We start from the raw sequence: 56,324 nt of genomic DNA on the forward strand, positions 1-56,324 counted from the left end.
CACCCGCAAGGGCGGCACCATCGTGACCTGCGCGTCCACCTCGGGCTACCAGCACGAGTACGACAACCGCTACCTGTGGATGAGCCTGAAGCGGATCGTCGGCTCGCACTTCGCCAACTATCGCGAGGCATGGGAGGCCAACCGGCTGATCGCCAAGGGCAAGATCCACCCCACGCTGTCGCGCACCTACACCCTCGCCGAGACCGGTCAGGCCGCGTACGACGTCCACCGCAACCTCCACCAGGGCAAGGTCGGCGTGCTGGCGCTGTCCCCCGAAGAGGGCCTGGGCGTCACGGACTTCGAGACCCGCGAGCGGCACCTGCCGGCCATCAACCGCTTCCGGAACGCCTGATGAAGCCCCGCCAAGCGAGCGAGGCCGCGCCGGAGGCGAGCGAGCGCATCAAAAAGGACCGGCCGTGGCTCATGCGGACCTACGCCGGGCACTCGACCGCCGAGGCCTCCAACGAGCTGTACCGCCGCAACCTCGCCAAGGGCCAGACGGGTCTGTCGGTGGCGTTCGACCTGCCGACCCAGACCGGCTACGACCCGGACCACGTGCTGGCCCGCGGCGAGGTGGGCCGGGTCGGCGTCCCGGTGTCCCATCTCGGCGACATGCGACGGCTGTTCCAGGACATCCCGCTGGAACGCACGAACACCTCGATGACCATCAACGCCACCGCCATGTGGCTGCTGGCGCTCTACCAGGTGGTCGCCGAGGAGCAGGGGCTGGACGCGGAGGCGGTCGCCGGGCTGCAGGGCACCACGCAGAACGACATCGTCAAGGAGTACCTGTCCCGGGGCACGCACGTCTTCCCGCCGGGACCGTCGCTGCGGCTGACCACGGACATGATCACGTACACCGTGAACCACATGCCCAAGTGGAACCCGATCAACATCTGCAGCTACCACCTGCAGGAGGCCGGCGCCACGCCGGTGCAGGAGATCGCCTACGCGATGTCCACCGCGATCGCGGTGCTGGACGCGGTGTTCGCCTCGGGCCAGGTGCCCGAGGAGCGCCGCGGCGAGGTGGTGGCCCGCATCTCCTTCTTCGTCAACGCCGGTGTGCGGTTCGTCGAGGAGATGTGCAAGATGCGGGCGTTCGGCCGCATCTGGGACACCGTGACCCGCGAGCGCTACGGCATCCAGGACCCCAAGCAGCGCCGCTTCCGCTATGGCGTGCAGGTCAACTCCCTCGGCCTGACCGAGGCGCAGCCGGAGAACAACGTCCAGCGGATCGTGCTGGAGATGCTGGCCGTGACCCTGTCCAAGGACGCCAGGGCCCGCGCGGTCCAGCTCCCGGCCTGGAACGAGGCCCTGGGCCTGCCGCGGCCCTGGGACCAGCAGTGGAGCCTGCGCATCCAGCAGGTGCTGGCCCACGAGAGCGACCTGCTGGAGTACGAGGACATCTTCGCCGGTTCCACGGTGATCGAGGAGAAGGTGGCCGGCCTGGTGGATGCGGCCACCGCCGAGATCGACCACATCCAGGAGCTCGGCGGCGTCATGGCGGCCGTGGAGTCCGGCTACCTCAAGGCGCAGCTGGTGTCCTCGCACGCCGAGCGGCGGGCCAGGATCGAGTCCGGCGAGGAGAAGATCGTCGGCGTCAACGTCTACGAGACCACCGAGCCCAACCCGCTGACCGCGAACCTGGACGCGGCGATCATGACCGTCGACCCGGCCAACGAGGCCCGGGTGGTGGCCGCCCTGCACGACTGGCGGCTGGCCCGCGAGGAGCCGCGGGTGCAGAAGGCGCTGGCCGGGCTGCGCGCGGCGGCGGCAGGCACCGGGAACCTGATGGCCCCGACGCTGGAGTGCGCCCGTGCGGGGGTGACCACCGGCGAGTGGGCCTGGGCGCTGCGCGACGTCTTCGGCGAGTTCCGGGCGCCGACCGGGGTGGGCAGCGCCCCGGTGGCGGTCGCCGCCGAGGCGGGCAGCGAGCTGGCCGAGGTGCGGGACCGGGTCGCCCGCACCGCCAAGGAGCTGGGCGGCGGCCGGCTGCGGCTGCTGGTGGGCAAGCCGGGCCTGGACGGGCACTCCAACGGCGCCGAGCAGATCGCCGTCCGCGCCCGCGACGCCGGGTTCGAGGTGGTCTACCAGGGGATCAGGCTGACCCCCGAGCAGATCGTGTCGGCGGCGGTGGCCGAGGACGTGCACTGCGTGGGCTTGTCCATCCTCTCCGGCTCGCACGCGGCGCTGGTGCCCGACGTGCTGGAGAGGCTGCGGCGGGCCGGCGCGGACGACGTGCCCGTGGTCGTCGGCGGCATCATTCCGGCCGCCGACGCGAAGGAACTGCGATCCGCGGGCGTGGCGGCCGTCTTCACGCCCAAGGACTTCGGTATCACCGGGATCATCGGCCGGATCGTGGACGAGATCCGGCTCGCGAACAAGCTGGAGGTATGACTGTGCAGTTCGGGCGCACCTATGAGGAGTTCGAGATCGGTGCGATCTACAAGCACTGGCCCGGGAAGACGGTCACCGAGTACGACGACCATCTCTTCTGCCTCCTCACCATGAACCACCACCCGCTCCACATGGACGCCAACTACGCGGAGAGGACGACCGACTTCGGGCGGAACGTGGTAGTCGGCAACTACGTGTACTCGCTGCTGCTCGGCATGTCGGTCCCCGACGTCTCCGGCAAGGCGATCGCGAACCTGGAGATCGAGTCGCTGCGCCATGTGGCGCCGACGTTCCACGGCGACACCATCTACGGCGAGACCACGGTGCTCGACAAGCGGCCGTCGAAGTCCAAGGACGACCGCGGCATCGTCCACGTGGAGACCCGGGGCTACAAGCAGGACGGCACCCTGGTCTGCGTCTTCCGCCGCAAGGTGATGGTCCCCACGGCCACGTACGTCAAGGAGCGGGGCGGGGAACAGCCCGGCCGCCCGGAGCTGGGAGAGAACTGAGATGGCCAACCGCCTCGCACAGACCGACGGGCTCACGGACATCCAGCAGGAGATCCTGTCCACCGTCCGCAGCTTTGTCGACAAGGAGATCCTGACGGTCGCGACCGAGCTGGAGCACCGCGACGAGTACCCGGCGCAGATCGTCGAGGGCCTCAAGGAACTCGGCATCTTCGGCCTGATGATCCCCGAGGAGTACGGCGGCCTCGGCGAGTCCCTGCTGACCTACGCGCTCACCGTGGAGGAGATCGCCCGCGGCTGGATGAGCGTGTCCGGCATCATCAACACGCACTTCATCGTGGCCTACATGCTCAAGCAGCACGGCACGCAGGAGCAGAAGGACTACTTCCTGCCGCGGATGGCGGCGGGTGAGGTGCGGGGCGCGTTCTCGATGTCCGAGCCGGGGCTGGGCTCCGACGTGTCCGCGATCCGCACCAAGGGCGTGCGCGAGGGCGACTCCTACGTCCTCAACGGCCAGAAGATGTGGCTGACCAACGGCGGCACGTCGAACCTGGTCGCGGTGCTGTGCCGGACCGACGAGGGGCAGCCGGAGGACGCGCCCGCCCACCGGTCGATGACCACCTTCCTGATCGAGAAGGAACCCGGTTTCGGGCCCAACGCGAAGGTCTCCGGGCTCACCGTGCCGGGCAAGATCGAGAAGATGGGCTACAAGGGCGTCGACACCACGGAACTGGTCCTGGAGGACGTCCGGGTGCCGGCGGACCGGGTGCTCGGCGGGGTCACCGGGCGCGGTTTCTACCAGATGATGGACGGCGTCGAGGTCGGCCGGGTCAACGTGGCGGCACGCGGCTGCGGCGTGGCCCGCAGGGCGTTCGAGCTGGGCATCGCGTACGCGCAGCAGCGGCAGACCTTCGGCAAGCCGATCGCGCAGCACCAGGCCATCCAGTTCAAGCTGGCCGACATGGCCACCAAGGTCGAGGCCGCCCACCAGCTCATGGTGAACGCCGCCCGCAAGAAGGACTCCGGACAGCGCAACGACCTCGAGGCCGGCATGGCCAAATATCTCGCCTCGGAGTACTGCAAGGAGGTCGTGGAGGACGCCTTCCGCATCCACGGCGGCTACGGCTTCTCCAAGGAGTACGAGATCGAGCGGCTGTACCGCGAGGCCCCGATGCTGCTGATCGGCGAGGGGACCGCCGAGATCCAGAAAATGATCATCGGACGACGACTCTTGGAGGAGTATCGCATCCAGGGCTGAATGTCCGGTTATGCACGGGTTTTTTCGAGGCAAAAGTCACAGCGGGTCATCGGCGCACGCACCGGAACCAGCCATCGACTCGCCTGCGAGCTTGCCGTGTTGCCGGTGTCAGCCGATACCATCGACGAAAGCCGCCGTCCCCAGAAGCAATTCGCGGCATCCTCCGCTACGAAGGTCTTCCATGCCCCACAGCCATTCCTCTGCACCACGTGGCAGCCGTCCCGGCGTCCGTCTCGCGCGCGGGGCGTCGCCGTGGCTCCTCCCGACCGTGGCCACCGCGGCGGTCAGCCTCGCCAAGGCGCGCCGCTCCGGACGCTGGGCGACGGTGGCCGTACCGGCCACCGCGCTCGCGGCCGGCATGCTGTGGTTCTTCCGCGACCCCGAGCGGGAGATCGCCGAGGGCCGTGTGATCTCCCCGGCCGACGGCGTGGTGCAGAGCATCATGCCGTGGAAGGACGGGCGCACCCGTGTCGCCATCTTCATGAGCCCGCTGAACGTGCACGTGAACCGCGCCCCGCTGGCGGGCACGATCACCTCCGTCGAGCACATCCCCGGCGGATACGTCCCGGCGTTCAACAAGGAGAGCGAGAACAACGAGCGGGTGGTCTGGCACTTCGACACCGAGATCGGCGACGTCGAGATGATCCAGATCGCCGGCGCGGTGGCGCGGCGGATCGTGCCCTACGTGCCGCGCGGCTGCAAGGTCGAGCAGGGCGACCGGATCGGGCTGATCCGCTTCGGCTCCCGCGTCGACGTCTACCTGCCGCAGGGCGTGGAGCCCGCGGTCGAGGTCGGGCAGACCACCACGGCTGGGGTGACACGCCTTGACCGTGACTGAGCCCGACACCAGCCAGTCCACCTGGGTGAGCGAGCTGGAGGAGGACGGTCACGACCTCCCGCTGTCCACCCGGCTCTCCATCGCCGACGCCCTCACGCTGGGCAACGCGATCTGCGGCTTCATGGCCGTCTACTTCACCACCACCGGCGTCCTGGTGCCGCACCTGATGGGCACCAGCGACGGCGGGATGTCCAAGAACAGCGCGGCCAACGCTGTCACGCTGATGCTGATGGCGTCGGTCTTCGACCTGTTCGACGGGCTGGTGGCGCGGAAGCTGCGCAGCTCGGCGATGGGCGCCGAGCTGGACAACCTCTCCGACCTGATCAGCTTCGGCCTGGCGCCGGCGTACTTCGTCGTCGTCTGGGGGCTGGTCACCGACGACGCCCACGGCAAGGTGGCGGCGCTGGCGGCCGTGATGGTGGTGCTGGCGGTGGTGCTGCGCCTCGCCCGCTTCTCCTGCACGACACTGCGGGACGGGGTCTTCCAGGGCATGCCGAGCCCCTTCGGGGCGATGACGGTGGTGTCGCTGGTCCTGCTGGAGCTGCCGTTCGTGCCGACGGTGATCGGCATCGTCGGGGTGGCCTGGCTGATGGTGAGCCGCGTGGAGTACCCGAAGCCGCGGGGCCGGCTGGCCCTGATCACCTTCTGCTGGACGCTGGTCAGCATGGGCTGCCTCGCCGCCTGGACCCTCGGAGTCCCCAGCGGCCACCAGCTCCTCCAGGCCGGCTGCGCCCTCCAGTGCACGGCCGCGGCGGTCATCCCGTGCTTCGCGACCACCCGCCGGGTCAACACCATCCGCGCCGCCCGGCGTGAGGCCCGCGCCGCCACCCGCTAGTCCCTCCAGGCCCGCCCTGGAACCACGAAGGGCCCGCGCCCTTCCGCGTCGCACACGGCGCATCCGTCGCACCCGTCCGGGGCGAGTCCTTTCCCAGGGGGCTCGCCCCGGACGTGTGTGGGGGGCGCTCCCGGCCGCGCGGCCGGGAGCAGGTGTCAGGCGAGCAGCGGGCTTCCGGCGTGCATCAGGCGTCAGACGAGGAAGGTGTCGCGCGCCAGGACGGCCGCGGTCGCTTCCAGCAGCTCCGCCGCGTTCGCGATGCAGCGCGGGAGGTCCGGCTCCAGGTCCGTGAGGGCGTAGGCACGGCGGATGCCCGCGGCCTGGAGCGTCTCCGGGCTCAGGGCGAGGCGGCCGCAGACCGCCAGGACGGGGATCCCGCGGGCCCGGGCGGCCTGCGCCACCCCGACCGGCGCCTTCCCGTGCAGCGTCTGCTCGTCCAGCGACCCCTCCCCCGTGATCACCAGGTCCGCCCGCTCCAGCGCGGGCCCGAACCCGAGCACCTCGAAGAGCACCTCGATCCCGGGCCGGAACGTCGCGCCCAGGCCGGCCAGGGCACCGTAGCCGATCCCCCCGGCCGCGCCGGCGCCCGGCGCGTCCACCGAGCGCTGGTCGCCCAGGGCCTCGGCGAACCGTCCCAGCGCCGCGTCGAGCGCCTCCACGTCGACCGGCGACGCGCCCTTCTGCGGCCCGTACACCGCCGCCGCGCCCTTGGGCCCGAGCAGCGGGTTGTCGACGTCGCTGGCCAGCACGATCTCGGTGTCCGCCAGCCGGGGGTCCAGCCCGCCGAGGTCGGCGGTCGCCAGGCCGGCCAGCGGCCCGCCGCCGGGGCTGACCGGCTGCCCCGACGCGTCCAGCAGCCGCGCGCCGAGCGCGGTGAGCATGCCGGCGCCGCCGTCCGTGGTGGCGCTGCCGCCCACTCCGAGCACGATCGTGCGGGCCCCCGCGTCCAGCGCGGCGCGCAGCAGCTCCCCGGTTCCGTACGTGGTGGCGGTCAGCGGCGCGAAGACGCCGGGCGGCAGGTGCCGCAGCCCGGAGGCCTCGGCCATCTCGACCACGGCGGTGTCGCCGCGGAGCGCGTAGACCGCCTCCACCGGCGTTCCGAGGGGGCCGGTCACCGTGACCGTGCGCCGTTCGAAGCCGGCGGCCACGGCCGCGTCCACCGTGCCGTCACCGCCGTCGGCCACCGGCAGCGACTCCACGCTCAGCGCGGGGACGACCGAGCGGAGCCCGGCCTCGACGTGGGCGGCGACCTCGACGGCGGTCAGCGAGCCCTTGAACTTGTCGGCGGCGATCAGCACGCGCGCGGGTGATTCAGTTGCAGCATCGGACACGGGGTGTTCTCCATCCGAAACGGTACGTCGCGCCGTCGCGACCCTATCCCGCCGAGAGCCCGGCCGCCCATGGCCACTCCGCATAGGTTGGTGCCATGAGCACCGACTTCGCCGCGTACATCGCGGGTCTGCCCAAGATCCTCGCGGGTGCGAACACGCTGTTCCGTTCGGCTGACGGCCGCGTCCTGCTGGTCGAGCCGAACTACCGGGACGACGGGACGTGGACCCTGCCGGGCGGCACGGTCGAGTCCGACGACGGCGAGACGCCCCGGCAGGCGGCCCGCCGGGAGTCGCTGGAGGAGATCGGCCTGGACCTGCCGCCCGGGGCGCTGCTGGCCGTCGACTGGATCGTCTGGCCCGGACGCCCGGCGCTGACGAGCTTCCTGTACGACGGCGGGGTGCTCACCGAGCAGCAGCTCAGCGCGGTGCACGTTCAGGAGGAGGAGCTGGACTCGTGGCGCCTGGTCTCCGTCGAGGAGCTCGACCGGTACCTCACCGCCGGGGCGGCGCGCAGGGTCAGGGCGGCGCTCGCCGCGTTGTTCGCCGGGACGGGTCCCGCCGAACTGGTCAACGGGCGCAGGGCCGACTCCGTCGCGGCCCCCGACACCCCCTGACCCTCCCCTCCGCCCAGGTAGGGCTGGGCCCCCGCCCGCGTAGCGCTTGGCCTCCGCCCGCATAGGGCTGCGCTCCCGACCCGGCTCGGGCTCCACCCGGGTGCGCCCCGACAGGGGCGCGGGGTCCCCCAGGCTCCGCCCGGGGGGTGCCCCCAGCGCGAGCAACCCACCACCGGGCCGCTGGTCCGGAGCGGACCGAACTGCCCCTTCGGGGCGGATGGCGGAGTGCGGCACGCGCTGTGGCTGCTCGCGCAGTTCCCCGCGCCCCTGATGGTTGCCCTTCGCCCGAACAGGGCGAGCCGTACTCCGTACGAGGCGAGCCGCAGTCCGCGCAGGGCGAACCGCGAATTCAGGGGGTCGGGACGACCATCCAGTCGAGGAGCGGCGTGCTCTGGAGACAGACCAGCACGCACATGAAGGCCAGGAACGCCACACTCCACCCGAAGACCCTGCGGAACAGAACCCCCTCACGCCCTTCGTAGCCCACCGCGGCAGCGGCAATCGCCAGGTTCTGCGGCGAGATCATCTTGCCCAGCACCCCTCCGGAGGAGTTCGCCGCCGCCATCAGCGTGGGCGACAGCCCCGCCTGGTGCGCGGCCGTGATCTGGAGCGCGCCGAACAGGGAGTTGGACGAGGTGTCCGAGCCGGTGACGGCGACCCCGAGCCAGCCGAGTATCGGCGACAGGAACGCGAAGGCCCCGCCGGCCCCCGCGACCCACAGCCCGAGCGTCGTGGTCTGCCCGGACTCGTTCATCACGTAGCCGAGGCCGAGCACCAGCATCACCGTGACGATGGCGGTGCGCAGCTGCACCAGGGTGCGCCCGTAGGCCCGCAGGGTGCGGCGCGGGCCGATCTGCACCAGCACCAGCGTCAGCAGCCCGGCGATGAGCAGCAGCGTCCCCGCGGCGGAGAGGTAGTTGAGCTTGAAGGTGGTGGCGACCGGGTCGCCGGACGCCTTGGTGATGTGCAGCCCGGGCCAGCGGACGATCTGGGTGACCCGTTCGAGCCCCGTGCCGTGCTGCCCGGGCTTGGCCGGTGCCGTGCCGGTGATCGCCGGGACCCGCGTGGCCAGCACGAACACCACGATGATCGCCAGGTACGGCACGTAGGCCTTGACAACCTCCCACGGCGCGTCAGGCTCGGCGGGCCGCCGCTGGGCGCCCGGGCCGCCGCCCGCCAGAGCGGGAGTGGGTCCCTCCCCGGGGCCGTCCGCCTCGCGCTCCTGGTACGCCTCGGACACCTGCCACACCCGGGTGAAGGCGAGGACCGCCAGTGCGGAGGCCAGCGCGGCGATGATGTCGGCGAGCGGGACCGACCAGAAGTTCGCCGACAGGTACTGGAAGACGGCGAAGGTGAAGCCGCAGACCAGCGCGGGCGCCCAGGTCTGGCGCAGCCCGCGGCGGCCGTCGACGATGAGGACCAGGGCCAGGGGCACGAACAGCGCGAGCACCGGCGTCTGGCGTCCGACCATCGCGCCCAGGTGGTTCACGGGCAGGTCGGTGACGCCGGACAGCGTGGTGATGGGCACGGCGAGGGCGCCGAACGCCACGGGCGCGGTGTTCGCCACCAGCGCCACCGTGGCCGCCTTCAGCGGCTTGAAGCCGAGCGCGATGAGCATCACCGAACTGATCGCGACCGGCGTGCCGAAGCCGGCCAGCGCCTCCATCAGCGCGCCGAACGAGAAGGCGATGATGATCGCCTGGACCCGCTGGTCGTCGCTGATCGAGGCGAAGGAGCGGCGCAGCACGTCGAAGTGCCCGGTCTCCACGGTGAGGTTGTAGACCCAGATCGCGTTGATGACGATCCACATGATCGGGAAGAACCCGAACGCGGCGCCGAGCGCCGCGCTGTCCAGGGCGTCGCCGACGGGCATGGAGGAGACGGCGACGGCGAGCACGAGGGCGGCCGCGAGCCCGACGAGGGAGGCGAGCCAGGCTCTGACTCTCAGGACACCGAGGAGCACGAAGAGGACGAGCAGCGGGAGGACGGCGACGAGGGAGGACAGGCCGAGGGAGTCGGCCACCGGGCTGTAGTCCTGCTGGTAGGCGGCAAGCACCATGGGATGCACCCTTTTCTGCGACGCCGGGGGTACCCGGCCGGACGGGGGCAGGGGTTCACCGGGGCGGGCGGTCGGCCCGCGGCGGCGTCAGGGGCCCGCGGTGCGGGCGACGGTGGTGCCGGGGCCGTCGAGGGCGCCGGCCAGCCACTGCTCGGCGGGCAGGCCGCGGATCGAGGCGTCGAGCACCTGCACGGTGTGGGCGACGGGCATGCGCCGGCCGCTGCGGGCCAGTGCGGTCCCGACCTGCATCCAGCAGCCGGGGTTGGCGGTGACCATGGCCTGGGCGCCGGTGGCGAGGATCGCTGCGGCCTTGCGGTCGCCGAGTTCACCGGCGGGCCCGGGATGCAGCAGGTTGTAGGTGCCGGCGCTGCCGCAGCACAGTTCGGGTTCGGCCGGTTCCCTCAGTTCCAGGCCGGGGACGGCGGACAGCAGCCGGCGCGGCTGGGCGCGGACGCCCTGGGCGTGGGCGAGGTGGCAGGCGTCCTGGTAGGCGACGGTGACCGGCAGCGGGTGGCGGGTCGCCACCGGCCCGAGCTCGTCGAGGAGTTCGGTGACGTCCCTGACGCGGGCGGCCAGTGCCGCGGCGCGCGCGGCCCAGCCGCCGGGTTCGTCGCGGAGCAGGTGGCCGTACTCCTTGAGGTGGGAGCCGCAGCCGGCGGCGTTGACCACGATGGCGTCGGCGTCGGCCGCTTCGAGCGTCTCGATCGTCCGGCGGGCGAAGCGCAGTGCCTCGTCCTCGCGGCCCGCGTGCCCGGACAGGGCGCCGCAGCAGCCCTGGCCCCGGGGCACCAGCACGTCGCAGCCCTCGGCGGCCAGGACGCGTACGGTCGCGACGTTGACGTCGGGGAAGAACGCGCCCTGCACGCAGCCCGTGAGCAGGGCGACGGTGCGGCGCCGGACGCCGGCCGCGGGGGTGCGGGCCGGCAGCCGCGGCGCCGGCCCGAGGGCCGGGGCGAGCTCTTCCATGGCCCGCAGCGGCGCGGGCAGCCGCCGCAGGATCCCGGTACGGGCCAGCAGCCGGCCGAGGTGTGCGGCCTGGTAGGCGCGCAGCAGGGCGCGCACCGCCCGCAGCCGCCGCGGGCGGGGGAAGAGGGCGTACACGGCGGCCCGCAGCAGCCGTTCGGTGCGCGGGCGGGTCACGCGCCGTTCGAGCTGCGCGCGGGCGGCGCCGATGAGCTTGTCGTACTGGACGCCGGAGGGGCAGGCGGTCACGCAGGACATGCAGCCCAGGCACTGGTCGAGGTGGCGGACGCTGCTCGCGTCGAAGGCGTCGCCCTGCAGCCCGGCCTTGATGAGGTCGATGCGGCCGCGCGGGCTGTCCATCTCCTCGCCCCACAGCACGTAGGTGGGACAGGTGGGCAGGCAGAACCCGCAGTGCACGCAGTCCCCCGCCAGCGCGGCGTCCGGCGGGCGGTGACCGTCGAAGGCCGGCCCGGGCGGAACGGTGAATCCGGGCATCCCCAGGCCCACGGTCGCGGCGTCGGCGCTGCCGGCCACCTCGCCGCCGTAGGCAGGGGTGGGTTCGCCGGGCCGGGGCGCGGGGTCGGGGGTGGCGGTGGGCATCACAGGCCTCCCAGCAGCCGGCCGGGCGACAGCCGCCGCTCGGGGTCGAACCGGTCCTTGACGCGGGTCATCAGCGGGAACGCGTCGCCGGTCGGCCCCCAGTGCTCGGCCGCGCCGCGTGCCGGGCCCGCCGCGGCGAGGACCACGGCCGAGCCGTCGTACGGCGTGAGGGCCGCGCGCAGCTCCGCGAGGCCGGTGCCGGCGGGGACGGCGGCGTAGGCGACGCCGGTGCAGGCCGAGAACGTGCCGTGCGGGCCGGGCGCACCGGACGGCCGTCCGTCGAGTGCCCCGAGGACGTCGAGGACGCGCGGCAGCGCGAACGGCTCGTAGGCCAGGCGCAGCACGAGGTCGCCCTCGGGGCGGTGCCCGAACCAGCCGGGCAGGGCGTCGGCGACGCGGCCGGCGCCGAGCAGCGCGACGGTGTCCCGGGCCTGCGCGCGCACGGACGCGGCAGTGCTTTCGAAGAGGACGACGAGCTCGCCGCCGGGAGCGGCGGCGTCCCACTTCAGTTCGGCGGCGGTGGGCGTGAGGGTGGACCGGGCGAGCAGGGCGGCGTACCGGCCGGCCTGGGCGCTGTCGTGCACGGGCACGGTGACGGTGGCCCGGGCGGGCTGCCGCGGGTGCAGCCGCCAGGTGGTGGACACCACGACGCCCAGGGAGCCGTGCGCGCCGGTGTAGAGCTTGCCGAGGTCGTATCCGGCGACGTTCTTGACGACCTTTCCGCCCGCGCGGGCGACCGTGCCGTCGGCGAGCACCACCGTGACGCCGATCAGCAGGTCCCGCACCGTGCCGTAGCGCAGCCGCCGGGGGCCGGAGGCGTTGGCGCTGACGATCCCGCCGAGGGTCGCGTCCGGTTCCGGCGGGTCGAGGGCGAGCATCTGGCCGTGGTCGGCGAGGCATTCCTGGAGGGCGGCGAGGGGCACCCCGGCCTCGGCCACGACGACGAGGTCACCGGGCAGGTACTCGGTGATCCGGCAGAGGCCGCCGGTGCGCAGCAGCAGGTCGCACGAGGTGGGCGGCGCGGCCCAGCCGGTCTTCGTGCCGGCGCCGACGGGCACGACCGTGCCGGAGGTGCCGCGCAGGAGCTCGGCGGTCTCGGCGACGCTCTCCGGGCGGGCCCGGGCGGTGTCCGGGCCCGCGATCGCCGGGGGCGGGGTCCGCGGTGCTCCGCCCATGTCAGAACACCTCGCCGAGCGCGGGGTCCCGGCCGGGGTCGTCGGCGGTGCGCACGCCGGGGCGTTCCCCGCACAGCCGCGGGGTGGGGAACAGCTTGCCGGGATTGGCGAGTCCCGCCGGGTCGAACGCGCACCGCAGCCGGTGCATGGTGTCGAGGTCGTCCGCGGTGAACTGCCGTGCCATCTTGGCCTTCTTCTCCACGCCGACACCGTGTTCGCCGGTGATGGAGCCGCCCGCGTCGACGCACAGGTCGAGGATGGCCGAGCCGAGGTCCTCGGCGGCGGCCTCGGCGCCGGGAACGGTGTCGTCGAAGAGGATCAGCGGGTGCAGGTTGCCGTCACCGGCGTGGAAGACGTTGGCGACGCGGATCCCGGCCGCGTCGGCGAGCCGCCCGATCTCGGTGAGGATCTCCGGCAGGCGGGTGCGCGGGATGACGCCGTCCTGGACGTAGTAGGCCGGGCTGATCCGCCCGACCGCGGCGAACGCCGACTTGCGGCCCTTCCAGATCAGGTCGCGTTCTGCCGCGTCGCGTGCGACACGGGTCTCGAACGCGGCCCGGGCGGTGGCGAGCCGCACCACCTGCTCGAACTGTTCGGCGACCTCGGCGGCGGGCCCGTCGAGTTCGACCACCAGGACGGCGGCCGCGCCCTCGGGGTATCCGCAGCGCACGGCGGCCTCGGCCGCCTCGATGGCCAGCGCGTCCATCATCTCGACGGCCGCGGGCACGATGCCCGCGGCGATGATGTCGCTGACGGTGCCGGCCGCGCCCTCGACCGTGCGGTAGCCGAGCAGCAGGGTGCGGACGGTCTCGGGGGCCTGGACGGTGCGCAGGGTGACGCGGGTGGCGACGCCGAGTGTGCCCTCGCTGCCGACGAAGGCGCCGAGCAGGTCGTAGCCGGGGTGTTCGGGCGCGGTGCCGCCGAGGTGCACCACCTCGCCGTCGGGCAGCACCACTTCGGCCCCGGTGACGTGGTTGACGGTGAAGCCGTACTTCAGGCAGTGCGCGCCGCCGGCGTTCTCGGCCACGTTGCCGCCGATGGAGCAGACCTGCTGGGAGGAGGGGTCGGGCGCGTAGGCCTGCCCGTGCGGCGCGGCCTCGCGGGTGACCCAGAGGTTGACGACGCCGGGTTCGACCTCGACGCGGGCGTTGTCGGGGTCGACGGACAGGACGCGGCGCAGCCGGGAGAGCACCACCAGCACGCCGTCGGCGACCGGGACGGCGCCGCCGGACAGCCCGGTCCCCGATCCGCGGGCCACGAACGGCACTCCGGCCTGGGCGCACAATCGCACGGCCGCGACCACGTCGTCGCGGCCGGCGGCGAGGACGACGACGGCGGGCTGCACGCGGACGGTGGCCAGGCCGTCGCAGGCGTAGGTGCGCACCTGCGCCGGATCGGTGAGGACGTGGGCGGCGCCGATGCGGTCGCGCAGTCGGCCCGCGAGCAGGTCGATCCGCGTGTCACTCATGGTCTCGCATGGCGGCTCTCCAGGCGTGGACGACATGGCCGTTTCCACCAGTCGGTAGCCCCCTACCGAATGATGGAAGGATGCGCCCGTGGCGTGATCGCGTCAACCCCCTGGGAGCCGGGCGGTCAGGCCTTCGGGATGTCGAAGTAGTGCGTGAGGAACCCGGCCAGCTTGATGTCGCCCTTGAGCTTGAGCTTGCGGGTGAAGAACAGGGTGGGGCCGGAGGCGTTGCCGGAGACCAGTTTCAGGAACTCGGGGGCGGCCATGGTGAGGCTGAGCTGCGGGGTGCGCTCGGTTCGCTCGTCCGTCACCGTGCAGGCGCCCTCGGCGATGTGCGTCTCGTAGACGTCCCCGTCGCCCTCGGCGCCGGTGATCTTCCAGCGGATCAGCGCGTCACGCTTGCCGGCCGCAGCGGGACGGAAGCGGGTGTGCATCCGGCCGAAGACCTCGTCGAGCACGCGGCGTCGCTGCGGGCCGTCCATCAGGGCGGCCAGGCGGGCGGCGCTCAGCCCCTTCACGATCCGGGCGAACTCCTCGGGCTCCACCGAGCCGAAGTCCAGCGTGTCCAGGTCGAGATCGTCGAGCGCGGCCATCCCCGGCACCCTCTTCCTTACTCCTGAGTAAGTTTACTGAGGGGTAAGGATAGGTACGCGGGACGCCCGTGACAAGGAGGCCCCGGCCGACCCGCCGCCGCGCCACCCGTCCGGGTGTGCGGCTCCCGCGCTCACGCCCGGGACGCGGCGGTGCGGCGCAGATGGCGCAGCACCGCCAGCGCCGCGTTGTGGCCGCTCATGCCGTGCACGCCCGGTCCGGGCGGGGTCGCGGACGAGCAGAGGAAGACGCCGGGGCGCCGGGTGGCGTAGGGGATCGCCGCCAGCCGCGGGCGCAGCACGCTCTGCAGTCCGGAGAAGGCGCCGCACGCGATGTCCCCGCCCACGTAGTTGGCGTTGCGGGCGGCGAGAGCGGACGGCCCGGTGACCGCCCGGGCCAGTACAAGGTCCCGGAACCCGGGGGCGAAGCGCTCGATCTGCCGCTCGACCGCGTCGGTGGCGTCGCCGTGCCAGCCGTGCGGGACATGCGCGTAGGCCCAGAACACGTGCTTGCCCTCGGGCGCCCGCGACGGGTCCACGACGCACGGCTGCGAGGTGATCAGGAACGGCGTCTGCGGCGGCCGGCCGGTGACCGCGCGGGTCAGCGCGTCGCCGATCTCGGTGTACGTGGGCCCGATGTGCACCGTCCCGGCGCGGCGGGCCTCCGGCGCGGTCCACGGCACCGGGCCGTCCAGCGCGTAGTCCAGCTTGAACACCGAGGGGCCGTAGCGGTAGCCGCGGTAGCTGTCGCCGAGGGAGGCGATCCGGGCCAGGGCGGTCGGCGAGGTGTCGAACAGGTAGGCCCGGGCGGGCGGCAGTTCGTCCAGCTTGCGGACCGTCACACCGGTGTGGATCACGCCGCCGAGCTCGGCCAGGTAGCCGGCCAGGGCGTCGGAGATCGCCTGGGAGCCGCCGCGGGCCACCGGCCAGCCGCGTTCGTGCCCGGCCAGCGCGAACATCATCGCCATGGCGCCGGTGAACGGCTCCCGCAGCCGGCAGATCGCGTGTCCGGCGAGCCCGGCGAAGAAGCCGCGGGCCTTCTGATCGCGGAACATCTTGGCCAGGACCGCGACCGGCGGCGTCCCGGTGAGCCCGAACCGCACGAACCGGTAGGGGTCGCGCGGCAGTCCGGCCCACGGCGGGCGGAAGAAGTCGGCGGCGACGGCGTTCCAGTGGCCGGTGTACGGCTCCAGCAGCCGCCGGTAGGTCCCGGCGTCGCGCGGGCCGAGCGAGGCGGCCGTCTCGCCGACGGTGCGGCCGAGCACCGCGGCCGTCCCGTCGGGAAAGGGGTGCGCCATGGGGAGTTCGGGCTGCAGCCACTCCAGGCCGTGGCGGGCCAGCGGCAGGCCGCGGAAGGCGGGTGAGCCGATGCCGAAGGGGTGCACGGCCGAGCAGGGGTCGTGCCGGAAGCCGGGCAGCGTCAGTTCCTCGGTGCGCGCGCCGCCGCCGACGGTGTCGGCCGCCTCGTAGACCTGCACCGACAGTCCCGCGCGGGCGAGTTCGGCGGCCGCGGTCAGTCCGTTGGGCCCGGCGCCGACGACGACCGCGTCGGCCAGGACGGCGCGGCTCATCGCGCACCGCCCAGCAGGTCGATCACGCGGCGGGCGGTGGCCTCGTCGCGGGCCACCGTGAACGGCAGGGCGTTGCCGCCGGCGATGCGGAACGGCGCCCCTTGCACGGTCAGGCTGCTCGCGCCGGCCTCGGCGGTCAGCAGCAGTCCGGCGGCGTGGTCCCAGGGCGCCTCCCAGAAGAAGGCGACGCCGTCCGTCAGCCCGCGCGCCACGTCCAGATAGGCCAGGCCCGCGCAGGTGCACGGCGTGCAGACGGCGCCGGCCGCCTCCAGGCGGTCCAGGGCCTCGCGTTCGGCGGGGGTGCGGAAGACGGGGTTGGAGGTCCACAGCCGCAGCGGCCCGTCGCCGCCGGTCCGCAGCGGCACGCCGTCGAGCAACGCGCCGCGCCCGCGGCGCGCGGTGGCGAACAGCCCGCGTATCGGCGCGTACGTCCAGGACGCCAGCGGTTCGCCGCGGTGCACCAGGGCGACCAGGGTGGCGAAGCCGTCCTCGCCGCGGACGAAGGCGGCGGTGCCGTCGACCGGGTCGACGACCCACACCGGGTCGTCCCCGCCCAGCCGGTCCAGCACCGCGGGGTCGGCGCTCACCGCCTCCTCCCCGACGACGACGGAGCCGGGGAGGAGAGCGGTGAGCTGCTCGGTCAGGCGCTCCTCGGCGCGCCGGTCGGCCGTGGTCACCAGGTCGTGCGGGCCGGTCTTGACCGCTATGTCGCTGTCGGCGAGCGCCCGCCAGCGCGGGACGACCTCGGCCGCGACCACCTGCCTGACCGCGGCCTCCACCGCGGCGAGCAGCCCGTCCCCGACGCCGTCCTTGTCCGCGGCCGCACTCATGACCGCACCGACCTCGATGCCCATGGAGCCATCCAATCAGACCCGCGCACCACGCGGCCGTGCGATGCGCATCAGCACCACGTACAGCAGGAGTGACGAGCCCAGTCCGACCGCCCAGCCGTAGTCGGCCAGGGGTTTGAGGAACGGGATCAGCCCGTGCCGGGGGAAGGGACCGGCGCCGGGCGCGGAGTAGGAGCCGCCGACCGCCAGCACGCCGCCGACGCAGAACGCCGCCACCGCCCGCCAGTTCCAGCCTCCGTGATACCAGTAACGGCCGGCCGGGTCGTACAACTCCCCCAGTTCCAGCCGGGTGCGGCGGATGATCCAGTAGTCGGCGATGAGCACGCCGGCCACCGTGCCGAGGACGCCGCCGACCACCCCGAGCCAGGTGTAGATGTAGAACTGGGGCGTGGAGATGAGCTTCCACGGGAAGAGCAGCACCCCCACCGCGCCGGTGATCAGCGCGCCGGTGCGGAAGTTGACCAGCCGCGGCGCGAGATGCGACAGGTCGTAGGCCGGGGACACCACATTGGCGGCGATGTTGACGGAGATCGTGGCGATCAGCACGGTCAGCAGGGCGTACAGCAGTCCGACGGTGTTGCCGCTCTTGGCGCTCAGCGCCACCGGGTCCCACAAGGTGGTGTCCTTGGCGCCGTACACCGCCTGCGCGCCCGAGGTGACCAGCACCGACAGCAGCGCGAACGCGGTCATGGTGGTCGGCAGGCCGAGCGTCTGCCCCCAGACCTGGGCCCGCTGCCCGGCGCCGAAGCGGGTGAAGTCGGGGATGTTGAGGGACAGCGTCGACCAGAAGCCGATCATGCCCATGAGGGCGGGGAAGAACACCTTCCAGAAGTGGCTGCCCCAGCCGAGTTGGGAGGGCTGGTCGAGCAGCGGGCCGAGGCCCCCTGCCTTCACCGAGATCCAGATCAGCAGCACCACCGCGCCGATCAGGACGAACGGCGCCGCCCAGTTCTCGAACCGCCGCAGGGTCTCCATCCCCCGCGCGATGATGGCGAGTTCCAGGGCCCAGAACAGCACGAAACACAGCCACAGCGGCCACGGGTAGCCGCCGATCCGCTGCTCCGCGGCCCAGTCGCCCGGGAACACCCGGTCCAGCAGGACGAAGATGCCCTGGCCGCCGATCCACGTCTGGATGCCGAACCAGCAGCAGGCGACGGCCGCGCGCACCAGCGCGGGCAGGTTGGCGCCGCGCAGCCCGAACGAGGCGCGGGCGAGGATCGGGAAGGGGATGCCGTACTTGGGTCCGGCGTGCCCGGTGAGGAGCATCGGGACCAGCACGATCACGTTGGCCAGCGCGATGGTCAGGACCGACTGCTTCCAGTCCATGCCGAGCGCGACGAGCCCTGAAGCGAGCGTCCAGGAGGGGATGTTGTGGGCCATGCCGACCCACAGCGCGGTGAAGTTGTAGGTCGACCACGTGCGGTCGGTGACGGGGACGGGCAGCAGGTCGGGATTGGCGTAGGGCCCGGACGGCGGGCCCGCGTCGGCGGGGAGGTCGACGCGGTCGCCCGCCCCTGCGGCTATGGCCATGGACTCACCTCGAATCGGTCATCTCAGAGCGGGGATGACGTGCCGGCCGTACGCGTCGACGGTCGGCTCCTTGGCGTCGTGCATGTCGTACACGGCGAACTGGTCGACGCCCAGGTCGCGCAGGGCCTCCAGCTTGGCCACATGGGCCTGCGGAGGGCCGATCAGGCAGAAGCGGTCGACGATCTCGTCGGGGACGAAGGCGGTGTCGGGGTTCCCGGCCCGACCGTGGTGCGTGTAGTCGTACCCCTGCCGTCGTTCGATGTAGTCGGTCAACTCGTCGGGGACCAGGCCGGAGTGCTCGCCGTAGCGGCCGACGAGGTCGGCGACGTGGTTGCCGACCATGCCGCCGAACCAGCGGCACTGCTCGCGGGCGTGGGCGAGGGCTTCGGGCGAGTCGTCCTCGGTGACGTAGGCGGGCGCCGCGACGCACACCGTGACCGACGCCGGGTCGCGCCCGGCCTTCTCGGCGGCCTCCCGTACCGCCTTGACCATCCACTCGGTGAGGAAGACGTCGGCGAGCTGGAGGATGAAGCCGTCGGCCTTCTCCCCGGCCAGCGCGAGGGCCTTGGGGCCGTAGGCGGCCATCCACACCGGCAGCCGGCCGTCCTCCACCCACGGCAGCCGCAGCGGCGTGCCGTCGACGACCGCCTCCCGGCCCTCGGCGAGATCGCGGATGACGCCCATCGCCTCGCCGAGCCGGGCGAGGGAGTTGGGCGGCCGGCCGGCCACGCGCATGGCCGAGTCGCCGCGACCGATGCCGCACACCGTGCGGTTGCCGTACATCGAGTTGAGGGTGGCGAAGGTGGAGGCGGTCACCTCCCAGGTACGGGTGCCGGGGTTGGTGACCATCGTGCCGACGGTGAGCCGTTCGGTGTGGTCGAGGATCCGGCTGTGGATGACGAAGGGTTCCTGCCACAGCACGGCGGAGTCGAAGGTCCAGCCGTGGGTGAAGCCGTTGCGCTCGGCGCGCTGCATCAGGGCGACGACGTCCGAGGCGGGCGGATCGGTCTGCAGCACGAGGCCGAAGTCCATGGCACCGCTCCTTTGGGGTCCTTAGGCGAGGTAGCTGGAGAGTCCGCGCGGTACGTACTGCCCGTGCCCGGCGTGACCCACGTAGGCGCCGTCGTCGATCACCGTGACGCCGCGCGACAGCACGGTGTGCACCCGGCCGGTGAGCCGTTTGCCCTCGTAGGCGCTGTAGTCGACGTTCATGTGGTGGGTCTGCGCGGACACCACCTGTTCCGCGTGCGGGTCGTAGATCACCACGTCGGCGTCGGCGCCGGGGGCGAGCGTGCCCTTGCGCGGGTACAGGCCGAACATGCGGGCCGGGGCCGCGCAGGCGATCTCGATCCAGCGCCGGCGGCTGATGTGCCCGTCGACGACGGCCTGGTGCAGCAGGTCCATCCGGTTCTCCACCCCGGGAAGGCCGTTGGGGATCTTGGAGAAGTCGCCCCGGCCCATGTCCTTCTGCCCGGCGAAGCAGAACGGGCAGTGGTCGGTGGACACCACCTGCAGGTCGTTGGTGCGCAGGGCCTGCCAGAGCGCGGCCTGGTGCTCGCGCGGGCGCAGCGGGGTGCTGCAGACGTACTTGGCGCCCTCGAAGTCCGGCTCGGCGAGGTTGTCGGTGGACAGGAACAGGTACTGCGGGCAGGTCTCGCCGAAGACCGGCAGGTCCTTGTCGCGGGCGGCGGCGAGTTCCGCGACGGCCTGCTCGGCGGAGACGTGCACCACGTACAGCGGTGCCCCGGCGACCCGGGCCAGCTGGATCGCCCGGTGGGTGGCCTCGGCCTCCAGCAGGGCGTGCCGGACCTCGCCGTGGTAGCGCGGGTCGGTCCTGCCCTCGGCCAGCGCCTGCTGCACCAGGACGTCGATGGCGATGCCGTTCTCGGCGTGCATCATGATCAGCCCGCCGTTGCCGGAGGCGCGCTGCATGGCCCGCAGGATCCGGCCGTCGTCGCTGTAGAACACGCCGGGGTAGGCCATGAACAGCTTGAAGCTGGTCACTCCCTCCTCGATCAGGACGTCCATCTCCTTGAGCACCGACTCCGTGACGTCGGCCATGATCATGTGGAAGCCGTAGTCGATGGCGCACTGCCCGTCGGCCTTGCCGTGCCAGGTGTCGAGTCCCGAGCGCAGCGACTCCCCGACGGTCTGCACCACGAAGTCCACGATGGTGGTGGTGCCGCCCCAGGCCGCCGCCCGGGTGCCGGTCTCGAAGGTGTCGGAGGCGAAGGTGCCGCCGAAGGGCATCTCCATGTGCGTGTGGGCGTCGACGCCGCCCGGGATGACGTACTTGCCGGTGGCGTCCACCGCCTCGGCGTCGGTCCAGGCGCGGGCGGCCGACGAGTCGGAGGCGGCGACCGCGGCGATCCGGCCGTCCTCGATGAGGACGTCGGCGTGCACCTCGTCGGAGGCGGTGATGACCAGGCCGCCGCGGATGACCTTGCGCGAACTCATACGGCGGTTCCTTCCATCGTGGACTGGGCGTGTTTCAGGGCCGCCGCCAGCGCTTCGGCGCCCTCCTCCGCCTCGGCGACGGTCAGCGACAGCGGCGGGGCGATGCGCAGCGCGTTGCCGGCGCGGCCGCCCTTGCCGATGAGCACGCCCTGCTCGCGGGCGGCCTCCAGGACCAGACTCGCGGCGGTGGCCGACGGGGTGTCGGTGCCGGGCTCCACGAGTTCGACGCCGAGCATCAGGCCGCGGCCGCGCACCTCGCGCACGATGTCCAGGCCGGCGGCGATCGACTCCAGCCGGGACCGCAGCATTCCACCGACCCGCCGGGCGTTGCCCTGCAGGTCGTGGTCGATCAGGTAGCCCAGGTTGGCGAGCGCGCCCGCGGTGGTGATCGGGCTGCCGCCGAAGGTGGAGATGGAGTTGGCGCCCAGGCAGTTCATCACCTCGGCGCGGGCCACCACCCCGCCCATGGACAGGCCGTTGCCGACGCCCTTGGCGAAGGTGAGGATGTCCGGCGGCCCGGCCTGGCCGTGCGCCTGCCAGCCCCAGAAGTGCTCGCCCGTGCGGCCCCAGCCGGTCTGCACCTCGTCGGTGATCCACAGGATCCCGTGCCGGTCGAGCACCCGCTTGAAGGCGGCCAGCAGTCCGTCCGGCCCGGAGGTGAACCCGCCGACGCCCTGGATGGGTTCGGCGATGAGCGCCGCGACGGTGCCGCTCGCCTGGCCGAGCATCTCCTCCAGGTCGGCGACGCACGCTGCGGTGAACTCGGCGTCGGACAGGTGCGCGTAGGGCCCGCGGGTGCGCACCCCGCCGTGCACGTACAGGGTCTGCAGCGGCGACAGGCTGGTCGGCGACCACGCGGAGTTGCCGGTGATGCCGATCGCGCTGAAGGACCGCCCGTGGTAGCTGTTGCGCAGCGCCAGGATCTGGTTGGAGCCGCGGTAGGTGGTGGCGAGCAGCAGCGCGGTGTCGTTGGCCTCGGTGCCGGAGGTGGTGAAGAACACCCGGGCGTCGGGGATGCCGGACAACCGGGCGATGTGCTCGGCCAGTTCGACGGCCTGCCGGCTGAGGTAGAGCGTCGAGGTGTGCAGGATCCGCCCGGCCTGCTCGGTGACCGCGGCGGTCACCTCGGGGAGGGCGTGCGCGGTCATCGTGGTGAGGATGCCGCCGAAGAAGTCCAGGTAGCGCCGGCCCTCGGCGTCCCAGACGTGGCGGCCCTCGCCGTGCGTCAGCTCGATGGGCCGGGCGTAGTAGGTGGCCAGCCAGTCGGGCAGGACGGCGCGGTGGCGGGCGTGCAGCGCGGCGTGGGCGCTCTCGGTCTCGGTGGCCATCGGCTCAGGCCCCCGTCAGGTCGCCGTAGGCGTCCGGCCTGCGGTCCCGGTAGAAGGCCCAGGTCTGCCGGACCTCCTCGATGAGGCCGAAGTCCAGGTCGCGGACGAGCAGTTCCTCCTTGGTGTCGGAGGCGGTGCCGTCGACCATCTGGCCGCGCGGGTCGACGAAGTAGCTGGTGCCGTAGAAGTCGTTGTCGCCGTACGGCTCCTGGCCGACGCGGTTGATCGCGGCGATGAAGTACTCGTTGGCGACGGCGGCGGCCGGCTGCTCCAGCTGCCACAGGTAGGCGGACAGGCCGCGGCTGGTGGCCGACGGGTTGTACACCAGCTGGGCGCCGGCCAGGCCCAGGGCCCGCCAGCCCTCGGGGAAGTGCCGGTCGTAGCAGATGTAGACGCCGATCCGGCCGACCGCGGTGTCGAACACCGGCCAGCCCAGGTTGCCGGGCTTGAAGTAGTACTTCTCCCAGAACCCCTTGACCTGCGGGATGTGGTGCTTGCGGTACTTGCCGAGGTACGAGCCGTCGGCGTCGATGACGGCGGCGGTGTTGTAGTAGAAGCCCGACTGCTCGATCTCGAAGACCGGCACGACGATCACCATGCCGGTCTCCCTGGCCAGCGCCTGCATGCGCCGGACGGTCGGGCCGTCCGGGACCGGCTCGGCCCACTTGTAGTGCTCGGCCTCCTGCACCTGGCAGAAGTAGGGGGCGTTGAAGACTTCCTGGAAGCCGATCACCTTGGCACCCTGCGCGGCCGCCGCGCGGGCGTGTTCCTCGTGCTTGGCGATCATCGACTCGGTGTCGCCGGTCCAGGTTGCCTGAACGAGCGCGGCACGAACGACATTGCTCATGAGCAGCTCCTCTGACGTGGCAGCTTCACGTCGGTCCGGTTCTACGCACGTAGATCCCGGTCGTGGGGAAGAACGTAGAAGCGCGGGTCCCACTCTGACAAGAGTCCCGCCGTTACCGCCCCAAGACGTTTCGGTTTCCGCCCGGCCCACCCGTTCGCGTGCACACTCGCAAGGCAAACTTGCAAGTCTTCCTGTCGAAGTCGTAGCGTGAAGGGGTGCCCGACGAGACCCCGCACCGCACCGCGGACGAGCTGACGACCGTGATGGCGCAGCTCACCCGCCGGTTGCGGGCTGCCTCCGCGCAGGAGGAACTGACCCCGTCGCAGACCTCGGTGCTGGGCCGGCTGAGCCGGGAGGGGCCGGCGACGACCGCGGCCCTGGCCCGCAGCGAGCTGGTCCGCCCGCAGTCGATGCGGCTGACGCTCGCCGCCCTGGAGGAGCGCGGTCTCATCGCGCGCACCCCCGACCCCAGCGACGGCCGGCAGGTCGTCTTCTCGCTGACCGAGGCCGGCGTACGGCTGCACGGCGCCGGGCGCCGCAACCGCCGCAGCTGGCTGGCCGACGCGATCGAGGGCGAGCTGAACCCCGACGAGCAGCAGGCGCTGGCCGCGGCGGTCCCGCTGCTGCAGCGCCTGGTGGCCTGGTGACCCGGCAGGCCGCGCAGCACACGCGCACCACCGCCGGGTCCGGACCGGACGGCGCCCGGGGCGGCTTCGGCCCCAAGCTCGTCGTCCCGCTGATGCTGGGCTCGGTGCTCAACCCGATCAACTCCACGATGATCGCCACGGTCCTGGTCGCGATCGGCGGCACCTTCCACGCCGGCGCGGCCGACACCGCGTGGCTGGTCTCCTCGCTGTACCTGGCGAGCGCGGTGGGGCAGCCGGCCATGGGCCGGCTCGCCGACCGGCTCGGTCCGCGGCGGGTGTTCCTGTCCGGCCTGCTGATCGTCGCCGCCGCGGGCGTGGTGGGCGCGACGGCCCCGGCCCTGACCTGGCTGATCGTCTCCCGGGTGCTGCTCGGTATCGGCACCTCGGCCGCCTACCCGGCGGCCATGGCCCTGCTGCGGGCGCACTCTCAGCGCCTCGGCACCCCCACCCCGCGGCCGGTGCTCGGGCTGCTGTCCCTCGCGGGCCTGTCCAGCGCGGCCATCGGTCCTGTGCTGGGCGGTGTGCTGGCCGCGACCCTCGGCTGGCGCGCGGTCTTCGCCGTGAACGTCCCGCTGGCCGCCGTCGGCTTCGCACTGGCCGCGCTCTGGCTGCCGGACGGACGCGGCCCGGCGCCCGATGAAGCCCCGGCACAACGGGCCGCACACCACTCCGCCGCGCAGGCCGCCGCACACCAGGCCACCGCAGCACGGCCCGCAGCCGCCCCGGGTGCCGCCGTGCCCGCGCCGCGCACCGCGCCGGAGTCCGCCCAACCCCGCGTCACGGGACTCGACCCGGCCGGCCTCGTGCTGTTCGCCGCCGTGCTCACGGCGCTGATGCTCTTCCTGATGCGGCTGGACTCACCGCCGTGGCCGCTGCTCGCCGTCGCCGCGGTGCTGGGCGCCGCCCTCACCCGCTGGGAGCTGGGGCGCAGCTCCCCCTTCCTCGACCTGCGGATGCTCGCCCGCAACCGCGGGCTCTCCCTGACATATCTGCGGCACGGCCTGACCTACCTGGTCATCTACTGCGTGATGTACGGGTACGCCCAGTGGCTGGAGGAGGCGCACGGCATGTCGACCGCCGCCGCCGGCCTGGTGATGCTGCCGATGTCGGTGGCCGCGATGGCGACCTCGCTGCTGGGCGCCAGGACCAAGGGCATCCGGGCACCGCTGACCGTCGCCGGGGTGCTGCTCGTCGCGGGCGGCGGGGTGCTGCTGGTCGCCGGGCACACCACACCGGCGCTCGCGCTCGCCGCGGCCGGGGCGCTGTTCGGGCTGCCGCAGGGCCTTGCGTCCACGGGCAACCAGGCGGCCGTCTACGCGCAGGCGCCGCCGGGTGAGACCGGCAGCGCGGCCGGTCTGCAGCGCACCGCCCAGTACCTGGGCGCGATCACCGCCGCCGCGCTGATCGGCCTGTTCTACGGGCAGCGCGCCACCGACGCCGGTCTGCACGAGATGGCCATGACGGCCGGACTGCTGGCCGTCGCGGTCCTACTGCTCACCGTACTGGACCGGTCACTGCACACCCAGCCCACCCGGACCTGACCGGCCGCCGGTCCCAGCGGTCACGACCGTGGCCCACCCGGTCCCCCGACCCCCACATGCCCCCCACACACCTGTCCCTCTCGGTTCCACCACCCCTCTCACCACCCCTCTCACCACCCCGGAGTGATCCGCACATGAGCGTCACCACCCTCGACCCCCGCACCGCGCTGGTCGTCATCGACCTGCAGCAGGGCATCGTCGGGCTGGACACCGTCCACCCCGCCGCCGACGTCGTCACCCGCAGCGCGGACCTGGCCGCGGCCTTCCGCGAGCGCGGGCTGCCGGTCGTCCTGGTCAACGTCGCCGGGATGGCCCCCGGCCGCACCGACGGCGGCGCGGCCGGCGGCTTCACCCCGCCGGAGGGCTGGGCCGACCTGGTCAAGGAGCTCGACCGGCAGCCCGGCGACCTCACCGTCACCAAGCACCAGTGGGGCGCGTTCACCGGCACCTCGCTGGACATGGACCTGCGCCGCCGCGGCGTGACGCAGATCGTGCTGACCGGCATATCGACCAGCATCGGCGTCGAGTCCACCGCGCGCTTCGCCTACGAGCTCGGTTACCACGTGACCATCGCGACCGACGCGATCACCGACACCGACGCCGAGGCGCACGCCCGCGCCGTCGGCACGATCTTCCCGCGGCTGGCCGAGACGGGCAGCACGGCGGAGATCCTCGCCGCGCTGCCCGTCCTCGCGAAAACCGTCTGACCAGCGGCTTCCACGGCAATGGGCCGGCCGCGAAACCGCGGGTCCGGCCCCTCGCCGTGAACCTGGCCGTGGACCCGGCCCTGGGCCAGGTCGTGAACCTGACCGTGGAGGGGTCTCCTAGGGCGCGGGGCTGACCACCGCGGCGGAGCCGCCCCCGCGGCGCACCGGCTCGGCGGCGGCCAGCCACCGGCCGTCCGGCAGCCGCTGGACGCCGGTGGCCGCGCCGATCTCCGGGTTCTGCGTGAAGTGGTGCCCGATCGCCTCCAGTTGCGCCTTCAGCGGGCTGTCCCACAGGGCCGGTTCGAGCTCGGTGGACGCCGCGTTGCGCTGGCTCGCGCGGGGCGCGGCGATGGCGTCGACCAGCGGCAGCCCGCGGTCCACGTGCTCGGTGAGCACCTGGAGGACCGTGGTGATGATGGTCGCCCCGCCCGGCGAGCCGAGCGCGAAGTCCGGCCGGCCGTCCTTCAGCACGATCGTCGGCGAGATCGACGAGCGCGGCCGCTTCCCGGGGCCCGGCAGGTTCGGGTCGTGCACGGCCGGGTCGGCGGGCACGAAGGAGAAGTCGGTCAGCTCGTTGTTGAGCAGGAAGCCCCGGCCGGGCACGGTGATCGCGCTGCCGCCGGTCTGCTCGATGGTCAGCGTGTAGGCGACGACGTCGCCCCACTTGTCCGCCACGGTCAGGTGGGTGGTGTTGTCGCCCTCGTAGGTGGTCGGCGCCGCGGCGCCGGAACTGCCGCAGGGCACCGGGTGCGCGGGGTCACCGGGGGCCAGCGGGCTGGTGAGCACGGCGTCGTCCTTGATCAGGCAGGCCCGCGAGGCGGCGAACGCCTTGGAGGTGAGCCCGGCCGTGGGCACCTGCTCGAACGCCGGGTCGCCGACCCAGCGGCCGCGGTCGGCGAACGCGATCCGGCTCGCCTCGATGTAGTGGTGCAGGTACTGGACCTGTGAGGCGTCCGCGAGGTCCGTGTGCTCCAGGATGTTCAGCGCCTCGGCGACCGTCGTGCCGCCGGAGGACGACGGCGGCGGCCCGTACACGTCCAGACCCCGGTAGGTGGTGTGCGTGGGGTCCTGCAGCCTGGTCCCGTACGCCGCGAGGTCCGCTGTGGTCATGTCGCCGGTGCGCACCACCCGGGTGGCCGCGGGGTCGACGGGCGGCTTGCGGACCGTGCGCACGATGTCGGCGCCGAGGTCGCCGTGGTAGATCGCCCCGATGCCCTTGGCCTCCAGCTCCTTGTACGTGCGGGCGAGTTCGGGGTTGCGCAGCACCGAGCCGACGGCGGGCGGCTGCCCGCCGGGCAGGAACAGGGCCGCGGTGGCCGGGAAGTCCTTGAAACGGTCCTGGTTGGCGGCGGTCTGCGCGTTGAACGTCGCGTCGACGGTGAAGCCGTCGCGCGCGATGCGTTCCGCGGGCTTGAGCACCTCGCCGAGCGAGCGGGTCCCCCACCGGTCCAGCGCGGTCTGCCAGGTCGCGGCGGTTCCGGGCACGCCCACGCTGCGGCCGCTGGTGACGGCGTCGGCGAAGGCCAGCGGTTTGCCGTTCTCCACGAAGAGCTGGTCGGTGGCGCTGTGCGGCGCGGTCTCCCGGCCGTCGACGGTGAAGACGCGGTGCCGGTGTGCGTCGTAGTAGACGAAGTAGCCGCCCCCGCCGATGCCGGAGGAGTACGGCTCGGTGACGCCGAGCGCGGCCGCGGTGGCCACGGCGGCGTCGACCGCGTTGCCGCCCCGCCGCAGGACCTCGATCCCGGCGGCGGTCGCGTCGGCGTCGACGCTGGACACGGCGCCTCCGTAGCCCACGGCGAGCGGGCTCTTGGCCGGGGTGCCGGGCGCGTGCCGGGCGGACAGGGACTGTGCCGGGGCGGATGCCGGGGCGGACGGGGTCGCGGCGGTGACGGTGCCCGTGCCCGCCAGCGACGCCGCTCCCGCGGCGAGTAACGCGACCCCGCAGGCGATGCGGCGGCGGGTGCGGTGGGGTGTCCGGCGGTCGGGTTTCTGGGACGTCATGGTCTCAGCCTCCACTCGACGAGCGTCCCGGCAGCGTAACGTCGTCGCACCCGTATCGTCAGGCACGCGTCAACATGCGGTGGCGACGCCGCGGTCGAACACCGCTACGATGCCGCGCCATGAGCGACGATCTGCGCAACCTCGTGCTGGCCCTCGCGGCCCTGGTCATCGGCGCGGCCGCCGGCTGGTTCCTGCGCAGCTGGGTGTGGCGGCGCCGGCTGGACCGCAAGCAGCGGTTCTTCGGGCTGCCCAAGGAGTCCGAGTGCCTGCTGGTCGTGCCGCGCGACCCGGGTGTCCGCGGCTGGAGCCTGGCCCGGCACGACGCCTTCGCCCTGCTGGAGCTGGCCGCGGTGATCAAGGAGTGCGGCGCGCACGCGGAGGTCCTGGCGCACGACACCGCCTGGCAGGGCTTCGGCGCCCGCACCGAGTTCTGCATCGGCGGCCCTGCCGCGAATCTGCGGCTGGCCGCGCACCTGCGCTCGATGCTCCCCGGCCTCGAGATCAACACCGACACCGCGAGCGGGCCGGACCAGGGCGCCATCACCGTCGGCGGGGACACCTACCGGCTGGAGAAGGGCGCCGTGGAGTACGTGCTGCTCGCCCGGCTGGCGTCCGCCGGCGACACCGGCAACGACCGGCCGGTCTTCCTGTCCTCGGGCCAGCGCGGCATCGCCAACCAGGCCGCGGTCCGCTACCTGGCCCGCCACCACGTCCGGCTGGCCCGCAAGTACGGCGTGGACGGCACCTTCTGCCTGCTGCTGCGAGTGGTGAACTCCCAGGCCTACGGCTCCGACGTGGTCGAACTGGTCGCCGACGTGACCAAGGCGGCCACCGGCACGCCGAAGATCAGGAGTCAGCGAGACCGATCACCAGCCACATGATCAGCGCCCCGGCCACGGTGAAGATCAGCGTGGTGCGCGACGGATGCGGGCTGTGCGCCTCGGGCAGGATGTCCGACGTGGCCAGGTAGAGCAGGAAACCGGCGAAGAAGCCGAGGTAGAGGCCGAGCACCCCGGACGGGATGGTGAAGCCGAGGGTGATCGCCGCGCCCACCACCGGGGCCAGCGCGTCGGCGCCGAGCAGCAGTTGCGCCCGGCGTCGTTCGTTCCCGTACAGCCGCATGATCGTGTAGGTGTTGAAGCCGTCCGCGAAGTCGTGCGCGACGACCGCGATGGCCACCACGATCCCGACGGTGTCGCCGGCCTGGAACGCGGCGCCGATCGCGAAACCGTCCATGACGCTGTGGCCGACCAGCGCGCCGGCCGCGGCCAGCCCGATGCCCTTGACCGGGTCGTGGGCGTGGCCGTGGACGTGGGTGTGCGAGGCGTACTCGCCCTCGTGGGCGCGGTGGATGGCGACCGAGCGCTCGACGATGTGCAGGGCCAGGAAGCCGGCGACGAACATCAGCAGGGCGGCCGGCACCCCGAACACGTCGTGGCGCTGGTTGTGGAGCGCCTCCGGAAGCAGGTCGAAGCCGACCACGCCGAGCATGAGGCCGGCGGCGAGACCGAGCACGAGATGGCGGCGGTCACCGATGTGTTGTGCGACTACGCCGCCGACGAGGGTCATCGCGAAGGCGCACGCGGCTATCAGGACCGGCATGGGGACATGATCCATGACGCCGCGCGCGCTCGCTACTCAGGGTCGCCTTACCCCCTATGACTTCACACGCGGTGACCGCGCCCGTGCCCGTCGACCCGGTCCAGCAGCGCCTGCGCCATGGCCTGCTCGCCGAGCGCGTTGGGGTGCGCGGGCGCTGCGGGGGCGGCCGGCACCAGCGGCTCGATCCAGCGCTCGCCGGGCGCCTTGCACATGTCGTGGCCGATGGTGGGCGTGTAGGTGTCGACGTACTCGTCGCCGTGCAGCAGCGCTTCGACCCGCAGCATGGCGTTGAGCTTCTTCTCGGTGTCCCGCAGGTAGGCGAAGTCGCCGACGGCGAACGGCACGACCGCCGAGGTGCACGGCACCCCGTTGTCGGGCAGCAGGTCCGGGTAGCCGACCACCACGACACGGGCGCGCGGCGACCGCTGGTGGATGGCGTGCAGCACGTCGGAGACCTTCGGCGCGGTCTTCAGGACGTTCAGCGTGAGCTGGTCGATCCCGCCGGTGCCGAAGTGGTCCTTGCAGGGGCTGCCCAGCGGGTTGGTCGCGGTCAGCCCGGCGCAGGTCGCGATGATCGAGCCGAACCCGATGTCGTTGCCGCCGATCTGCAGCGTGACCAGGGTGGTGTCGTGGCCCAGGGCGTCGAGCTGCGGCCCGTTCGTGCCCTGCGGCTTCCACATCTCCGCGGTGGTCGCGCCACCGCAGCTGACGTCGGTGAAGTCCGTCACGTCGTCGGCCGCGGCCGTCAGCGACGGGTAGTTGTGGTCGGACCGCGCGCAGTTCGCGTCGACCTGGGTGGGTATCGCGGGACCCGAGGTGTAGGAGTCGCCGAGCGCGACATAGCGGGTCTGCGCGCCGTGCCCGTGGCCCGCGGGCGCGGTCGCGGCGGCCGGGCTGACCACCGCGGCGGTCAGGGCGAGGGCGCCGCCGAGCGCCGCGGCCCCCATCGCCGCGGCGCGTCTGCCGGACGGCTGCCTGGCCCCCTCGTCCCCCGCACTGTCCCCGCCCCCCTGTGCACGGCGCATGCCGGTGCTGCTGCCTGCGGCCATCGGGCCCTCCCCTGTTCCCCACGTGTGTGCTCTGCGGCGCGCCGGTCGCGGCGGCCGATGAGGATCAAGGCTCGGGGCGCGGCGTGCGGGGTGTCAATGGGTAGGACCGCGGGATGCTACCGGACAGTCCGCCGGTGTGCACCCGCACGTGGTTTTCCTTAGTGACTTCCGTGTCGAAGGTCGATTACCGGGCATCCACCCAATGAGGAGGTGCCGAAAATGTCCGTTTACGACCACCACGCCGTGCAGCTCGCGGCCGGCGCGCCCTGGGCCGGTCTGGCGCCGCTGATCATCGGCCTCTGCATCGTGGCCGTGCTGATCGCGGCCGTCTGGTTCGGCCGCCGGCGTATCGCGGGTGAACCCCCGGTGCCACGCGGAAAGAGGGCCCGATCCGGCGCCTGGCAGGCTCCGAACGAGCCACCGCTGGCCGACGGTGAGGTCTCCGACCACGGTCCGGGTCACCAGGAGGAGGGCCCGCGCAGCCACGAGGAGCGCCAGCCGATCCCCGACGACATGCCCCAGGACGGCCGCAGGCGCCTGCCGCACGAGATCAGCCCCTTCGGTGTCCGCCAGGGCCGCACGCGCACCACGCGCCGCCGTCACAGCGGCGCCAACTGGGACTGAGAGTTCCCACCGGATCCCGGCAGAACGGATCCCCCCACGGAGGGCGCCCCCTCCCGCGAGTCGCGGGAGGGGGCGCCCTCGTGTGTCCGGGCCGGCCGGCTGCGTGTCCGGGCGGGGACGCCCGGACACGTGCCCGTCACCGGTCACCCGTCACCGGTCACCGGTCACCGGGAGCTGACGGTGGTCAGCGGCGTGTTCACCAGCTTGCGGGCCGCGGCCGCGATGGCGTCGGCGTTGATGCCGGCGGCGTGGAGCTGCTGGTCGGGGGTGGCCGAGCCGGGCATGGTGTGCACGGCCAGCCGCGTCAACAGCGGCATCGGGTGACCGTTGCAGAAGCTCTCCAGCACAGCGTCCGCGAGGCCGCCCTCGGGGTGGTGGTCCTCCACGACGACGAACCGGCCGGTGGTCTCGGCGGCGGCCCGCAGCTCCTGGGCGTCGACAGGCTTGACCGAGTACAGGTCGATCACCCGGGCCCGCGTCCCGTCGGCGACGAGCTGGTCGGCAGCGGCGAGTGCCTCGTGCAGCGTCACACCGGCGCCGATCAGGGTCACCTGGTCCTCGGGGGACGACCGCAGCACCTTGCAGCCGCCGACCGGGAACTCCTCGTCGGGACCGTAGATCACCGGGGTCGCGCCGCGCGTGGTGCGCAGGTAGCCGATCCCCGGACTCCCGGCGAGAGCCGTGACGAGCCTGGCGGTCTGGTTGGCGTCGCACGGATACAGCACGGTGCTGCCGTGCAGCGTCCGCATCATGGCCAGGTCCTCCAGGGCCATCTGGGACGGCCCGTCCTCACCGATCGCCACCCCGGCGTGCGAGCCGACGACCTTGATGTCGCTCCGGCTGATCGCCGCCATTCGCAGGAAGTCGTGCGCGCGGGTCAGGAACGCGGCGAACGTCGACGCGTACGGCAGCCGCTCGCAGACCCCGGTGCCCACGGCCGTGGCGATCAGCTGCTGCTCGGCGATGAAGCACTCGATGTAGCGCTCGGGGTGCTCCTTGGCGAACTCCTGCGCCTTGGTGGAGTCGCCGACCTCGCCGTCGAGCACCACGACGTCCTCGCGGCGCGTGCCCAGCACGGTCAGCGCGTCACCGAAGGCGTTGCGGGTGGCCACCTGGTCGCCCAGGTCGTACCGCGGGAGCTGGGCCGTCGGGTCGCCGCCGAACTGCCTGCGGGGCGTCTGCTCCGGCGGCTGGACGTGGACCCGCAGATGGCGGACGCCGCCCAGTTCGCTCACGGCCGCGTCGGCGTCCGGCAGCGGCTTGCCGTGGAAGCCCTCCTGGTCCTCGACCGCGGCCACCCCGCGGCCCTTGCGGGTGCGGGCGATGATCGCCGTCGGCTTGCCGCGGGTGCGGCGGGCGGTCTTCATCGCCTCGTCGACGGCGGCCACGTCGTGGCCGTCGATCTCCTCTACGTGCCAGCCGAACGCCTCGATCCGGCGCGCGTAGGCGTCCAGGTCCCAGCCGTGCCGGGTGGGGCCGCGCTGGCCGAGGCGGTTGATGTCGAGGATGGCGGTGAGGTTGTCCAGTCCCTCGACGCCCGCCATCTCGAACGCTTCCCAGATCGACCCCTCGGCGAGCTCGCTGTCGCCGCACAGCACCCAGGTGCGGAAGGGCAGGTCGTCCAGGCGCTTGGCGCTCAGGGCGACGCCTGCGCCGATGGGCAGACCCTGTCCCAGCGAACCGGTGGCGACGTCCACCCACGGCAGCTTGGGCGTCGGGTGGCCCTCCAGCCGGCTGCCGAACTTGCGGTAGGTGGTCAGCAGCTCCTCCTCCGTGACGGCGCCGGCCGCCACGTACGCCGCGTACAGCAGCGGTGAGGCGTGGCCCTTGGAGAGGATGAGGTGGTCGTTGCCGGGGTTCTTCGGATCGTCGAAGTCGTAGTGCAGATGGCGGGCGAGCAGGACGGCGATGAGCTCGGCGGCGGACATCGAGGAGGTCGGGTGGCCGGAGCCGGCGGCCGCCGCGGCGCGCACCGCGTCGACCCGCAGTTGCTGGGCGAGCTCGGCGATCTCGGCGTCGTTGAGGACGCGGTCCTGAGTGGCCGTGCTGTTCATAAGGGCAGTTCTCCGTTCGCTCGGCTGGCGTCGGGCCCGGGGTCCGGCATACGTCTCCTTTGGGCGGCTTCCCGAGCGGGCAGCGGACAAACGGGACACGGCCGCACGGAAGGGTTCCGTGCCGGTACTCCGCACGTCAGTCGTGCGGCGTCAGGGGTGCCATGTCAGTCGTGCCGGGGCAGTCGTTGCGGGGCAGTCGTGCCCGGTCAGTGGTGCCCGGTCAGTGGTGGAGGACCTTCGCCAGGAAGTCGCGGGCCCGGGGGCTGTGCGGCCCGGAGAAGAACTCGCCGGGCGGCCGGTCCTCGACGATCCGGCCGTCGGCCATGAACACGACCCGGTCGGCCGCCGAGCGGGCGAAGCCCATCTCGTGCGTGACCACCACCATGGTCATGCCCTCGGCGGCGAGCTGCCGCATGACCTCCAGCACCTCGTTGATCATCTCCGGGTCGAGCGCGGAGGTCGGCTCGTCGAAGAGCATCGCCTTGGGGTTCATCGCCAGCGCACGGGCGATGGCGACACGCTGCTGCTGGCCGCCGGACAGCTCCCGCGGATACTTGTCGGCCTGACCGACGACACCGACGCGGTCCAGCAGCTCCCGGGCCGCGCGCTCGGCCTCGTCCTGGTGGTGGCCGCGGATCCGGCGGGGCGCGAGGGTGACGTTCCCCAGCACGGTGTGGTGGGCGAACAGGTTGAAGGACTGGAAGACCATGCCGACCTCGGCGCGCAGCCGGGCGAGCTCGCGGCCCTCGGCGGGCAGCGGTCGGCCGTCGATGGTGACGGTGCCGGAGTCGATCGTCTCCAGCCCGTTGATGGCCCGGCACAGCGTGGACTTCCCGGCGCCCGACGGCCCGATGACCACCACGACCTCACCGCGGCCCACGCTCAGGTCGATGTCCTGGAGCACGGGAACACTGCCGAAGCGCTTGCTCACTCCGGTGAGTTCGATGAGCGGCTCGGCCGAGCGGGATATGGGCACGGCGCCGGGTCAGCCGAGCACGCGGTTGACGAGCGTGTCACGCTCGGTCTGCGGGATGGCGGTCCAGCGCATGCCGCGCAGGGCGCCTTCCAGCGCGAGCAGGGTGTGGGTGCAGGCGTCTTCCGGCAGTTCGGGCCGGATCTTCTCGAATGCCCGCCCGGAGCCGAGGCGGCGCAGTTCGCCCGCGTCCCCGACGCCTGCGCGGCGCAGCCGTTCGGCCAGCACCGCCCCGATGTTCGGAAGCTGCTGAAGGGAGTCCACGTCGAGCCTCCAGAGTCAAGCTGTCGAGTGAGGAGTGCGCTCGGCGCCATGATGCACGGTTGCGCCGGTGCGCCGGGCGAACCAGCGCGGACACGCCCATGGCCGTCCCCCGGCAAGATGACCACGCGTCACCCCCGCCGGACCCGCCGGGCCTCCGTGACACACGATGTGCCTCCTCGTTCTCGCTCGATCAGCCGGCCACTCCGGGAGGTCGTGCGTCAGTCCTTTGGGCACTCAGTCCTCTGAGGCCTCGGCGTGGACCTGTGAGAGCTCCGGGCTGCCCGTCTCGGCCCAGGTGTGGCCGAGGGCGACGGTGTCGAGGCGGCGGCCGGAGGACAGGCTGACGACCGGGTGGCCGTTGGGCCAGACCTGCCAGGCGGCGCCGGGCACGGTGCGCACGATCACCGTGCCCAGGTAGAGCCCGGCGTCGTTGCCGAGCCAGCTCATCACGTCCGGGTCGTCCCGCCAGCTCGGCACCAGCTGGTCGAGGGCGGTCAACGAGGCCGCGGAGTTGTCGAGTTCGACGCCGTGGTGGGACGCGCGGACCCGGAGCAGCTCGCACTCGCCGAGGAGTTCGGCGACCGCGGCCGGGTCGTGATCACCGCCCGCGCCCGACACGGCGATCCCGCTCGGCATCGTGTGCCGCTCACGCCATCTGCCGAGAAAGGGGATGTCCATACCGTTCAGCGTCGCACCCGGGGGTGCCCGCCGACCACAGGCGCGCGGGACCCGTCACGCGCACCCGGCCGTGACCGCGGAGGCGGCCCTCAGACGTCGAGGTCGACGACGACCGGCGCGTGGTCCGAAGCACCCTTGCCCTTGCGCTCCTCGCGGTCCACGTAGGCGTCCGACACGGCCTTGGCGAAGGGGCTGTTGCCGTAGACCAGGTCGATGCGCATGCCGCGGTTCTTGGGGAAGCTGAGCTGGCGGTAGTCCCAGTAGGTGTACGGGCGGTCGTACTTCAGCGGGCGCGGCACCACGTCCTCGAGACCGGTCTTGCGCAGGGCGGCCAGGGCGTCGCGCTCGGGGGCGGTGACGTGGGTCTGGCCCTCGAAGAAGGACGTGTCGAAGACGTCCTCGTCGGTGGGCGCGACGTTGTAGTCGCCGAGGATCGCGAACGGCCTGCTCCCGGCGGCGTCGTCCGCGGCGGCCACCCGCAGCGCCTCCAGCCAGGCCAGCTTGTAGGCGTAGTGCGGGTGGCCGATCTCACGGCCGTTGGGCACGTACACCGACCACAGCCGGACCGGGCCGCAGGTCGCGGAGACGGCGCGGGGCTCCTGGACGCCTTCGTACTCCGGCCCGCCGGGCAGGCCCACCACGACGTCCGCCAGGCCGACACGGGAGACCAGGGCCACGCCGTTCCACCGCCCGTTGGCGTTGACGGCGGCCTCGTACCCCAGGGCGCGCAGTTCGTCGTGCGGGAACTGCTCCAGGGTGCACTTGGTCTCCTGCAGGCACAGGACGTCCGTGCCCGTGCTCTCCAGCCAGGCGAGCAGCCGGGGCAGCCGGACGGTGACGGAGTTGATGTTCCAGGTCGCGATGCGCATGTTTCTCAACCTAGCGGCTCGGTCCGACAGACCGGGTGCGGCGGTGCGTCAGAGCTGGTCACCGGGGGCGAGACGCACGTGTTCCGCGCCGCCGAGCTCGCCGACCAGGTGGTCGTAGATGGGCCGGGCGAGGTCGGTCAGCAGCGCGTCGTGCACGTCGAGGGCCCGCACCGGGGCGACCTCCCGGACGTACTCGACGATCTCGGAGAGCTTGTTCCACGGTGCCATCACCGGCAGCAGCAGGGTGTCGACGGCCACGCCGGGCACGGTCAGCGCGTCCCCGGGGTGGAACACCGACCGGTCGATCAGATAGCCGACGTTGGTGATCCGCGGGATCTCGGGGTGGATCACGGCGTGCAGCTGGCCGTAGACCTGCACCTCGAACCCGGCGGCGGTGAACGCGTCGCCCTCGCCGACGGTGTGCACCCGGCCGGGGAAGGCCGCGGACACCTGGTCGGCGACGCTCGCCAGCGTCCACAGCTCGGCGCCCGGGTTGGCCTCGAGCCCGGCGCGCAGCCGGTCCTCGTTGAAGTGGTCCAGGTGCTCGTGGGTGACGAGGATGACGTCGGCGCCGACCGCCGCGTCCTCCTCGCTGAAGGTGCCGGGGTCGATGACGAGCGTCTGCCCGTCCTTCTCCAGCCGCACACAGGCGTGCCGTTTCTTGGTCAGCTTCATGCCGACCATCTTGCTACGCCTGTGTGACGCCTGCCGCCCCGCCCGGCCGCCGGCCCCCTCGCGGTGGGGCTCCCGCGCCGCCGGCCCCGGCGCGTCACCCGCCCGCGGTCTCCTGCTGGATCACCGGGCGCGCCGCCTCCACCGCCGCCTGCGCCGCGGGCAGCCCGCAGAACACGGCGGTGTGCAGCAGCGTCTCCTCTATCTCGGCGGGGGTGAGGCCGTTGCGCAGGGCCGCGCGCGTGTGGTCGGCGAGTTCGCCGAGCCGGCCGAGCGCGGTGAGGGCGGTCAGGCTGAGGAAGCTGCGGGTGCGCCGGTCCAGGCCGGGCCTGGTCCACACCTCGCCCCAGCCGATCCGGGTGGCGAAGGCGTCGAAGCCGGCGCCGAACGGCTCGGCGCGGGCGATCGCGGCGTCCACCTCCGCGTCGCCGACCAGCTCGCGGCGGATCCGCAGACCCTCGGCGTAGCGGTCGGGCGGCGGGGGCACGGCGGCCGGCTGGGCGGGCACCCGCGGCGGGACGGGCGGCGGGGCCGGGGCGAACGGCGCCGACGGGAGCGTGCGGTCCCAGGTGCTCTCGAAGTGCCGTGCGAGCAGGTCGCCGACGGCGACGGGCTCCTCGACGGGCGCCAGGTGACCCGTCGCGGGGACGACGGCAAGACGCGCGTCCGGGATCCCGGCGACCAGCAGCCGAGCGTCGGCCGGCGGGGTCTCCACGTCGTCGGCGCCGGCGACCACGAGTGTCGGCACGGTGATGCCGCCGAGCGCCTCGCGGATGTCGAACGCGGCCAGCGCCTCGCAGGCCGCGACGTAGCAGGCGGCGTCCGTGGTGGCGACCATCTGCACCGCCCAGTCGGTGATGGCCGGCTGGGTGGCCAGGAAGGCGCCGGTGAACCAGCGTTCCGGTGTGCCCTGCGCGGTCCGCTCCAGCCCGTTGGCGCGGACCACCACGCCGCGCTGCCGCCAGGTGTCGGCGGTGGCGTAGCGGGCGGCGGCCGAGACCAGGGCGAGGGCCGCGACCCGGTCGGGCCGCAGCAGCGCCAGCCGGGCGCCGACCGCGGCGCCCAGGCCGCAGCCGGCGTACCCGAATCGGTCGATGCCCTCGTCGTCGAGGACGGCCAGCAGCCGTCGCGCGAGGTCGTCGACGGAGGCGGCGGGTTCGGCGGGCGCGCCGCCGTGGCCGGGCAGTTCGTAGCGCAGGACCCGCCAGGCGCCCGCGAGGATCGGCAGCTGGCGGTCCCACATGTGCCAGGTCGCGCCCAGGGCCGGCCCGAGGACCAGCACCGGTGCGTCGTCGGGGCCGTCGAAGCGGTACTGCAGTGGCGGCAGGTGCTGATCGTCACGGTCGTCGTACGTGTCGTGACGGTCGTCGTACGAGGTGGCGTACGTACCGGACCCGGCAGCAGTCATATCGGTCGTCTCGCTCATCGCCCCACACGCTACCGAGGGATCGGCCGGACACAACAGACGGGTGGGTCAGCTGTCCCGGAAGCCGTACCGGAAGTTGACGGTGGAGACCACGTAGACCGTGGGCGCGTCCGGGTCGTGCAGGTCGACGCTGATGGCGTGGTCGGGCTTGTCGCCGTTCTTGTGCATGCTCGTCCCCGACCAGGGGCCGGGGCCGGAGAACGTCCAGGAGGCCTCGCGGGCCTGGGACCTGCTGATCTCCGACGACCCGGAGCGCAGCGCCGCGCGGCTGGTGCCGACCTTCGCCAGGAAGGTGTCGAGGCCGCCCGCGGTCGTGGTGAACTGCACGTACAGCACGCTGGTGGACCAGGAGTTGGTCTCCAGGTAGCCGACGTGCGCGGCGCCGTAGGGGATCGGCACCTGGTAGATGCGCTGCTGCAGGGAGCTCGGGTAGTACCCGAACGTCAGGTGCCGCGCGGCGGCCTCCAACTGCTTGCTCTCGCCGCTCTCCCGGCTCTGCTGGGCCGAGATGATCACATACCCGAGCGGGACCAGGACGAGCAGCGGCAGGACCGTCCAGCGCAGCCAGCGCGGCAGTTCGCGCGGCGGCCGGGCACTGCCCGGGAGAGGCGCCGCGGCGGTGGCTCCCCCGGCCCGCTCACGGCGCGGTCCCTTCTGCCGCGGCGCCGGGGTGCGCGCGTCCGCGGGCGGCGGCTCCGGAGTGCGGACCTCGGCCACGACGGGTTCCGCCGTGCGCTGCTCGGGGGTGAGCACCTCGGGTGTGCGCTGCTCGGGGCTGCGCTCCTCCGGGGTCGTCGTCACGAGTCGGCCGCCTGCCGCCCGTAGACCCGCCCGTACCGCTCGTAGCGCTCGACCCGGCGCCGGTTCGTCCGGCGGAAGCGCCGGGCGACCAGCCGGGCCAGGTCGGCGGCGCCGACCATGCCGGCCTCCGGCCCGAGCTCGGCCTTCACGATCCGCGCCTCCGGCCGGTAGCCGCGGCCGGTGAGGGTGCGGCGGAAGGCGTCGCGTGCCGGGCCGATGAGCAGGTCGTCGGCGGCGCTGACGCCTCCGCCGATGACGAAGCAGGACGGGTCGAGCGCGGCGGCGAGGTTGGCGATGCCGACGCCCAGCCACTGCCCGATGTCCTGGAACAGCTCGACGCACATGGCGTCGCCCTGCCGGGCCAGCTCGGTGATCAGCGGGCCGGTGATGTCGCGGATGTTGCCGCCGACCCGGTCGATGATCCCGTAGGCCACCGGGGAGTCCGCGGCGGCCAGCTCGCGGGCCTCCCTGACCAGGGCGTTCCCGGAGCTGTACTGCTCCCAGCAGCCGCGGTTGCCGCACGGGCAGCGGTGCCCGCCGGGCACCACCTGCATGTGGCCGAACTCGCCGGCCACCCCGTAGCGGCCGCGCTTGACGTGGCCGTCCTCCAGGATGGCGCCGCCGATGCCGGTGCCCAGGGTGATCATCACCAGGTCGGGCTCGCCGCGGGCCGCGCCGAAGCGCCACTCGGCCCAGGCGGCGGTGTTCGCGTCGTTGTCGACCATCACCGGCACGAGCAGCCGCTCGGACAGCCGGTCGCGCAGGGGCTCGTCGCGCCACGCCAGGTGCGGGGCGAACAGCACCCGCGACCGGTCGGCGTCCACCCAGCCGGCGGCGCCGATGCCGACCGCGTGGACGTCGTGCCGCTCGGACAGGTCCAGCACCAGCTCGACGATGGTGTCCTCGACGACCTTGGGGCTCTTGGACTTGTCCGGCGTCTCGGTGCGCAGCTGCTCCAGGATGTTGCCGTCGGCGTCGACGACGCCGGCCATCACCTTGGTGCCCCCGATGTCGATGCCGACGGTCGGCACCCGGGGCGCGGTCAGGTGCGAGCGCCGCTCGCGGCGGTCCGCGCCGCTGACGTTGCGCCACACGGTGGCACGGGCGGCACCGCCGCGGTAAACACGTTCACGATTGGCACTCAAGCGGTGGTCTCCGGATCGGCGGCGGCCGCCGGGTCGGTGGCAGCCGGTGTGCGGCTCAGTTCGTGCGTCAGCTCGTCCAGCTCGCTGCCCCCGGCCATCTCCCGGGTCAGCTCGTCCAGCGTAATGTCCTCCTTGAGGTGGCTGCCGGACATCGCGCCACGCTTGAGGAGGACGAAACGATCCCCCACGAGGTAGGCGTGGTGCGGGTTGTGTGTGATGAGCACCACACCGAGGCCCGCGTCGCGGGCCGCCGCCACGTACTTGAGCACCACACCGGACTGCTTGACGCCCAGCGCGGCCGTCGGCTCGTCGAGCACCAGCACCTTGGCGCCGAAGTGCACGGCCCGGGCGATGGCCACGCACTGCCGCTCACCGCCGGAGAGCGTGCCGATCGGCTGGTCGACGTCCCGCAGGTCGATGCCCATGCGCAGCAGCGCCTGGTGGGTGGTCGCGCGCATGGCGGCCACGTCAAGGCGGCGCAGCGGCCCACGGCCCTTGGTCGGCTCCGAGCCCAGGAAGAAGTTCCGCCACACCGGCATGAGCGGCACGACCGCCAGGTCCTGGTAGACGGTGGCGATCCCCCGGTCGAGGGCCTCGCGCGGCGAGGCGTGCCGCACCTCCTCGCCCTCGACGGCGTACGTGCCGGCGTCGTGCGGGTGCAGCCCGGCGATGATCTTGATGAGGGTCGACTTGCCCGCGCCGTTGTCGCCCAGCACGCAGGTGATCTCACCGGCGTGCACGTCCAGCGAGACGCCGTGCAGCGCCCGCACGCTGCCGTACGACTTGGCGACGTCGGTCAGCGCCACCAGCGGTGTACGCGGGCCGGGCACGGTGGCGGCCTCGCCGCCGGAGATGGTGGTGTCGGTCATGTGCGGGCCTCCGCGCGCCTGCGGACCCAGGCGTTGAGCAGGGTGGCGAGCAGCAGCATCGCCCCGAGGAAGAACTTGAACCAGTCCGGGTTCCACTGGGCGTAGACGATGCCCTTGCTGGTCATGCCGAAGATGAACGCGCCGACCGCCGAGCCGATCGCGCTGCCGTAGCCGCCGGTCATCAGGCAGCCGCCGATGACCGCCGCGATGATGTACAGGAACTCGTTGCCCACGCCCTCGCCGGACTGCACGACGTCGAACGAGAACAGCAGGTGCTGCCCGGAGATCCACGCGCAGAAGGCGACGGCCATGTAGAGGCCCACCTTGGTGCCCGCCACCGGGACGCCCACCGCGCGGGCCGCGTCCGGGTTGCCGCCCGCCGCGAAGATCCAGTTGCCGACCCGGGTGCGCAGCAGCACCCAGGTGGCGACCGCGACCAGGCCGATCCACCACAGGATGGTCACCTGCAGGTCGACCGAGCCGATCGTCCAGTGCGAGGCGAAGACGTCCCGCGCGGTGGGGAAGCCCTGCATGTCGCCGATCGACTTCGTCGACACCGTGCCGCTGATCAGCTTGGTCAGGCCCAGGTTCAGGCCGGTGAGCATCAGGAAGGTGCCGAGCGTGATGATGAAGCTCGGCAGCTTGGTGCGCACCAGCATGAGCCCGTTGAAGGCGCCGAAGGCCAGGGTGACCAGCAGCGAGACGCCCACGCCGACCCAGGTGTTCGCGGTCATCTGGTAGCTGAACATCGACGAGATCAGCGCCGAACTGGTCACCATCACACCGGCGGACAGGTCGAACTCGCCGCCGATCATCAGCAGCGCCACCGGCACCGCCATGATCCCGATGGTGGACGACGCGTAGAGCACGGTGCCGAGACTGGACGCCTGCAGGAACGAGTCGGCGACGACGGAGAAGAAGACGAAGACCGCGGCGGCGCCCACCACCGCGCCCAGCTCCGGCCGCCCGATCAGGCGCCGGGTCAGGGAGCGGGGGGCGAGCCGTTCGTCGGACCGCTCGGCGGCCGGGGCGAGGACGGTCACCGCGTCCCCCGCTTCGTGTAGGACAGCAGCGCGTCGGCGTCGTCCTTGGTGACGATCTGCGGGCCGGTCAGCACCGGCTTGCCGCCGCCGAGGCTGTCGCCGTTGTAGCGGTACAGCCACAGCAGGTCGACGGCCTCGTAGCCCTGGAGGTACGGCTGCTGGTCGACGGCGAAGCCGATCGTGCCGTCCTTGAGCTCGGTGGCCACCTGGGCGTTGAGGTCGAAGGTGTCGATCTCCGCCTTGGACCCGGCCTCCTGCTTGGCCTTGGCGGCGGTGGCGGCGAAGGGCGCGCCGAGGGTGACGACGGAGTCGATGGACTTGTCGGACTGCAGCTTCGCCTGGATCGCGGACTGCACGTCCGGCATGTTGGTGCCGTTGACGTACAGGTTGTCCATCCGGCCGCTGAACGTGGACTTGGCCCCGGCGCAGCGCTGCTCGTGCCCGACGTTCCCCTGCTCGTGGAGCACGCACAGCGCGTGCTGCTTGTGCCGCTTGTTCAGCTCGTCGCCGACCGCGTTGCCGGCCACCGTCTCGTCCTGGCCGATGTGGGTGAGCGCCCCGAACTGCTTGGACTCCTCGGACCCGGAGTTGATGGTGATCACGGGTATGCCGGCCTTCTCGGCCTTGGCCACCACGGCCTTCATCGCGTCCGGCTTGGCGAGCGTGACCACCAGCCCGTCGACGTGCTGGTCGATGGCGGCCTGCACGAGCTGGGCCTGCTGGTCGCCCTGGTCGCTGTTGGAGTACAGGAACTTGATGTTGTCCTTGGCCGCGGCCTGCTTGGCGCCGCTCTGGACGATGTCCCAGAAGGTGTCGCCCGCCCCGGAGTGGGTGACCATGGCGAACGTCCAGCGCGGGGTGTTCACCCCGGACCCGTTGGCCGCGAGCTGCTTGGCCCGGTCCTCGGCGCGCTTGCCGCCGGTGCTGCTGCACCCGGCGAGCGCGCTCGCTCCCAGGGCTGTGGCCACGACCACGCAGAGTACGCCGAGTACCCGTCCGGGGGTGGAGTTCCTCCGCCGTCCCGCCCTTGCCTTCGCCACGTGGCCCTGCCTTTCCGTCCTGTCCGTGGTGCAGCCGGGAACGCTGTGCATCGAAGTGCTGCGAGTGACCTTCCCGGCGGCCCCAGTATCCGTCAAGGGGGCGCGTGCCCTGTCCTCCGGCCTGGACGAGGCCGGTTTCCGGGCGCGGACCGGCGTCCGCCTCGTTCGGCGGGGGACGGCAGGGCATGATGTGCGAAGCACCTCATAAACACCCCATATCAGGACAAAGGGTTTTGACAGGGCGCGTGACGGCGCGGGAGGTTGGGATGCGCACCCTCGTCACGTCTCCTTCTCCCTCACGGCAGGAGCAGGTATGCGGATCGGACTTCTGGGCGCCGGGCGGATCGGCGCCTTCCACGCCGGGACGCTGGCGGCGCACCCGGACGTCACCGAGCTGATGGTCGCCGACGCCGATCCCGGCCGGGCCCGGGAGGTGGCGGCGGCCCGGGGCGCGACCGCGCTCCCGGTGGACGACCTGTTCGCGCGCCGCCCCGACGCCGTCGTGATCGCCTCCACGACCGCGGCCCACGCCGGACTGATCGCCCGGGCCGCGCGGGCGGGCGTCCCCGCCTTCTGCGAGAAGCCGGTGGCCGTGGACCTGGCCCGCACGGTCTCGGCGCTGGACACGGTCACCCAGACCGGCGCGCTGCTGCAGATCGGCTTCCAGCGGCGCTTCGACGCCGGCTACGCCGCCGCCCGCGAGGCCCTGCGGGCGGGCCGGGTGGGGCGGCTGCACACCGTGCGCACCGTCAGCTCCGACCCCGCACCGCCGCCGCCCGCCTACGTCCCGCTGTCCGGCGGCCTCTACCGGGACTGCCTGATCCACGACTTCGACCTCCTGCGCTGGGTCACCGGTCGCGAGGTCACCGAGGTGTACGCGACCGGCAGCAACGAGGGCGAGGAATTCTTCCGTGCGGCCGGCGACGCGGACACCGCTGCCGCGCTGCTCACCCTGGAGGGCGGCGTGCTGGCCACCGCGACCGCGACCCGCTACCACGCGGCGGGGTACGACGTCCGGATGGAGCTCGCGGGGACCGCCGACCAAGTGGTGGTGGGCGTGGGGCCGCGGGCACCGCTGAGTTCGCTCGAGCCGGCGGACGTGGCGGCCGGGGACGCCGGGCGGGGCGCCGGGCAGGGCGCCGGGGCGGGGACGCGCTGGTCCGGGTTCCTGGAGCGGTTCGCGCCCGCCTACCGGGCCGAACTGGACGTCTTCCTGCGCGTCGCCCGCAGCGAGCTGCCCAATCCCTGCGAGGGCCGGGAGGCGCTGCGGGCCCTGCTGGTGGCCGAGGCGTGCGAGCTGTCCCGGCACGAGCGCCGGCCCGTGACCGTCGCCGAGGTGGAGGCCGCGGCGCAGGCCTGCGCGTCCGAGCCGAACGGGGTGGTGGTGTGAGGGAGCGGCCTCGTTCGGTCAGTCCCGCAGTGCCACTGCGAGGTCCTGGACCTCGCGCCGGAGCCGCTCAAGCTCCCGGTCGACCTCGGTGACCATGCCGTCGGCTGTCGGGTGACCGTTCAGGGGATGGATGAACACGTCGTTCCTGGACACCCGCCGGATCGCCCCCCGCCAACGCATCGCGATCCACCGCATCTCCCGTACCCGGGCGGCCTGATCACGAAGGCCGACGGCATCGGCCGCCCCCGCGGATCTCCGGCGGCACCCGGCGCACGGCCCCCAGGCGGACGACCCGCACAGCCTCTACTTCGCCGCGCGGGCACTCCGCCGCTTCGCCACCAGGCCCGCGAGCAGCAGGGTGGCCAGGCCGATCCCCACCCCGCAGAGCGTCCACAGCATCCGGTAGCCCTCGGCGGCGTAGTCGGTCGGCTGGAGGATGTCCACCAGGATGAGGACGCCACCGGCGATGGCCGCGCAGTACAGCGCGTAGTTCACAAAGCGCGTGGCCACCCCGTGGACGAACAGGACGAGCGCGACGACTTCGAGCCCGCGCGAGACCGCGAAGAGCCGCAGGCCGTGGACGCTGGCCGGAATCAGAAGCAGCAGTCCCGCCGCCACCGCCCCGATGACCGCTCCGGAGAGCCGCTGCGCGCCCACCAGCGTCGACTGCCCCAGGCTCGGCTTCATCGCGACGATCGCCGCGATCGGCATCCAGTAGCCGTGCGACAGGTTCAGCCCGAAGGCCAGTGCGACGGCCCCGGCGAGCGCCACGGCACGCATCACCGCGAACGTGGTGATCTGCGGCGTCAGCTTCCGCGGCGCGGTGTCCCCGGGCAGTTCCGCGATGGGCTGGGGCCGGTCGTGGCGGCCGCGCACCAGCCACGCCAGGAACGCCACCGCGATCCACAGCGCCGTTCCCCCGGCCCAGGTCGCGACCTGCGCCCAGGTGTAGCTGGTGACGCGGGCGTTGCTCTGGAAGCCGGACGCCACCCCGAAGGCGACGACGAGCCAGACGTTCAGCAGCAGAGCCATGACGAACCGTCGCACCCCGAAGGCCACCGCCAGGCCGCACGCCAGCGTGACCACGAACGCCGTGAGCGTCAGCCAGCCCCACGCCTCCCCGCCGACACCGAATCCCAGCGCGGTCATCCCCGCGCCGGCGAGCCCGAAGCCGGCGATGTGCGCGGCACGGTTCCCGAAACCGCCGCCGGGGTCGGCCAGCACCGCGAAGAGCAGCGCGAACAACGCGCTGAGCAGGTACACCTCGTGACCGATCGCCCAGAAGACGACGAGCGGCACCAGCGCCACGTCCAGGAGGGCGATCGCGCGCGGCCAGTTCAGTCCCGCCGGGTTCAGCGCGAACACCTTGGACAGCCAGGCGACCGTCACCGCCCGCCATCGCGCCGGTTTCCCCCGGTCGGCGGGCCGTCCCGCCCGTCCGTCCACCGTGGCCATGGCCGTCCTCGCTCGCGTCGGTCCGTGCTTGCCGCTCCCCTCCCAACGCATTCTGCGGTCCGGCCGAAGGCCCGGCGATCCGACCCGCAGGGGGGTCGGTGGAAGGCGGGGCGTTCACCAGTCGTACGGCGCAGCCATTCGGGGCGCGGGCGCGTCCGCGGAGAACCGGCCCCGAGGCCGTCCGTCCGATCCGGACCTGCCGACGGGACGCCGCACGCGCTGGCGCCCGGCCCGGAGCGGACCTATAACGGGGGAAAGGGGACGGCACCGCCGCGGAACGGCGCCGCACCGACGGAGGACCTGCTGCCATGAGCGCCGACGCCACCCACGCGTACGCCGCGATGGAACCGCGCCGTCGGCGGCGACTGCTGCTCCGTACGCTGCTGCGGGCGGTCGTCACCCCGATCGTGCTGCTGGTCCTGTACTACACGCTGCCGCTGGACAATCCCCTGAAGGTGGGCAAGGCCGGCTGGTTCGTCCTCGGCTTCGTGCTGTTCGCGGCGGCCGTCGCCTGGCAGGTGTACTCCATCACCCACTCGGAGCACCCGCACCTGCGCCAGATCGAGGCCGTCATGGTCCTGGTGCCGGTGTTCCTGCTGCTGTTCTCCGGGGCGTACTTCGTGCTGGAGGACGGTCACCCCGGCTCGTTCACGCAGCCGCTGAGCCGCACGGACGCCCTGTACTTCACCATCACCGTCTTCGCGACGGTCGGGTTCGGCGACATCACGGCGAAGACGACCACGGCCCGGGTGCTCGTCATGATCCAGATGCTCGGCGGCCTGGCGGTGGTGGGCGTGATCGCCAAACTGCTCGTGGGCGCCGTGCAGATCGGCGTGCAGCGGATGTCGGGGGGAGGGTCGGAGGGAGGACCGGGGGGAGGACCGGGGAAGGACCCCTGACGCCGGGGCCCCGCGATCGTCGTCGCCGCGGGACCACCGACGGTTCTGGGATCGCGTCCTACGGCTGACGCCCGGTGAGCAGACGGGCGTAGACGACGACATTGGCCTGGTAACCGGTGGCCTTGGTGTAGACGCCCCCGCAGGTGAGGAGGCGCAGTTCCGGGTCGCGGGTGGGACCGTACACCCGCTGGTCGGGGAAGGCCGACTTGGCGTAGACCTCGACGGCGTACACGGTGAACTCGGCCACGGTCCGGTCGGCGCGGGTGACCAGAACGGCAGCGCCCTTGTGGAGCGCGCCCAGGCCGTAGAAGACGGCAGGGCCCCGGCGGGTGTCCACGTGGCCGTCCATGATCGCGTTCCCGGCCGAGCCCGGGCTGGGGCCGCCCTCGTACCAGCCGACCATGTTGGCGTCGCTCTGCGGCGGTACGGCCAGGTGCCCGGCGGCGTCCGCGTCCAGGCGCATGACCGGGGAGTCGACGCCGAGGCGGGGGATCCGGATGCGGACGGGGGGCGAGGAGGGCATGGCGACCGCGCTCTGGGTGGGGGTGGTGGCCGAGGTGCCGGTGGCGGTTCGGGTGGGGGGTGCCGCGGAGTTCGGGGGTGCGGAGACTGCTGACGGTACGGGCCCGGGCGTCACGGAGTTCGGCGGCGTGGCGGCCGGCCGCAGGGAACTCGGCGTCACCGGGAGCGCGTCGGCCGCGGAGGGCGCGGGCGGGGTCCGGGAGCGGAGGCCGTCCGCGATCGTCCAGCCGCCGGCGCCGAGGGCGATCACCGTCGCCAGGGTCACCGCGGCGCGCGTCAGCGGCCGGTGGTGCCTCATGCGGTGACCTCCCCGGGTCCGTGGGTCATGTCCGTGCGACTGCCGACCGTGGGGCCGTGGGGCCGTGGGGCCGTGGGGCCGTGGGGCGGTGCGGTCGGGCCGTAGCGGCCGTGGGGCGCGGGGTGCGGGTGGGCGAAGGCACCCCACGGCCGTGGGCGTCGTGCCCTCGGGTGACGCGGCCACGGGCGACGTGGCCACGTACCGGCGCGCGTCAGATGCCGCTGCCGACGGTCGTACGCCGGCGGCGCAGCATGGCCACGCCGAGGACGCCGGTGGCCACCAGCGCGCCTCCGGTGACGAGTTCACCGGTGTTCACGGCGGCCGGCGCACCGCCGGAGCCTGCGTCCACTCCGCCCTTCAGACTGCTGCTGGGCACGAACGCCGAGGTGGTCGGGAATCCCTGGCTGCCGCAGGTGACCCGGGCGGTGATCCCCTGGACGGTCACCTTCACGGTCCCTTTGGTCACCGTCACGACCTTGGTTCCGGCGGGCGTGGTGAAGGTCGTGCCGGCACTGCCCGTGCCGCGGATGACGCCGTCGCGCTGGACGATCTGAAGGACGCCGACACCGGCGCACGCGACGATGTCACCGTCCTTCAGGATCAGGCTCCCGCCCTCCGACCGGCCGGTGAACGGCGTCGCCCCTCCTGAACTGCCGCCGCCGGCCTGGGCCGGACCGGCCACCGCCAGCGTCAGGGCGACGGCCGCCACGGCAACCGACGCGCCCGCCGTCGCTTTCCCCCTGCGGGGTGCCCCTCTCGTCGGTTGTCCTGCCGTCCTCTCTGCGGACATCGCTCCTCCTCATGCGCCAGGAGCCGGCGTGGCTCGCCGGCCTCTGCGCAGCAGTTTCCCGCGCGGAAGAGTGTTCTGTATCAACCGATAGGGGGACCAGTAGAAAATATACGTCTATGTCCTGGACACCCCATGGGTCCGTGTGCTGTCGAAGTCCCCGACACGGTGGTCGTCGGCACGATCGCCCGGGGCGTGCAGGCGAATTCGTTCGCGCGACGTCGCGCCGGGACGGCAGGCTGGAACCGTGCCAGAACCGACGTACGCGATCCGCGCCGCCCACACCGCCACGACCGTCACGGTCTACCAGGCCTACTCCCCCGCCCTCGGCATCCCGGCGGCCCGCGACGGCCGCTTCCCGGACGCCTGGAAGCGCGACCGGATGACGTGGATCAAGCCGTCGTTCCTGTGGATGATGTACCGCTGCGGGTGGGGCACCAAGGATGACCAGGAGACGGTGCTGGCCGTGGAGATCACCCGCGACGGCTTCGCATGGGCCCTGGGCCATGCCTGCCTCTCGCACTACGCACGCGGTTTCCACCCCGATCAGGCTGCCTGGCGACGCGAGATGAAGACCGCTCCGGCCCGCGTCCAGTGGGATCCCGAACACGACCTCCACCAGCGGGCGTTGCCGCACCGCTCACTCCAACTCGGTCTCGGCGGCTCGGTCGCGGGTCGCTACGCGGACGAGTGGACCGTCGCCATCAGGGACGTCACGCCCCTCGCGCACCAGATCCACGCCCTGGTCCGCGCCGGCCACCTCGACGAGGCCCGCACTCTCCTCCCCACCGAACCCCCTTACCCGACACCCCCCGGCCTACTCGACCACCTCCGCCCGGCCCCCGCGGAAGAGAATGCCGTTTACGTCAACGGCCTTGGTCGCGCTGAGTGAGGGGCGCGTCCGCCAGGAGCAGCCGGAACCAGAGTCCGTATCGCCGGCCTCTTCGGCGGAGGGCTGCACAGGACGACCGCGGACGGCTGGGCGTCGGAGATCGTCAGCCCCCCTCGGGAAGCCGTGACGGTCGGCCCACCCCGCGTGGCGCGAGCCCTGCCTCGGTGCGGCCCCCCGCGTGACGTGAGGGGCCGCACCGCGGGGCTCAGTCCTGGGACAGGGCCGGCGGGGCGGCGTTCACGCCCCAACTCGTCGGCTGCGCCGAGAGGTCGATCTTGATGGTGCCGGACCGCAGCAGGTCCTCATGGGAGATCCAGCTCTGGTTCAGCGCCCCCTTGTGCGTGCTCACGGACGACACATACTGCAGCTTCGACGCGTCAGCGCCCGGCGCCTCGATCGTGATCTTGTGCCCGTGCGCCGGACGGATCTCGACCTTGTCGAACATGGGCGCGCTGACCACATAGGTGGCCGAGCCGGGCTGGGCCTCGAAGATGCCGGCCATGGCGAAGACGAGCAGCGACGACGTGGCGCCGAGGTCGTCGTTGCCGGGCATGCCGTAGACGTTGTCGGTGAAGAGCGTCCGCAGCGCGCGCAGCACGGCCGAGGTCTTCCATGGCGCGCCCGTCCACGTGTACATCCACGGCGCGCTGAAGTCGGGCTCGTTGTTGGGGTTGAAGGCGAAGTTGTTGTGGTAGTCGTAGGCCCCGGTCACCCAGGAGTCCGACGCGGCCTTCGCCGGGTCGGTGAGCACGGTCGGCATGTCGAAGAACTTGTCGAGCCGCTGCTCGGCCTGCGCCTGGCCGCCCATGAGCCCGAAGAGGGTCTGCGGGTCCTGCTGGGCGAGCCACTGGTACTGCCACGCGGTGCCCTCGTGGAACGGCGCTGTCTGCGTGGGATCGGGGTTGCCGGCGACCGAACCGTCGGCGTTCCGCGCGACCGGGAACCCGGTGAAGCCCTGCGACGTCACGCTGGGGTCCCAGAGCTTGGTGAAGTTGTCGCAGCGCGAGGCGAGTGCCGCGGCCTTGTCCTGCCGGCCGAGGCTCTTCGCCATCGTGGACAGCGCGCAGTCGGCGAGTGCGTACTCGAGCGTGGCCGAACCCGCCTGCCGGCTGTCGCCGTAGGTGTAGCCGGGCAGGTTCTGGTAGGCCACCCAGCCGTTCTGGACGTACGACGGGTTGCCGTCGCGGCCGCGGAAGACGGACTGGTCGGCGGGGACCTCGTTGACGTTCTTCCACAGCGCGTCGAAGAGCTGGTTGGCCGTCCCGGCGTCGAGCAGACCGCGGTTGTAGATGTCGACGATCCACGGCGTGATCGGGTCACCGCTCATCACGTTGGTCTCGCTGTTGGCGAGCGCCCAGCGCGGCAGCCAGCCGCCGTCCTGGTAGATGTGCAGCACGGACTTGGCCATGTCGGCGGCCCGGCCGGGTTCCAGCAGATCCACGAGCTGGTTCTGCGAACGGTAGGTGTCCCACAGCGAGAACATCTGGTAGTACGTCGAATCCGCCTGGTGCACCGCGTCGTCGAAGCCGCGGTAACGGTTGTCGACGTCCGACCCGATCGCCGGGTCCAGCAGCGAGTGGTAGAGCGCGGTGTAGTACGTGCGCTGGTCGGCGGTGCTGCCGCCGGCCACCCGCATGCGGTTCAGCTCGTCCTGCCACGACGTGTGCGCGGCCTCGCGGGCCTTGTCGAACGACTTCGGCTGCTCGGCCGTCCGGTTGAGGCGCGCGCCGTCGATCGAGGTGTAGGACAGGCCGACCGACGCGCCTACCTGGCCGCCCTTGGACGGGTCGAATGTCACCCAGGCGCCGGCGCGCCGGCTGCCGCGCGACGCGTCACGCTGGTTCGGAGTGAGGGTGTTGTCGGTCCAGGTGCCGAAGTTCGCGAACTTCCGGTCGAACCTGGCGCTGAAGAAGATCCGGTAGCGCTCCTTGCCGGTCTCGCCGCAGAAGTTGCCTCCCTGGAGCCAGCCTTCGACGGTGTCGTCGCCAACCACGTGGACGTCACCGGCGTAGGTGCTGCCGTTGCTCTGACCCACCTCGATGAGGACGTTCTCCGGGCCCGATCCCGCGGGGTAGGTGTACCGCTGCTGACCGGTCCGTTCGGTCGCGCTCAACTCGCTCTGGATGCCGTTGTCGAACTTCACGCCGTAATAGCCCGGCGCGCGGGTCTCGTTGTCGTGGCTGAACTTCGCGCCGTACTGCGCCGGGTCCGACGACGTGACGGCACCGGTGGTCGGCATGAACCGGAAGTTGCCCATGGTCTGACAGCCGACGCCCGACAGGTGGGTCATGCTGAAGCCGAGGATGTTGTTCTGGCTGTAGTCGTAGGACGCGTACTGGTTCAGCTGCGTGTCCGGGCTCAACTGGACCATGCCGAAGGGGACCGCGGCCCCCGGGAACGTGGTTCCGTCGCCGTTGTTGCCGATCGAGGTGTCGACCAGCGTCGTCGGGTCCTTGGCGAACTTCGGCGCGTCGGCCGCGTTGGCGACCCCGCCGGAAAGGGCAGTGGTCACCGTGACCGTTGTGGCGAGCGCCAGGGCGGCGCACACGCGTTTCAAGGCTCTCATCGGGATCCTTTCGTGCGACAACGTTGTCACTCCTCGCGTGCTCGATCCTTGCTGGTTGGCGCTGTACCGTCAACCCACTGGTCCCACAGGAGTGGTGTCGTCCCACGGCAATCGGGGGGCTCACGTGCAACGTCGGGGCGTGCCCTGGCTTCCTGCGGCAGGGTGATGGGAGCGCGGCTGGATCGAAGTCCCCCGGCTCTCAGGCTCCTTGGACGGTGGCCAGCACGGTCGGCCATGCCGCGGCGCCGAGCAGGGCGCCGGCCTCGGGTGTGCCGCCGTGGTCGAAGCGGGTGGAGGCGGGCGGCGCCACTTCACCGGGGAAGACGGTGCGGTGGCCCGCGTCGGGACGCGTGATCAGAGGAGCCGTGCGCCCGGTCGTCGCGTATCGATCGGCGAGCTCGCGGGCGAAGCGGAGGGAGGGCCACATGCGGTCGGCGCCGCCGGCGACGAGGACGAGGTCGGCCGCGGTCTTCTCCACGGGGATGGTCGCGGCGGGGAGCCGGTCGGCGAAGGCGACGAGGCTGCGTTCGTACCAGCCGAGCACGGACACCGGGGTGCCGTCGGGCTCGGCCGGCTTCCATGTGTCCTCGTACGGGACGAACGGCAGCGGCTGTCCCCGCCAGGTCCAGCACGAGCGGTGAGGACGTTCCCGGCCGTCGGCGCCGGGGCCCACGTTCGCCCACACGACCGAGGTCGGGGCGAGTGCGATCACGGCGTCGGCGCGATCCGAAAGGGTGGAGAGCAGGAGTGCCGCCTCGGCTCCCTTGGAGACGCCGAGCATGCTGACGCGTTCGATGCCGCGGTCGCGCAGCAGTCCGGTCGCCGCCGCGAAGGTCTCCAGGGGGATCTCGCAGATGCCCGGCGATTGCCCGGGCCCGCCGAACCACCGGACGGACACCGCGGCCACCCCGGCCCGCGCGAAGAGGCGGCAGCGGTCGCGCTCGATCCGCCCGCTCGAACCGGACAACACGACGACGCCCGCGGTGGTGGGGCCGCCGACCGGCTCAGCGAGGAAGCCCTCCCAGGGCGCGGTCAGCTCGTGCTCGACGATTTCCGCCACCTCGGCCCCCTGACTGCCGGCTCCGTCCCACGGGACGAACCTACCGCTCCGGCTTCGCGACGGTCACGGCCCGCCCGTCACCGTGGAGCTGCGCCTGACGGCACGCCCGCCGTCCCTCGCCGGGCGGCGAAGTTGCGCCCTACCGGACACCCGCCGTCCTGAACCGTCTGCTGTTCGACGGACTGGACTGACGCCCGGGGCGGCCGGCCGGGGCGCGCGGCGGGGTGGGATCATCGCGGGATGAATGGTGCGTTGCGAGTGCCGGTGCTGGTCGCCGGGGACTTCGTGCTGCGGCCGTGGCGGATGGAGGACCTGCCGCTCGTCCACGAGGCGTCGTCGGACCCGTACATCCCCTTGCTCACGAGCGTTCCGGCGGTCTACTCGGACGAAGCCGGAGAGCGGTTCGTCCGGCGGCAGTGGCAGCGCGCCTCGGATGGGGTCGGCTACTCCTTCGTCATCGCCGACCGGCAGGACCTTCCGCTCGGCGTCATGTCGCTCCGGATGAGGGACGCGCCCGAGGGCCGGGCGTCGTTGGGGTACTGGCTCGTGGAGTCGGCGCGCGGGCGGGGCGCCGTGGCGGCGGCGCTGCGCGCGGTCTCCACCTGGGCGTTCGAGGAACTGTCCATCGCGCGCCTGGAGTTGTACGTCGAACCATGGAACACCGCGTCGGCCCGCAGTGCGGAACGCGCGGGATTCCAGCGGGAGGGTCTGCTGCGCAGCTGGCAGCGGATCGGCGAGGAACGCCGCGACATGACCATGTACGCGCTGCTGGCGACCGATGCGCGTGAGGCCGCCGCCCCCGGTTCCGACCCACGGGGCGGCGCCTCCGGCTGACGCGCGGCACCGGGCACTACTCCCAGACTTGCCGCGTCCCGCGGACGCCTCGCGGCTGGAAGCCGGTGAGGGTGAGCGGGCCGCCCTCGGCCTCCGCGAGCTCGACCATCAGGGCGCCGTCGCGGTGCGAACAGCGGGCGCCCTGGAGTCCGGGCGCCAGCATGGGCAGAGGACGGCGTGGAGAGCTCGGGCGTCGGGATGACGTACGCGACCTCCGCGCAGGCGGGGCATCGCACAAGGATCCAGTCGAGGAAGTCGTCCCCGGTCGTGCGCGGGTCCCGGAACCGCGTCGAGGGCAGGGGCAGGGCCATGCCGCGAGTACGAGGCGGTCGCGGGAATCCCCGCATGCCCATTTGGGCGCCGGGGGCCCGGGCGATCCGGACGGCGAGCGCGACGATCGTGGCCGCTGCCTGCAATGCCGCGAGGCGTCCGCTCCCCGTGGCCGGAATGTGCCCGCCCGAAGGACGGCCGGTGCATGCGGATGATGCACCAGAGGCGCGTCCGTGCTCGTGTTGCTGACGGGGTTCGGGAAGGGGAATTCCACAGCTCAGGGGTGTTGTGGGGTGATCCGTTCGGCACTGAGAATCGCCGTCATGGATGAGACAGGCGAGGTGGAACTCGGAGTGGCGCCGCGGACGGGCACTGGGAGGCTCGGGTCGGGCAAGAGGGGGATCGGCCGTTCGGCGGGACGCCGCACGGTGCGTTCGGCGGTGGGCCGATGAGCGCGTTCGCTTCCGCCGGGGCGGGGGCCGAGGGCAAGGCGCCCGACCCCGTTCTCTACCCGGACCTGGTGGCCGCCGGCGGGATCGACGCGGCACTGCGGCGGATCGCCTCCGACCTCGGGCTCGACCTCGGTGAGGTGCCCGGGGGCGCGGGGTACGCGGGTGGCGGGCCCGCCCGCTCCGGACCGGACGCGTACCGGCAGCCCCTGACCGTCCATCTCGCCTCCGAGGAGCGCGCGTTCATCGTCAGCGGGTGGAGCCGCGGCGTCGAACTCGTCCGCGGCCGGACGCCCGATCTGCACCAGGTGGCCAGGGCGGCCGCGGTCTGGCGGTCGGGGGCGTCCCTCCACGAGCTGCGCGCCCTCTGCCCGTTCGTGACGTTCGGCGAACTCGCCGAGGCGCACGAGCGCGGGCCGGCGGACGCCGTCGCCGTCAAGTGGCGTCAGTTGCGCGAGTCGCTGCACGGCGGTGTGCCGAGCCCCACCGTCCGGAGTCTGGTCGAGGCCGCCTTCGCCGAGCCGAAGCTCCGGCAGCTCTACCCGTTCACCAGCCAGCGGTCCCTGCACTTCACGACCTGCACGGGGTATCCGTTCACCTGGGTGGTGCCGTTCGTCGATCCGCTGCAGGACGGGCGCTTCCGGGTGTGCGGGCCGAGCCGCCGGGCGGTGATCGGCGAGACGGACACAGCGGAGGAGGCGGTCGCGCTCGTGGTCCGCAACCTGCCGGCGGACATCGGTCCCGCCGTCGCCGGTACGGCCCGGGACTGAGGTGTTCCGCTCCCGCTCGATCGGCGCCGGGCAGCCCCGCTCGGTCGGCGCCGAACAGCCGGGCCGGGGCTCGGCTGCTACACCCGGGCGGGTCTCGTACCGGACTTCGCTCCGCAGCAGCGGCGGGTAGACGGCGGACGGTTCCCCGTCGACCGTGGTGCCCGCGAACTGCAGCATCGCGCGCAACTCGCTGTTCATCGGCGCTGGGTAGTCCAACGCGTGGGCCGACACCCGGCACAGAACGCTCAGTTGCGCGGGGCTGAGGCTGATGTCCAGCCCGCCCAGGTTGCCTTCCAGGTGCTCAGGGCGCCGGGCGCCGACGAAGGGCACGACGCTTTGCTGGCGCGCCCGCAGCCAGGCGAGGGCCACGGCCACTGAGCCTGCCCCGAGTTCGTCCGCCACCTCGGCCACCGCGTCGATGACCTCCCAGTCGGCGGCGCCGGGCCCTCCGACGTGCGCGGCGCGCGCCGCGTCGGTGACCTCGTCGCCGCGCCGGTACTTGCCGGACAAGAAGCCGTTCTTCGACGGGCTCCACGGCACGAGGGCGAGCCCCTGGTCACGGGCGAACGGCGCGAGCTCGCCCGCGACTTCGCGGGCCAGGAGCGAGTACTCGACCTGGACTCGATCAGGGGCCCGCGCCGTCCACTGGATCCGCGACGACTACGCGGCGTCCTTCCGCGTGGCGGACGTGACCCGGTTGGCCGGTATGAGCACCTCGGCCTTCCACCGCAACTTCCAGGCGGTGACCGCCATGAGCCCGATCCAGTTCCAGAAGCCCATCCGACTCCAGGAGGCGCGGCTGATCCTCGCGGGGCGGTCCGGCGACATGACGGCCGTGTCCCAGTCCGTGGGGTACGACAGCGCGTCGCAGTTCAGCCGCGAGTACCGCCGCCTCTTCGGCGTCTCCCCCAGCCAGGACGCCCGCCGTCTCCGAGCCTCCGGTCCCCC

At 72.6% G+C, this 56,324-nt stretch carries 52 protein-coding genes and 2 pseudogenes (2 of these 54 cut by a window edge); 18 read left to right on the forward strand and 36 right to left on the reverse strand.

Going from position 1 to position 56,324, the window contains the following annotated elements:
- From ccrA to pssA, 6 genes are all read left to right on the forward strand, one after another.
- Window positions 1-352 carry the final stretch of a crotonyl-CoA carboxylase/reductase gene (ccrA, locus tag K7862_RS09915; protein WP_222962090.1) on the forward strand. It extends 986 nt beyond the left edge of the window, so only the last 352 of its 1,338 coding nucleotides appear in the window; its start codon lies off the left edge, out of view; the stop codon is at window positions 350-352.
- Complete coding sequence (locus K7862_RS09920; RefSeq protein WP_222962091.1) at window positions 352-2,397, forward strand: ethylmalonyl-CoA mutase; 2,046 nt, start codon at window positions 352-354, stop codon at window positions 2,395-2,397. Before ccrA ends, K7862_RS09920 begins: the two co-directional genes overlap by 1 nt.
- A gap of 2 nt (window positions 2,398-2,399) precedes the next feature.
- The gene (locus K7862_RS09925; protein ID WP_222962178.1) at window positions 2,400-2,906 is read left to right on the forward strand and encodes a MaoC family dehydratase; all 507 of its coding nucleotides are present in this window, start codon (window positions 2,400-2,402) and stop codon (window positions 2,904-2,906) included.
- 1 nt (window position 2,907) lies between these two features.
- Window positions 2,908-4,122, forward strand: a complete 1,215-nt coding sequence (locus K7862_RS09930; RefSeq protein WP_222962092.1) for an acyl-CoA dehydrogenase family protein — start codon at window positions 2,908-2,910, stop codon at window positions 4,120-4,122.
- Window positions 4,123-4,303: 181 nt separating this feature from the next.
- Window positions 4,304-4,960, forward strand: a complete 657-nt coding sequence (locus K7862_RS09935; RefSeq protein ID WP_222962093.1) for a phosphatidylserine decarboxylase — start codon at window positions 4,304-4,306, stop codon at window positions 4,958-4,960.
- Window positions 4,947-5,795, forward strand: coding sequence for a CDP-diacylglycerol--serine O-phosphatidyltransferase (gene pssA, locus K7862_RS09940; protein ID WP_222962094.1), 849 nt, complete (start codon window positions 4,947-4,949; stop codon window positions 5,793-5,795). The genes K7862_RS09935 and pssA overlap by 14 nt, the downstream gene beginning before the upstream one ends.
- 191 nt (window positions 5,796-5,986) lie before the next feature.
- Here the strand turns inward: pssA and K7862_RS09945 are convergent, their stop codons facing one another.
- Complete coding sequence (locus tag K7862_RS09945) at window positions 5,987-7,126, reverse strand: glycerate kinase (RefSeq protein WP_308011922.1); 1,140 nt, start codon at window positions 7,124-7,126, stop codon at window positions 5,987-5,989.
- 95 nt (window positions 7,127-7,221) lie between these two features.
- Between K7862_RS09945 and K7862_RS09950 the strand changes: the two genes are divergently transcribed.
- Window positions 7,222-7,740 (forward strand): NUDIX domain-containing protein, encoded by a 519-nt coding sequence (locus K7862_RS09950; protein WP_222962096.1) that lies wholly within the window; start codon window positions 7,222-7,224, stop codon window positions 7,738-7,740.
- A 349-nt stretch (window positions 7,741-8,089) separates the two neighbouring features.
- Here K7862_RS09950 and K7862_RS09955 read toward each other — a convergent pair whose 3' ends face one another.
- From K7862_RS09955 to K7862_RS10010, 12 genes are all read right to left on the reverse strand, one after another.
- Window positions 8,090-9,799, reverse strand: coding sequence for an L-lactate permease (locus K7862_RS09955; RefSeq protein WP_222962097.1), 1,710 nt, complete (start codon window positions 9,797-9,799; stop codon window positions 8,090-8,092).
- A gap of 87 nt (window positions 9,800-9,886) precedes the next feature.
- Window positions 9,887-11,362, reverse strand: coding sequence for a (Fe-S)-binding protein (locus K7862_RS09960; protein ID WP_222962098.1), 1,476 nt, complete (start codon window positions 11,360-11,362; stop codon window positions 9,887-9,889).
- Window positions 11,362-12,537, reverse strand: coding sequence for an FAD-binding oxidoreductase (locus K7862_RS09965; RefSeq protein WP_222962099.1), 1,176 nt, complete (start codon window positions 12,535-12,537; stop codon window positions 11,362-11,364). Before K7862_RS09965 ends, K7862_RS09960 begins: the two co-directional genes overlap by 1 nt.
- Window position 12,538: 1 nt before the next feature.
- A complete protein-coding gene (locus K7862_RS09970; RefSeq protein ID WP_222962100.1) occupies window positions 12,539-14,005 on the reverse strand; it encodes an FAD-linked oxidase C-terminal domain-containing protein in 1,467 nt (488 codons plus the stop codon).
- Window positions 14,006-14,130: 125 nt separating this feature from the next.
- A complete protein-coding gene (locus tag K7862_RS09975; protein WP_222962101.1) occupies window positions 14,131-14,598 on the reverse strand; it encodes an SCP2 sterol-binding domain-containing protein in 468 nt (155 codons plus the stop codon).
- Between the two features lie 131 nt (window positions 14,599-14,729).
- Complete coding sequence (locus K7862_RS09980) at window positions 14,730-16,166, reverse strand: phytoene desaturase family protein (protein ID WP_222962102.1); 1,437 nt, start codon at window positions 16,164-16,166, stop codon at window positions 14,730-14,732.
- A complete protein-coding gene (locus tag K7862_RS09985; RefSeq protein ID WP_372461543.1) occupies window positions 16,163-17,020 on the reverse strand; it encodes an inositol monophosphatase family protein in 858 nt (285 codons plus the stop codon). The genes K7862_RS09980 and K7862_RS09985 overlap by 4 nt, the downstream gene beginning before the upstream one ends.
- Before the next feature lie 12 nt (window positions 17,021-17,032).
- Entirely contained in the window at window positions 17,033-18,547 is a 1,515-nt protein-coding gene (locus K7862_RS09990) for an NCS1 family nucleobase:cation symporter-1 (protein ID WP_222962103.1), read from the reverse strand.
- Between the two features lie 18 nt (window positions 18,548-18,565).
- The gene (locus tag K7862_RS09995) at window positions 18,566-19,579 is read right to left on the reverse strand and encodes a TIGR03842 family LLM class F420-dependent oxidoreductase (RefSeq protein WP_222962104.1); all 1,014 of its coding nucleotides are present in this window, start codon (window positions 19,577-19,579) and stop codon (window positions 18,566-18,568) included.
- 21 nt (window positions 19,580-19,600) lie between these two features.
- On the reverse strand, window positions 19,601-21,004 hold the full coding sequence (hydA, locus tag K7862_RS10000) for a dihydropyrimidinase (protein ID WP_222962105.1): 1,404 nt from the start codon (window positions 21,002-21,004) through the stop codon (window positions 19,601-19,603).
- Window positions 21,001-22,332, reverse strand: coding sequence for an aspartate aminotransferase family protein (locus K7862_RS10005; protein WP_222962106.1), 1,332 nt, complete (start codon window positions 22,330-22,332; stop codon window positions 21,001-21,003). The genes hydA and K7862_RS10005 overlap by 4 nt, the downstream gene beginning before the upstream one ends.
- A 4-nt stretch (window positions 22,333-22,336) precedes the next feature.
- Entirely contained in the window at window positions 22,337-23,179 is an 843-nt protein-coding gene (locus tag K7862_RS10010; protein WP_222962107.1) for a nitrilase-related carbon-nitrogen hydrolase, read from the reverse strand.
- 215 nt (window positions 23,180-23,394) lie between these two features.
- Here K7862_RS10010 and K7862_RS10015 point away from each other — a divergent pair, with 215 nt between their 5' ends.
- From K7862_RS10015 to K7862_RS10025, 3 genes are all read left to right on the forward strand, one after another.
- On the forward strand, window positions 23,395-23,826 hold the full coding sequence (locus tag K7862_RS10015; protein ID WP_308011923.1) for a MarR family winged helix-turn-helix transcriptional regulator: 432 nt from the start codon (window positions 23,395-23,397) through the stop codon (window positions 23,824-23,826).
- 92 nt (window positions 23,827-23,918) lie between these two features.
- A complete protein-coding gene (locus K7862_RS10020) occupies window positions 23,919-25,367 on the forward strand; it encodes an MFS transporter (protein ID WP_222962180.1) in 1,449 nt (482 codons plus the stop codon).
- Window positions 25,368-25,501: 134 nt separating this feature from the next.
- Window positions 25,502-26,074 carry an isochorismatase family protein gene (locus K7862_RS10025; protein ID WP_222962108.1) on the forward strand — a complete coding sequence of 191 codons (573 nt, stop codon included), beginning with the start codon at window positions 25,502-25,504 and terminating at the stop codon, window positions 26,072-26,074.
- Between the two features lie 117 nt (window positions 26,075-26,191).
- Here the strand turns inward: K7862_RS10025 and ggt are convergent, their stop codons facing one another.
- Window positions 26,192-28,075, reverse strand: a complete 1,884-nt coding sequence (ggt, locus tag K7862_RS10030; RefSeq protein ID WP_262412916.1) for a gamma-glutamyltransferase — start codon at window positions 28,073-28,075, stop codon at window positions 26,192-26,194.
- Window positions 28,076-28,194: 119 nt separating this feature from the next.
- Between ggt and K7862_RS10035 the strand changes: the two genes are divergently transcribed.
- A complete protein-coding gene (locus K7862_RS10035) occupies window positions 28,195-28,956 on the forward strand; it encodes a hypothetical protein (RefSeq protein ID WP_222962109.1) in 762 nt (253 codons plus the stop codon).
- Here the strand turns inward: K7862_RS10035 and K7862_RS10040 are convergent.
- Complete coding sequence (locus K7862_RS10040; RefSeq protein WP_222962110.1) at window positions 28,922-29,677, reverse strand: ZIP family metal transporter; 756 nt, start codon at window positions 29,675-29,677, stop codon at window positions 28,922-28,924. The genes K7862_RS10035 and K7862_RS10040 overlap by 35 nt on opposite strands.
- Before the next feature lie 62 nt (window positions 29,678-29,739).
- On the reverse strand, window positions 29,740-30,624 hold the full coding sequence (locus K7862_RS10045) for an SGNH/GDSL hydrolase family protein (RefSeq protein WP_222962183.1): 885 nt from the start codon (window positions 30,622-30,624) through the stop codon (window positions 29,740-29,742).
- Window positions 30,625-30,945: 321 nt separating this feature from the next.
- On the opposite strand from K7862_RS10045, the gene K7862_RS10050 reads away from it, so the two are divergent.
- Window positions 30,946-31,350, forward strand: coding sequence for a DUF6479 family protein (locus K7862_RS10050; protein WP_222962111.1), 405 nt, complete (start codon window positions 30,946-30,948; stop codon window positions 31,348-31,350).
- A gap of 164 nt (window positions 31,351-31,514) precedes the next feature.
- On the opposite strand, the gene K7862_RS10055 is transcribed toward K7862_RS10050, so the two are convergent.
- From K7862_RS10055 to K7862_RS10110, 12 genes are all read right to left on the reverse strand, one after another.
- Window positions 31,515-33,404: a transketolase gene (locus tag K7862_RS10055; protein ID WP_222962112.1), complete on the reverse strand. Its 1,890-nt coding sequence runs from the start codon at window positions 33,402-33,404 to the stop codon at window positions 31,515-31,517.
- Window positions 33,405-33,624: 220 nt separating this feature from the next.
- On the reverse strand, window positions 33,625-34,380 hold the full coding sequence (locus tag K7862_RS10060) for an amino acid ABC transporter ATP-binding protein (RefSeq protein ID WP_372461544.1): 756 nt from the start codon (window positions 34,378-34,380) through the stop codon (window positions 33,625-33,627).
- A 9-nt stretch (window positions 34,381-34,389) separates the two neighbouring features.
- On the reverse strand, window positions 34,390-34,641 hold the full coding sequence (locus tag K7862_RS10065) for a TfoX/Sxy family DNA transformation protein (RefSeq protein ID WP_222962113.1): 252 nt from the start codon (window positions 34,639-34,641) through the stop codon (window positions 34,390-34,392).
- A 234-nt stretch (window positions 34,642-34,875) separates the two neighbouring features.
- The gene (locus K7862_RS10070; RefSeq protein ID WP_222962114.1) at window positions 34,876-35,319 is read right to left on the reverse strand and encodes a DUF6278 family protein; all 444 of its coding nucleotides are present in this window, start codon (window positions 35,317-35,319) and stop codon (window positions 34,876-34,878) included.
- A gap of 89 nt (window positions 35,320-35,408) precedes the next feature.
- Complete coding sequence (locus tag K7862_RS10075) at window positions 35,409-36,188, reverse strand: exodeoxyribonuclease III (protein ID WP_222962115.1); 780 nt, start codon at window positions 36,186-36,188, stop codon at window positions 35,409-35,411.
- Window positions 36,189-36,236: 48 nt separating this feature from the next.
- Window positions 36,237-36,863, reverse strand: a complete 627-nt coding sequence (locus tag K7862_RS10080) for an MBL fold metallo-hydrolase (RefSeq protein ID WP_222962116.1) — start codon at window positions 36,861-36,863, stop codon at window positions 36,237-36,239.
- Window positions 36,864-36,957: 94 nt separating this feature from the next.
- Entirely contained in the window at window positions 36,958-38,286 is a 1,329-nt protein-coding gene (pcaDC, locus tag K7862_RS10085) for a bifunctional 3-oxoadipate enol-lactonase/4-carboxymuconolactone decarboxylase PcaDC (RefSeq protein WP_262412917.1), read from the reverse strand.
- Window positions 38,287-38,334: 48 nt separating this feature from the next.
- A complete protein-coding gene (locus tag K7862_RS10090) occupies window positions 38,335-39,087 on the reverse strand; it encodes a hypothetical protein (RefSeq protein WP_262412918.1) in 753 nt (250 codons plus the stop codon).
- Window positions 39,084-40,232, reverse strand: a complete 1,149-nt coding sequence (locus K7862_RS10095) for an ROK family glucokinase (protein ID WP_222962117.1) — start codon at window positions 40,230-40,232, stop codon at window positions 39,084-39,086. The genes K7862_RS10090 and K7862_RS10095 overlap by 4 nt, the downstream gene beginning before the upstream one ends.
- Window positions 40,229-41,101: an ATP-binding cassette domain-containing protein gene (locus tag K7862_RS10100; RefSeq protein WP_222962118.1), complete on the reverse strand. Its 873-nt coding sequence runs from the start codon at window positions 41,099-41,101 to the stop codon at window positions 40,229-40,231. Before K7862_RS10100 ends, K7862_RS10095 begins: the two co-directional genes overlap by 4 nt.
- Entirely contained in the window at window positions 41,098-42,144 is a 1,047-nt protein-coding gene (locus K7862_RS10105) for an ABC transporter permease (protein WP_222962119.1), read from the reverse strand. Before K7862_RS10105 ends, K7862_RS10100 begins: the two co-directional genes overlap by 4 nt.
- Window positions 42,141-43,184, reverse strand: coding sequence for a sugar ABC transporter substrate-binding protein (locus K7862_RS10110; RefSeq protein ID WP_372461545.1), 1,044 nt, complete (start codon window positions 43,182-43,184; stop codon window positions 42,141-42,143). The genes K7862_RS10105 and K7862_RS10110 overlap by 4 nt, the downstream gene beginning before the upstream one ends.
- A 313-nt stretch (window positions 43,185-43,497) precedes the next feature.
- On the opposite strand from K7862_RS10110, the gene K7862_RS10115 reads away from it, so the two are divergent.
- Complete coding sequence (locus K7862_RS10115; RefSeq protein ID WP_222962121.1) at window positions 43,498-44,574, forward strand: Gfo/Idh/MocA family protein; 1,077 nt, start codon at window positions 43,498-43,500, stop codon at window positions 44,572-44,574.
- 18 nt (window positions 44,575-44,592) lie between these two features.
- Here the strand turns inward: K7862_RS10115 and K7862_RS37445 are convergent, their stop codons facing one another.
- Together K7862_RS37445 and K7862_RS10120 are read right to left on the reverse strand one after the other, a co-directional pair.
- Window positions 44,593-44,727, reverse strand: a complete 135-nt coding sequence (locus K7862_RS37445) for a hypothetical protein (RefSeq protein ID WP_262412919.1) — start codon at window positions 44,725-44,727, stop codon at window positions 44,593-44,595.
- 150 nt (window positions 44,728-44,877) lie between these two features.
- On the reverse strand, window positions 44,878-46,029 hold the full coding sequence (locus K7862_RS10120) for an FUSC family protein (protein WP_222962122.1): 1,152 nt from the start codon (window positions 46,027-46,029) through the stop codon (window positions 44,878-44,880).
- 308 nt (window positions 46,030-46,337) lie between these two features.
- On the opposite strand from K7862_RS10120, the gene K7862_RS10125 reads away from it, so the two are divergent.
- Window positions 46,338-46,928, forward strand: a complete 591-nt coding sequence (locus tag K7862_RS10125) for a potassium channel family protein (RefSeq protein ID WP_222962123.1) — start codon at window positions 46,338-46,340, stop codon at window positions 46,926-46,928.
- A gap of 58 nt (window positions 46,929-46,986) precedes the next feature.
- Here K7862_RS10125 and K7862_RS10130 read toward each other — a convergent pair whose 3' ends face one another.
- A complete protein-coding gene (locus K7862_RS10130) occupies window positions 46,987-47,748 on the reverse strand; it encodes a class F sortase (RefSeq protein ID WP_222962124.1) in 762 nt (253 codons plus the stop codon).
- A 211-nt stretch (window positions 47,749-47,959) separates the two neighbouring features.
- Window positions 47,960-48,457 (reverse strand): hypothetical protein, encoded by a 498-nt coding sequence (locus K7862_RS10135; RefSeq protein WP_222962125.1) that lies wholly within the window; start codon window positions 48,455-48,457, stop codon window positions 47,960-47,962.
- 325 nt (window positions 48,458-48,782) lie between these two features.
- Here K7862_RS10135 and K7862_RS10140 point away from each other — a divergent pair, with 325 nt between their 5' ends.
- Window positions 48,783-49,427, forward strand: coding sequence for a DUF4291 domain-containing protein (locus K7862_RS10140; protein ID WP_222962126.1), 645 nt, complete (start codon window positions 48,783-48,785; stop codon window positions 49,425-49,427).
- Between the two features lie 205 nt (window positions 49,428-49,632).
- On the opposite strand, the gene K7862_RS10145 is transcribed toward K7862_RS10140, so the two are convergent.
- On the reverse strand, window positions 49,633-51,993 hold the full coding sequence (locus K7862_RS10145; protein WP_222962127.1) for a GH92 family glycosyl hydrolase: 2,361 nt from the start codon (window positions 51,991-51,993) through the stop codon (window positions 49,633-49,635).
- Window positions 51,994-52,192: 199 nt separating this feature from the next.
- Window positions 52,193-53,053, reverse strand: coding sequence for an acyl-CoA thioester hydrolase/BAAT C-terminal domain-containing protein (locus K7862_RS10150; protein ID WP_222962128.1), 861 nt, complete (start codon window positions 53,051-53,053; stop codon window positions 52,193-52,195).
- 240 nt (window positions 53,054-53,293) lie between these two features.
- On the opposite strand from K7862_RS10150, the gene K7862_RS10155 reads away from it, so the two are divergent.
- Window positions 53,294-53,887, forward strand: a complete 594-nt coding sequence (locus K7862_RS10155; protein WP_222962129.1) for a GNAT family N-acetyltransferase — start codon at window positions 53,294-53,296, stop codon at window positions 53,885-53,887.
- Window positions 53,888-53,903: 16 nt separating this feature from the next.
- Here the strand turns inward: K7862_RS10155 and K7862_RS10160 are convergent, their stop codons facing one another.
- Complete coding sequence (locus K7862_RS10160; protein ID WP_222962130.1) at window positions 53,904-54,050, reverse strand: hypothetical protein; 147 nt, start codon at window positions 54,048-54,050, stop codon at window positions 53,904-53,906.
- 555 nt (window positions 54,051-54,605) lie between these two features.
- On the opposite strand from K7862_RS10160, the gene K7862_RS10165 reads away from it, so the two are divergent.
- Window positions 54,606-55,376: a DUF6193 family natural product biosynthesis protein gene (locus K7862_RS10165; protein ID WP_222962131.1), complete on the forward strand. Its 771-nt coding sequence runs from the start codon at window positions 54,606-54,608 to the stop codon at window positions 55,374-55,376.
- A 303-nt stretch (window positions 55,377-55,679) separates the two neighbouring features.
- Here K7862_RS10165 and K7862_RS37450 read toward each other — a convergent pair.
- Window positions 55,680-56,027: pseudogene (locus K7862_RS37450) on the reverse strand (aldo/keto reductase); the annotation flags it as partial.
- Between K7862_RS37450 and K7862_RS37455 the strand changes: the two are divergent.
- Window positions 56,008-56,324: pseudogene (locus K7862_RS37455) on the forward strand (helix-turn-helix domain-containing protein); its annotated part runs 22 nt beyond the window's last position; the annotation flags it as partial. The pseudogenes K7862_RS37450 and K7862_RS37455 overlap by 20 nt on opposite strands.

This window comes from Actinacidiphila acidipaludis (assembly GCF_019890725.1).
GTDB lineage: Bacteria > Actinomycetota > Actinomycetes > Streptomycetales > Streptomycetaceae > Actinacidiphila > Actinacidiphila acidipaludis.

Bases quoted from the DNA above. Each gene is read 5' to 3' on its own strand.
- K7862_RS09920 (WP_222962091.1), top strand. From the start codon at position 352: ATGAAGCCCCGCCAAGCGAGCGAGGCCGCGCCGGAGGCGAGCGAGCGC.
- K7862_RS09930 (WP_222962092.1), top strand. From the start codon at position 2,908: ATGGCCAACCGCCTCGCACAGACCGACGGGCTCACGGACATCCAGCAG.
- K7862_RS09935 (WP_222962093.1), top strand. From the start codon at position 4,304: ATGCCCCACAGCCATTCCTCTGCACCACGTGGCAGCCGTCCCGGCGTC.
- K7862_RS09950 (WP_222962096.1), top strand. From the start codon at position 7,222: ATGAGCACCGACTTCGCCGCGTACATCGCGGGTCTGCCCAAGATCCTC.
- K7862_RS09955 (WP_222962097.1), bottom strand. From the start codon at position 9,799: ATGGTGCTTGCCGCCTACCAGCAGGACTACAGCCCGGTGGCCGACTCC.
- K7862_RS09960 (WP_222962098.1), bottom strand. From the start codon at position 11,362: ATGCCCACCGCCACCCCCGACCCCGCGCCCCGGCCCGGCGAACCCACC.
- K7862_RS09965 (WP_222962099.1), bottom strand. From the start codon at position 12,537: ATGGGCGGAGCACCGCGGACCCCGCCCCCGGCGATCGCGGGCCCGGAC.
- K7862_RS09970 (WP_222962100.1), bottom strand. From the start codon at position 14,005: ATGAGTGACACGCGGATCGACCTGCTCGCGGGCCGACTGCGCGACCGC.
- K7862_RS09975 (WP_222962101.1), bottom strand. From the start codon at position 14,598: ATGGCCGCGCTCGACGATCTCGACCTGGACACGCTGGACTTCGGCTCG.
- K7862_RS09980 (WP_222962102.1), bottom strand. From the start codon at position 16,166: ATGAGCCGCGCCGTCCTGGCCGACGCGGTCGTCGTCGGCGCCGGGCCC.
- K7862_RS09985 (WP_372461543.1), bottom strand. From the start codon at position 17,020: ATGGGCATCGAGGTCGGTGCGGTCATGAGTGCGGCCGCGGACAAGGAC.
- K7862_RS09990 (WP_222962103.1), bottom strand. From the start codon at position 18,547: ATGGCCATAGCCGCAGGGGCGGGCGACCGCGTCGACCTCCCCGCCGAC.
- K7862_RS09995 (WP_222962104.1), bottom strand. From the start codon at position 19,579: ATGGACTTCGGCCTCGTGCTGCAGACCGATCCGCCCGCCTCGGACGTC.
- hydA (WP_222962105.1), bottom strand. From the start codon at position 21,004: ATGAGTTCGCGCAAGGTCATCCGCGGCGGCCTGGTCATCACCGCCTCC.
- K7862_RS10005 (WP_222962106.1), bottom strand. From the start codon at position 22,332: ATGGCCACCGAGACCGAGAGCGCCCACGCCGCGCTGCACGCCCGCCAC.
- K7862_RS10010 (WP_222962107.1), bottom strand. From the start codon at position 23,179: ATGAGCAATGTCGTTCGTGCCGCGCTCGTTCAGGCAACCTGGACCGGC.
- K7862_RS10020 (WP_222962180.1), top strand. From the start codon at position 23,919: ATGCTGGGCTCGGTGCTCAACCCGATCAACTCCACGATGATCGCCACG.
- K7862_RS10025 (WP_222962108.1), top strand. From the start codon at position 25,502: ATGAGCGTCACCACCCTCGACCCCCGCACCGCGCTGGTCGTCATCGAC.
- ggt (WP_262412916.1), bottom strand. From the start codon at position 28,075: ATGACGTCCCAGAAACCCGACCGCCGGACACCCCACCGCACCCGCCGC.
- K7862_RS10035 (WP_222962109.1), top strand. From the start codon at position 28,195: ATGAGCGACGATCTGCGCAACCTCGTGCTGGCCCTCGCGGCCCTGGTC.
- K7862_RS10040 (WP_222962110.1), bottom strand. From the start codon at position 29,677: ATGCCGGTCCTGATAGCCGCGTGCGCCTTCGCGATGACCCTCGTCGGC.
- K7862_RS10045 (WP_222962183.1), bottom strand. From the start codon at position 30,624: ATGGGGGCCGCGGCGCTCGGCGGCGCCCTCGCCCTGACCGCCGCGGTG.
- K7862_RS10050 (WP_222962111.1), top strand. From the start codon at position 30,946: ATGTCCGTTTACGACCACCACGCCGTGCAGCTCGCGGCCGGCGCGCCC.
- K7862_RS10055 (WP_222962112.1), bottom strand. From the start codon at position 33,404: ATGAACAGCACGGCCACTCAGGACCGCGTCCTCAACGACGCCGAGATC.
- K7862_RS10070 (WP_222962114.1), bottom strand. From the start codon at position 35,319: ATGGACATCCCCTTTCTCGGCAGATGGCGTGAGCGGCACACGATGCCG.
- K7862_RS10075 (WP_222962115.1), bottom strand. From the start codon at position 36,188: ATGCGCATCGCGACCTGGAACATCAACTCCGTCACCGTCCGGCTGCCC.
- K7862_RS10080 (WP_222962116.1), bottom strand. From the start codon at position 36,863: ATGAAGCTGACCAAGAAACGGCACGCCTGTGTGCGGCTGGAGAAGGAC.
- pcaDC (WP_262412917.1), bottom strand. From the start codon at position 38,286: ATGAGCGAGACGACCGATATGACTGCTGCCGGGTCCGGTACGTACGCC.
- K7862_RS10100 (WP_222962118.1), bottom strand. From the start codon at position 41,101: ATGACCGACACCACCATCTCCGGCGGCGAGGCCGCCACCGTGCCCGGC.
- K7862_RS10115 (WP_222962121.1), top strand. From the start codon at position 43,498: ATGCGGATCGGACTTCTGGGCGCCGGGCGGATCGGCGCCTTCCACGCC.
- K7862_RS10120 (WP_222962122.1), bottom strand. From the start codon at position 46,029: ATGGCCACGGTGGACGGACGGGCGGGACGGCCCGCCGACCGGGGGAAA.
- K7862_RS10125 (WP_222962123.1), top strand. From the start codon at position 46,338: ATGAGCGCCGACGCCACCCACGCGTACGCCGCGATGGAACCGCGCCGT.
- K7862_RS10130 (WP_222962124.1), bottom strand. From the start codon at position 47,748: ATGAGGCACCACCGGCCGCTGACGCGCGCCGCGGTGACCCTGGCGACG.
- K7862_RS10145 (WP_222962127.1), bottom strand. From the start codon at position 51,993: ATGAGAGCCTTGAAACGCGTGTGCGCCGCCCTGGCGCTCGCCACAACG.
- K7862_RS10155 (WP_222962129.1), top strand. From the start codon at position 53,294: ATGAATGGTGCGTTGCGAGTGCCGGTGCTGGTCGCCGGGGACTTCGTG.
- K7862_RS10160 (WP_222962130.1), bottom strand. From the start codon at position 54,050: ATGCTGGCGCCCGGACTCCAGGGCGCCCGCTGTTCGCACCGCGACGGC.
- K7862_RS10165 (WP_222962131.1), top strand. From the start codon at position 54,606: ATGAGCGCGTTCGCTTCCGCCGGGGCGGGGGCCGAGGGCAAGGCGCCC.